A 55,213-nucleotide genomic window follows, 5' to 3' on the forward strand; every position below is an offset into this window, starting at 1 on the left:
CTGTATGGCCCACGTCGCGAAGCCGCCGTGCCCAATAGTGGGCACCACCACAGCTCTCCATGCCGATCAGGCAGGGCTCGATACGCGTGAAGAACTCCATCATTTCCCTACGCTTGAGCTGCCGTTTTACTCGAACCTCACCTTGCTCACCTATGCCGTGGACCTGGAACGCATCCTTTGCCAGGTCGATGCCAATTGTCGTAATCTTCATGATGACGCCCCCCTCGATGTCGTGGTCAGTTGACACTTCCACTTTGGCACATCGATGCCGTTTCGGGAGGGGGCGTCCATCCCATTGCCTTATTTTTTGGCGGGCGGCGGGCCGAAATCCGAGCCGCGGTCGAACACCACTTCCCACTGCCCCGGCGCCCTCAGGCGCCAGATCGAATTGAAGCGCCCGATGCGCTGCCCGGCCGCGTTGTAGATCGGCCCACCGCTATAGGCGAGCGTGCCCGATGCCACCACTTCCACCTCTTCCGGCTCCCAGGAAAACGGCGCCTGCGGCTTGTCGTAATACTGGCGCCAGCCCCTGGCGATCGCCCCCTTGCCGCGCAGCGGCCCCTCGGCGCCGAAAAAAATCGCCTCGTCCGCGATAAAACGCTTGAAGGCGTCGAAATCCCGCGCTTTCATGGTGGCGGCGAATCCACGTTCCGCTTCCATGACCTGGCGCTTCAGGTCGATATTCGAATCGCGGGCATTACCGGCGGCTGCAGCCAGCATCAGGCATGCAGCAAGAAGAGAAAGCGAACGCAGGCGCATCTGGGTTTGTCTCCTGATCTGTGTACGGGCTTTTATTAAGCTTTTTTCTATACAGCAAGATCAATAATTCTGTCACGGTCGCGCAAAGCTTACAACCAGCAGTTGCAATCGGTCCGGAATTGGAGTATAACGAGTCCAATTACGGAGAATTATGATGAGCCTAGCCTACTCCTACCCGAAAAGCCGTTTCGAACCGGCAGTCCTGGTCGACCTGAATTCACGGGCCGAACGCGAGCGTCTGTCGCGCTCGGCGTTGATGGGCTTCTTCAAGCTGGTCGCAAGCTGGCAGGTGCGCGACGACGATGCGCGCGAGCTGCTCGGCGGCCTGTCCTCGTCCTCCTATTACGACTGGAAGAAGAACCCGGACCGGGTGCTCGAGGTCGACCGCATCACGCGCATCTCCTACCTGCTGGGCATCTACAAGGCCCTGCACATCCTGTACGGCGACAAACTCGCCGACGAATGGGTCCACCTGCCCAATACCAACCCGGTGTTCGCCGGCCGTAGCCCGCTGGCCTACATGCTGGCCGGCGGCCTGATCGCCATGCAGACGGTGCGCAAGCTGCTGGACGCGCGCCGCGGAGGTCTCTGACCTTGCCGCTGCATAAAATCACCCAGCTGCGCCAGTACGATACCTGCCGCCTGATTCCGTCCCGCTTCGCCGACGTCGAGGATTCCGTGCTGGCGCCGCTGGCCGAGAACGACGCCGTCCTGCGCGACCTGTTCGACCTCGACAACGCCACCAACGAGCGCCTGCGCGGCGAGTCCGGCCTGCTGCCGGGAATCGGGATGGACGAACTGGTGTTCGGGCTGCCGAACTTTCGCATCATCAATGCGGCCTTCACCTACGCCCGCCCGGAAGGCAGCCGCTTCAACGACGGCGAGCGCGGCGCCTGGTATTGCGCCTTCGCGGCCGATACGGCGCTCAGCGAAGTCATTTTCCACAAGACGGTCGAGTATGCCGAGATCGATCGTTTCGACGACAGCGTCAGCTACCAGATGCTGCTGGCCGACTTCAGCGCCGGCTTCCACGACCTGCGCGGCATCGATGCATATAAAGCCTGCCTGGATCCGGATAGCTATATCGCCTCGCAGGCGCTGGCGGCCGAGCTGATGGAGCAGGGTTCGATGGGCGTCATCTACCCGAGCGTGCGGCATCCGGGCGGCACCAACCTCGCCTGCTTTCGCCCCGCACTGGTGGGCAATGTGCGCAAGGCGCAGACCTATCGGTTAACATGGGCGGGCTCGCCGCAACCGGCGGTCGAGATCACTTAGTTTTTGAATGCGTATGAAGACCAATCCCGAAAAAGACCTGGAGCTGCACGACAAGATCAACCGCGAAACCGGCCGCGTCAAATGGAGCGAGCTGGAACGCCATTTCGCCAGCGGCACGGTGATCTACGTCAGCGAGGAACTCGACCTGATCGACGTGGCCCTGCGCATCGCGCACGACGACAAGGACAGCGTGGGCAAATGGATGGCGGCGGGCACGGTGGCCAAGGTCAGCGACCTGCAGGCGCAGACCTGGACCGCGTCGGATGCGACGCTGTGGGCCGCGGTGGTGAGTCCGTTCGTGCTGGTGCAGCCGGAGAAGAAATCGCTGCACTAATAGGAGCTAGCGCTGCTCTAACAAACTTGGGTTCCCGCCTTCGCGGGAACGACGTAGCAAACAGTGTTGGCCTTAAGACCGTCATGCCCGCCACTGGCGGCCATGACTCCCGGCGCAGGCCTGGCGCAGGCCGGGATCCAATTTAGCTGCCCCCCCTAGCGCTTCCCCTCGGCGCGGTGCGTGAGCGCATGCGCCGCCCGCCGGAAATACTGCCCCGCCTTCTCCGGGTCCTTCTCCATCATCCCGAGCTGCTGCCACGCTTCCGGATAATCCAGTTGTGTGGCCTCATGCAGCCAGCGCCGGGCGGCGGCCTCGTCCTTCGGCACGCCATCTCCTTCGAGCAGCATGTTCGCCAGCAGGAACATCGCTTCCGGCATCCCGCGCGCGGCCGCCACGCCCAGCCAGTGCGCGGCCAGCGCCGCATCGCCGCCGTCGCGGTACATCATCCCGCGCCGCAGGGCGATATCGGCCTCGTCGCCATGCTGGGCCATGGCCGGCCGGACCAGCATCGATGCGGCCAGGACCGCGAGGATCAAACGCTTCATTTCGACAGGTCGATCGCGTACAGCGCCGTGCCCTTGCCGCGGCCGTCATCGTCCGCGATCTGGCTCACGTTGTGCAGGCCGGCCTCGCGGGCCAGATGGAGCATGCCCGGCGCCGACGAGAACACCACGCGCCCCGCCGTCTTCACGGGCGTGAAGCGCCAGCTGCGCGCCGATGCATGGGCTGCGCGCGTCAGCGTCTTCGCCGCGCGCACGTAGGCGATCAGGAGGTCGCGGTTGTTGTCGGGCGAAGCGATCACGGTCTTGCTGCCGTCCAGGCCCGGGAAGTGGCCGCCGCCGCTGGCGCGGTAGTTGTTGGTCGCAACCAGGAACTCCTGCTCCGCCGCCACTGGCTTGCCGCGCCAGGACAGGTTGCGGATGCGCTCGCCCGGCGCGCGCGTCACGTCGATCTCATAGGAGACGTCCGGCGAGGTCAGGGCATCGAAGTTGTAGCTCGGCACAGCCAGGTTGACCAGCGCCTGCGGCTCGGGCTTGGCCGGGTCGATGGTCTGGAAGCGCTGCGCCGCCTTCTCCAGCCAGGCCTTGAGCCCCGCGCCGTTCACCTTCACCGCGTACAGCGAATTCGGGTACAGGTAGAGGTCGGCGGCATTGTTCAGGGCCAGGTCGCCGGCCTTGACGTCGGTGTAGTCGGCCGGGCCGGCCACGCCGCTCTTGAAGGGCGCCGTCACCGACAGCACCGGCAGGTCCTTGTACTGCGGCAGGCTGGCGGCCACGTACTTCAGCACGTACTCGGTCTGCGCCTGGTTGACGACCTGCAGGGCCGAGATGTCGCCCACGTCGGCGAAATAGCTCGACATGCGGAAGGAGGTCGAGCCGACCGGCGTCTTCACGTAGCGGATGGTCGCTTCGTGCTCCTCCTTCACCAGGGCCATGACGGCCGGGTCGGCGTCGACGTAGCTCTTCGCCCCGGTCTGCGCGGCGCGCGCCTCGACCCGCGTCTTGTCCTTCTCGACGATCCAGCGCTTGCCGTCGTGCTTCAGGTGCAGGCCGATGACGCCCAGGTGCTTGCCCCACAGGTTGGCCATCACGGTCGGCACGCCGTGCACCAGACCCCTGGCCTTGTCCACGCCCGGCAGGTTGAACTGCGGCACGGTGCTGTCGGCACTCGGGAACAGCTGGTGCGAGTGGCCCAGCAGCATGGCATCGATGCCTTCCACCTTGGCCAGGTGCCAGTTGGCGTTCTCCATGGTCGGGGTGTACGGGCTGGCGTCCAGGCCGCCGTGCGAGATCGCGATGACCAGGTCGGCGCCTTTCCTGCGCATCTCGGGCACGTATTTCTGCGCGGCCTCGAGCACGCCGGTGGTGTGCACGCGGCCCTCGAGCCAGCGGCGGTCCCATTCCATGATGGTCGGCGGGGTGAAGCTGATGATGCCGACCCGCACGATCGCCTTGACCGGCTTGCCCCTGGCGTCGAGCGCGCTGACTTCCTTGTCGATGATCGCGTAGGGGCTGAACAGCGGCTTTCGGGTCTTGGCGCTGTAGACGTTCGCCAGCACCATCGGGAAGGCCGGCCCGGCGCAGCGCTTTGGCTGGTCGACGCCGTCCACCTGGAAGCGGTTGCCGGTCACCTGGCTCAGAAAAGCCAGGCCATAGTTGAATTCGTGGTTGCCCACCCCGGCGCCGTCGTACTTCAGCGCGTTCATGATCTTGTAGATGCCCAGGGTTTCGTCGCAGCGCAGCGGCTTGACTTGCGCCTGGTAGTCGGCCAGCGCCGTGCCCTGGATGGTGTCGCCATTGTCGAGCAGGAAGGTGTTCGGGAATTCCTTGCGCGCCTGGTGGATCAGCGTGGCGGTGCGGTCGAGGCCGTGCGACGGCTCGGGCGCCAGCTTGTAGTAGTCGTAGCCGACCAGGTTCGAATGCAGGTCGGTCGTCTCCAACACGGCCAGCAGGGCGGTGGTGCCGGCGGCGGGCGCCTTGGCTGCTGCGGCTGCAAGCACGGGAAGGCTGAGGAGCGCCGGGGCGAGCGCGATGCAAATTTGGTAACGCAAGTGGATGGCCATGGGGTGTGCGGTGAACAGAACCGGGGGATGATATGCCAGCACCATGCTCGGTAGCAAGCAAGGCCAATCGTGCCCGCCGGCCCGATGCCGTCCTGGGGTATAATCGAAGGTTCGATTCAACGCCAGTTTAACCCCCTTAGAAGACTACCAAGACCATGGAAGCTGAACGCATCAACGCCATCTCCGCCCTGCTGAACGACCTGACCAGCCGTGAAGCCGAACTTCGGAGGTATCTTTGACTTCGATCGCAAGTCAGAGAAACTAGAACAGGTCAACCAGGAACTCGAAGACCCGTCCGTCTGGAATGACCAGAAGCGGGCCCAGGACCTCGGCAAGGAAAAGAAGGCGCTGGAAGGCGTCGTGCTGACGCTCGAGAAAGCGCGCAACGACCTGACCGACGCTGCCGACCTGTTCGAGATGGCGAAGGACGAAGGCGACCACGGCACCCTGGAATCGATCGGCGGCGATGCCGAAGAGATCCAGAAGATCATCGAGGCGATGGAATTCCGCCGCATGTTCAGCAATCCGATGGACCACGCCAACTGCTTCATCGATATCCAGGCCGGCGCCGGCGGCACCGAAGCCCAGGACTGGGCCTCGATGCTGCTGCGCCAGTACCTGCGCTACTGCGAACGCAAGGGCTTCAAGGCCGAGATCCTGGAACAGTCCGAGGGTGAAGTCGCGGGCATCAAGACCGCCACCATCAAGGTCGACGGCGAGTACGCCTATGGCCACCTGCGCACCGAGACCGGCGTGCACCGCCTGGTGCGCAAGTCGCCGTTCGACTCGGCCAACGGCCGCCATACCTCGTTCACCTCGCTGTTCGTGTACCCGGAAGTCGACGACTCGATCGAAATCGAGATCAACCCGGCCGACGTGCGCATCGACACCTACCGCGCATCGGGCGCGGGTGGCCAGCACATCAACAAGACCGACTCTGCGGTGCGCCTGACGCACGCGCCGTCGGGCATCGTGGTGCAGTGCCAGAACGACCGCTCGCAGCACCGCAACAAGGCCGAAGCCTGGGACATGCTGCGCGCCAAGCTGTACGAACTCGAACTGCGCAACCGCATGAGCGAGCAGCAGAAGCTGGAAGACTCCAAGACCGACGTCGGCTGGGGCCACCAGATCCGCTCCTACGTGCTGGACCAGTCGCGCATCAAGGACCTGCGTACCGGTTTTGAAACCGGCAACACCAAGAACGTGCTGGACGGCGACCTGGACGACTTCATCTCCGCCTCCCTCAAGCAGGGCGTGTAATCGATGACGACCGCACCACGCGCCTTCGTGTTCGACATGGACGGCACCATCGTCGACAACATGGCCTTCCACACCGACTCGTGGCTGCGCTTCTTCGCGCTGCGCGGCCAGGCCCTCGATGCGGATGAATTCTTCCGTGCCACGGCCGGCCGCCAGGGCCGCGAAATCATGCGCAGCTACCTGGGCGAGCACCTGACGGACGACGAACTCGCCCTGCTCGACCACGAGAAGGAATCACTCTACCGCGAACTGTACGCGCCGCACCGCAAGGCGGTGGACGGCTTCGACGCGCTGATTGCGCAGGCGAAGGCGCAGGGCGTGAAGCTGGCCGTGGGCACCGCCGCGCCGCCGGCCAACGTCGAGTTCACCCTCGACGGCCTGGATTTGCGCAAGCACTTCGATGCGATCGTCGGCGCGCTTGACGTCGCGCGCGGCAAGCCACACCCGGACGTGTTCCTGAAAGCGGCCGAGCTGTGCGTCGTAGCGCCCGAGAACTGCATCGTGTTCGAAGACGCGCCGCTGGGCGTGGAAGCTGCGCGCCGCGCGGGCATGAAGTGCGTGGTCCTGACGACCACCCTGCCCGCCTCCAGCTTCGCCGGCTTCGACAACGTCATCGCCATCGTGCGCGACTTCACCGAACTGAAGGCCGACCTGCTGTTCGCCTAACAACCAACAAAAACTGTCTATCCAATCATGACTACGGAAAACCAAGAGCAGACGCCGGTGCCGGCGCTCGATGAAAACAAGATCATGGCCGAGCGCCGCGCCAAGCTGGCCGCGCTGCGCCAGCAGGGCAATCCCTTCCCGAACGACTTCGTCCCGCAGGACAAGGCCGCCGACCTGGTCGAGACCTACAACGGCAAGACCCGCGAAGAGCTGGAAGCCGAGCCGGTGAACGTGGTGCTGGCCGGCCGCATGATGCTGCGCCGCGAAGCCGGCAAGAAGGCCGCGTTCGCGACCCTGCAGGACAGCTCGGGCCCGTCGGCCAGCGGCCGCATCCAGATCTACATCACTGTGGATTCCGCCGGCGAAGAGGCGATGGAAGCCCTGCGCAGCTACGACCTGGGCGACATCCTGGGCGTCGAAGGCACCTTGTTCAAGACCAAGGTCGACGAGCTGACCATCAAGGTCACGGAGTTGCGCCTAATTGCGAAATCCCTGCGCCCGCTGCCGGACAAGTTCCACGGCCTGGCCGACCAGGAGACCAAGTACCGCCAGCGCTACGTCGACCTGATCATGAACGAAGACACGCGCCGCACCTTCAAGGCGCGTACCGCCGCCATGTCGTCGATGCGCCGCTTCATGGAAAAGAACGGCTTCATGGAAGTCGAGACCCCGATGCTGCACCCGATCCCGGGCGGCGCGGCGGCCAAGCCTTTCATCACCCACCATAACGCGCTCGACATGGAAATGTACCTGCGCATCGCGCCGGAGCTCTACCTGAAGCGCCTGGTGGTGGGCGGCTTCGACCGCGTGTTCGAGATCAACCGCAACTTCCGCAACGAAGGCGTGTCGGTCCGCCACAATCCGGAATTCACGATGATGGAATTCTATGCGGCCTATACCGACTACAAGTGGATCATGGACTTCACCGAGCAGGTGATCCGCCAGGCCGCGATCGATTCGAACGGCAGCGCCGTGCTCACCTATGGCGGCCGCGAACTGGACCTGTCCAAGCCCTTCCAGCGCCTGACCATCGTGGAAGCGATCGACAAGTACGCACCGGGCTACACCCAGGAGCAACTGAACTCGATGGACTTCCTGAAGCAGGAACTCCTGAAGTTTGGCGTCAAGCCTTTCGCCACCTCCGGCCTGGGCGCGCTGCAGCTGGCGCTGTTCGAAGAAACCGCCGAAGCCCTGCTGTGGGAACCGACCTTCATCATCGACTACCCGGTCGAAGTGTCGCCGCTGGCGCGCGCCTCGGACAGCCGTGAAGGCATCACCGAGCGCTTCGAGCTGTTCATGGTGGGCCGCGAGATCGCCAACGGCTTCTCGGAGCTGAACGATCCGGAAGACCAGGCCGCGCGCTTCCTGTCGCAGGTGGCCGCCAAGGATGCGGGCGACGACGAGGCGATGTTCTACGACGCCGACTACATCCGCGCGCTGGAATACGGCATGCCGCCGGCCGGCGGCTGCGGCATCGGCATCGACCGCCTGATGATGCTGATCACCGACTCGCCGAACATCCGCGACGTGCTGCTGTTCCCGCACCTGCGCAAGGAAGACTGAGCGTTCGACTAGCGCGTTAAAAAAGGCGGCCTGCGCAAGCAGGGCCGCCTTTTTTTATCGATCTACGCCGCTTACTGGACGATGGTGTAGCAAGGCGTATACGCCTTGCCCGGCAGTTTCATCCGGCTATGCTCCACGAACGATGCCAGCAGCGCATCCATCGGCTCCATGATCGCGCTCTCGCCCTGAATCTCGTACTTGCCGTGCTGTTCGATCGCGCGGATGCCCTCTTCCTTCACGTTGCCGGCAACGATGCCCGAAAACGCCCGGCGCAGGTTTGCCGCCAGCAGGTGCGATTCCTGGGCGCGGTGCAGCTTCAGGTTGCGCATGTTCTCGTGGGTCGGGCGGAACGGCTTCTGGAACTCCGGATCGATCTTGAGGCGCCAGTTGAAGTAATACGCGTCGCTGTGCGCCTTGCGGAATTCGCGCACCTTCTGGATGCCGGCGTACATTTCCTTCGCCACTGCCTCGGGATCGTCGATGATGATCTTGTAGCGCTTTTGCGCAGCTTCGCCGAGCGTCAGCCCGATGAAATGGTCGATCTGCTCGAAATACGCGCCCGCCGTCGCCGGGCCGGTGAAGATCAGCGGGAACGGCACTTCCGCATTTTCCGGATGCAGCAGGATACCCAGGATATACAGGATTTCCTCGGCGGTACCGGCGCCGCCCGGGAACACGATGATGCCGTGGCCGGTGCGGACAAACGCCTCGAGGCGCTTCTCGATGTCCGGCATGATGACCAGGTCGCTGACGATCGGGTTCGGCGATTCGGCCGCGATGATGCCCGGCTCGGAAATGCCGAGGTAACGCCCGCTGCGGATGCGCTGCTTCGAGTGCCCGATGGCGGCGCCCTTCATCGGGCCTTTCATGGCGCCCGGGCCGCAGCCGGTGCAGATATCCAGCTCGCGCAGGCCGAGCGCATAGCCGACCTCTTTCGTATAGGTGTACTCGACGCGGTTGATCGAGTGTCCGCCCCAGCACACCACCAGGTTCGGACTGCGCTGCGGCTGCAGCACATTGGCATTGCGCAGGATGTGGAATACCGCGTCGGTAATGCCTTCCGGGCGGTTCAGGTCGAATTTGGGATTGGAGGTAATATCGAAATGGACGTAGACGATATCGCGCAGCACCGAGAACAGGTGCTCGTGGATACCTCGAATCATCTTGCCGTCTACGAAGGCATGCGCGGGCGCACTGCGGATGTCGAGCTTGATGCCGCGCTCGCGCTGGAGAATGCTGATCTCGAAATCGCGGTAGCGTTCGAGCAGCTCCTTGCCGTCATCGATCGAGCTGCCGGTATTTAATACGGCCAGTGCGCACTTTCTGAATATGTCATACAAGCCGCTCTTGCTGGTGTCGAGCAGCTTGGCGACTTCGGCTTTCGACAGGACTTCGAGGCGGCCTTCCGGAGAGATGAGAACATCGACAACATCTTGGGTCATGGTTTTGTTTTCCCTTTCAATCGGTAATACGGATTGGCCTGTTTGCCAATATACGCCAAAGTGCAACACTTTGCGCCCCGATTGAGGGCATTCCATGACGTGGCGCGCACTGCGGGGGAGCGTGTTTACCACAAGCCGAAAAAGTTCGCTTGTGATGAGGGATTTACACTAAAATGCGTGCCTATTGGAATTTCCGGCATACAGATATTCCACCAAAAAAATCGTCGTTACATATAACTATTTCGGGAGGAACCGCATGAGCGGTGCAGCTACTTCAGCCAAGGGACCGATCCCAGAATTCAAGCAGATCATGGGCCATCCAGCTCCGTTGTGGATGCTCTTCATGACCGAATTCTGGGAACGCTTCGCGTTCTACGGCATTCGTTGGGCCCTGGTGCTCTACATCGTCGCCCAGTTCTATGGCGGCGACGCCGTCGGCCAGGCCGACGCCAACCTGACCTACGGTTCCTACCTCGCGCTGGTGTACGCCGGCGCGGTCCTCGGCGGCTACGTGGCCGACCGTGTCATCGGCTATCAGCGCTCGATCCTCGTCGGCGCGGTCTTCATGGCGGCCGGCCTGTTCATGATCACCCTGCCCGACCAGGACATCTTCAAGTTCGGCCTGGCCACCATCATCGTCGGCAACGGCATGTTCAAGCCGAACATCTCGGCCATGGTCGGCCAGCTGTACTCGATCGACGATACCCGGCGCGATTCCGGCTTCACCATTTTCTACATGGGCATCAACGCGGGCGCGTTCTTTGCGCCGATCGTGACCGGTGAGCTGGCCGAGCGCCTCAGCAACGGCGCCGTCCCGGCCTACAAGGCAGTGTTCTTCGCCGCCGGTATCGGCATGGTGCTGGCCCTGGTGTGGTTCTACATCGGCCGCAAGCAGCTCAAGGGCATCGGCGCGCCGGTCGGCGAACTGGCCAGCCCGAAGCGACTGATCGGCGTCGTCATCGGCTCGCTGCTCGTGATCCCGGTCGTGTACTTCCTGCTGCGCGCCGGCGCCGCCAACCTGCAGATCGTCCTGTCGATCATGTTCGTGATCCTGGCGCTGATGCTGATCGTGGAGGGCGTCCGCGAGGGCAAGGTGTCGCGCGACAAGACCATCGCCATGATGATCATCTTCTTCTTCAACATCCTGTTCTGGTGCTTCTTCGAGCAGGCCGGCAGCTCCTTCACCTTCCTGGCCGACCAGATCGTGAACCGCAATATCGGCGGCTGGGAAATGCCGGTGGCGTACTTCCAGTCGGTGAACTCGGTGGCCATCATCCTGCTCGCGCCGGTCATTGCCGCGATCTGGGTCGCGATGGGCAAGCGCAACGCCAACCCGTCGATCCCGCGCAAGTTCGGCCTGGGCATCATCATCAACGGCCTCGCCTTCGGCCTGCTGATGTACGCGCTGTCGAACCTGCTGGATCCGGTTGGCCAGATCCCGGCCTGGACCCTGCTGGCGGTGTACACGATCCAGTCGATCGGTGAGCTGTGCCTGTCGCCGATCGGCCTGTCGATGGTGACCAAGCTGGCCCCGACCCGCCTGGTCGGCCTGGGCATGGGCGGCTGGTTCCTGTCGACCGGTATCGGCAACAACCTGTCGGGCATCTTCGCCTCGCACGTCTCGGGCGAGTCGGGCATGTCGGTGGCGTCCGCGCTGAGCGGCTACACCTCGGGCTTCTGGATCCTGCTGGTCGGCGGCGTGCTGCTGTTCCTGCTGGCCCCGCTCATCCAGAAACTGATGCACGGCGTGAAGTAAGCGTCGAACGCTCCATATGACAACGGCGGCCTGCGGGCCGCCGTTTTCGTTGGCGACGACGGCGTCAGCGCCGGTCCAGCGTCGCCTCCATCGCGCGCATCTCCGCCACCATCCACTCCCTGAAGCGCTGCACCTTGAGCATGTGCTCCTTGTGCGGATTGACCAGGAAGCGGTAGCCGCTCTCGAAGCGTGCGCTCCTGCAGGGAATCTGGCGCAGCGCGCCGGACTGGATGTCCTCGAAGGCGATCCCGTAGGGCACCAGCGCCACCCCCTGCCCCGCCACTGCCGCCTGCACCAGCACGCCCCAGTGCGTGTACACGCGCGAAAAGTCGTACTTGCCCTTGAGCGCGCGGTTCTCGTTGAGCAGCTGCAGCCAGGCCTCGGGCGATTGGACCACCAGCAGGTGGTGCTGCGGCAGGTCGGCCAGCAGCAAGGCGTCCTGGCCGGGCGCCAGCAGTTCGGGGCTGTAGACCGGCACCAGGCGCTCGCGGAACAGCACCGACGGATCGCCCTCGACCACCGGTCCGTAACGGATCGCCACGTCGGTGCTGTCGGCCTGCAGGTCGACCGGCGCGTCGTTCGAATCGATCCGGATGTCGAGTTCCGGATACTGCTTGGTGAAGCGGTGCATGCGCGGCACCAGCCACTTGATCGCGAACGAGTGCGTGGTCGAGATCCGCAGCACCGCCTCCTCGTCGCCGCGCTGCAGCGCCGCCACCTTGGCGCGCAGGTCGGCCAGCATGCGACCGGTGGCAATCGCCAGCTCCTGTCCCTTCTCGGTCAGCGCAATGTGGCGCGGATGCCGCACGAACAGCGGAAATCCGATGTTTTCCTCGAGCTGCTTGACCTGCAGGCTGACCGCCGCCGGGGTCTTGTGCAGTTCGCGGGCAGCCAGCTTGAAGCTGCCCCAGCGCGCGGCGGCGTCGAAGTCGATCAGGCCGGACAGGCTGCGCAAGGGCTTCATGCCGCCTCCATGCATAAGTTTTTCTTATTCAATGTCAGTACTTTTTCTCGTTTGATGGTTTTTGCTGCTTTGCAGAAAATATACGCGATCCTACAAGGAAAAGTCATGCCAAAGAATATATTGGTGATCGGCGGTACCCGTTATTTCGGCAAACTCCTGGTGCAGCGCCTGCTGCGTCTTGGGCACCGCGTGAGCATTGCCACCCGCGGCTATGCGCCGGATCCCTTCGGCGACCGGATCACCCGCATCCGCGTCGACCGCCGCAACGAACATGCGATGCGCAACGCCTTCCGCGACCTGTCCTTCGACATCGTCTATGACCAGATGTGCTATTCGCCGCTGGACGCCGCGATTTCGGTGCGTGTCTTCGCCGGTAAGGTGGGGCGCTACGTCATGACCTCGACCATCGACGCCTATCGCGAGCTGGCGCCGCGCGATGCGGCCTTCCTCGAGAGCGACCTGCCGGTACTGGCCCAGCGCATCGACACCGCCTATCCCTGGCACGACCCGGCGCGCGCGATCGAATGCTACGTCTCGGGCAAGATCCAGGCCGAAGCCTACCTGGAGCGCGACGGCAGCCTGCCGCTCGCGACCGTGCGCCTGGCCCACGTGCTCGGCGGCCCCGAGGATTTCACCGGCCGGCTGGCCCACTATGTCGACCTGGTGCGCCTGCGCGCCACCCTGCCTTATGCGAACGCGGGTGCCAAGGTCTCGTTCATGGAAGCCCAGGAAGCGGCCGACTTCCTGCTGTGGACCGGCATGCAGGACTTCCGCGGCCCCGTCAACGCCGCCTGCGACGGGGCGCTCTCGAGCTTCGACCTGCATGCGCGCGTGGCCGCGGTGCTCGACGAGACGCCGCGCACCGCCAAGGTGGCGCCGGCAGGACCGGGCGTGCTGTCGCCATTCGATTTCGCCACGCCTCTGGCGCTCGACACCTCGCGTGCCAAGGCGCTTGGCTACCGCTTCGGCCATACCAGGGACTGGTTGGACGATGTGATTCGTCACCACGACCTGGCCTTCGTCTGAATTCAAGCTGCTTGAACGCGTGGGCAAGAAACTTGCCCACCCTACAAAAACAACGGCCCGGAATCTTCCGGGCCGTTTGCTTTAGCGTTTCGCTTTTTCCCGCGCCACCCAGTACAGCAGCGCGATGATCAGGCCGTAGGGAATCAGGGTCAGCAGGTTGGCGTTCGGCCCCGCGAAGAACGGGTTCGAGGCTTCCGCCCAGGTGGCCATGCTGCTGTCGAAGTCGGTCAGCACGCCGGCGGTGATGGCGATGATGATGCCGGCCAGCGCGCCGCCGGCGATATAGCCCGACGCCAGCAGCGTGCCCGAACTGCGGTCCCCTGCTGCCTGGCGCTCTTCGGCGTTCAGCTTCTCGTACTGCGGCAGCTGGTTGTTGCGGCGGTCCGCCAGCCAGCGCACCATGCCGCCCACCGCGATCGGCAGCGTCGAGATCAGCGGCAGGTAGACGCCCACCGAGAAGGCCAGCGCGTGCACGCCGGCCATCTCGAGCACCACCGAGATCATCACGCCGAACAGCACCAGCGTCCATGGCAGCTCCTGGTCGAGGATGCCCTTGATGATGTAGGACATCAGGACCGCCTTCGGCGCATCGTACTTCTTGACTTCGGTGCCGTCCGGACGGACCTTGTGGGTGCCGTTGATGCCCGGATCGACCAGGTAGGCCAGGCTGCCGTCGGCGGCCACCAGGTACTTGCCGGCCGGGCCGCCCGCGGTGTCGGTCTTCTGCCAGACCTTATAGGTGTTGGCGTCGCCGGCGGCCTGCGGGCCGTGCAACTGCGCGGTTTCGGTCAGCTTCGAGGCATCCACCTTCAGGCCCGGCGCGACTTGCGCGGCCGGCACGTACACGGTGCCCGCCTCGTTCAGCTTGAGCAGGATCGGTCCCAGGATCAGGGCCGAGGCCAGGGCGCCGCACAGGATCGCGTACTGCTGCATGCGCGGGGTCGAGCCGACCAGGAAGCCGGTCTTCAGGTCTTGCGAGGTGGTGCCGGCATTGCTCGCCGCGATGCAGACGATGGCGCCGACCGACAGCGCGGTGACGTAGTACTGGCCGCCGGTCCAGCCCATCACCAGGAAGATCAGGCAGGTGAACAGCAAGGTGGCCACCGCCATGCCCGAGATCGGGTTCGAGGACGAGCCGACTTCGCCGGTCAGGCGCGAGGACACGGTGGCGAACAGGAAGCCGAACACCAGGATCAGGAGCGCGCCCAGCAGGTTCATGTGCAGCGGGGTGGCCACGGTGATGATGGCGATGATCGCCAGGCAGCCGATCAGGACCCACTTCAGCGGAATGTCCTGCTCGGTGCGCAGCGCGTTGTCGGCGGCCGCGCCCGCGGCCCGGCTCTTGCTCATGCTGGACAGGCCGCCCGTCAGGCCGCTCCAGATGGCCGGCATCGAGCGCGCCAGGGCGATCAGGCCGCCGGCCGCCACCGCGCCCGCGCCGATGTACAGCACGTAGGCGTTGCGGATGTCGTCCGGGCCCATGTCGCGGATCAGGGTGGTGGCGGGCGCCAGCGGCACCGTGAGGAGCTCGCCGAAGAAGGCGATCATCGGGATCAGGAGCAGATAGGACAGCACGCCGCCGGCCGCCATCGTGAGGGCGATGCGCGGGCCGATGATGTAGCCCACGCCGAGCAGCTCGGGCGAGACTTCGGCGCCGGCCGAGCCGCCCTTGAGCGGGCTGGCGAATTCGAAGTTGACGTAGTCGCGCCAGCCCTTGAAGGACACGCTCAGGGTCTTGTACGCCAGGCCGATGCCGAAGCCGCCGAAGATCAGCATGGCGCGGCGCTTGGCGTCGCGTGCGGCATCGGAACCGTCTTCGCGCGCCTCGCCCGCCGCGGCGCGCGAGGTCTCGGTGGCCGCGGCCTTGAGCACCTCGGCGCAGGCCGTGCCTTCCGGGTACTTCAGTTCGCGGTGGGCGTCGACGATCATGGTGCGGCGCATCGGGATCATCATCAGGATGCCCAGCAGGCCGCCCAGCACGCCGACCAGCATCACGCGCGAGATCTCCAGGTCGAAACCGAGGATCATGATCGCCGGCATGGTCACGCCGAGGCCGAAGGCGAGCGATTCGCCCGCCGAGCCGGCGGTCTGCGTGATGCTGTTCTCGAGGATGGTCGATTCGCGGGCGCCGAACTTCTTCGCCGTGTGGAACAGGGTGATGGCGATGACCGCCACCGGGATCGAGGCGCTCACGGTCAGGCCGACCTTCAGCACCAGGTACAGGGAGGACGCCCCGAAGATCATGCCCAGCACCGTGCCCATGATCAGGGCGCGCAGTGTGAACTCGGGCAGGTTCGCGCTGGCCGGGATATAGGGCTTGAAGCCGGACGCGCTGGTGTTGGAAGGTGAATCGTAGGGCATGGGTGTTCCTCGGGTATGCACGCTTGGGTAAAACCGAAGGCGTGACTATCGCATATGCCGAAATGGAATGAAAGCAGTTTGAAGCGGTAGAATGCGCGGGATACAATGCACCGCAATGCTCGGTACTTACGAGCGTTCTTCGAGAGTAGTCAGTGACCAAGCCTGTTACCCCGCCGTCCCAGTCGCCCGCCAGGCGTCCCCGCCGTCTCCGGATGTTCCTGTTCTTTGTCCTCGCCGCCCTGGTCGGACTGGCGGCCGCCGTTGCCATCTATGCCATGACGGTGGTCCTGCCGAACGTGCCGAAGATCGATGCGGTGCTCGATTACCAGCCCAAGATCCCGCTGCGCGTGTACACGCTCGACAAGCACCTGATCGGCGAATTCGGCGTCGAGCGGCGCGACTTCGTCACCATCGACAAGATCCCGACGCGCATGAAGCAGGCCCTGCTCGCCATCGAGGACGCGCACTTCTACCAGCACCAGGGCATCGACTGGCGCGGCGCCATGCGCGCGGTGTACACCAACCTGCGCGGCGGCTTCGGCTCGGGCGGCGCCTCGACCATCACGATGCAGGTGGCGCGCAATTTCTTCCTCTCCAAGGAGAAGGTCCTGTCGCGCAAGATCACCGAAGTGGCGCTGGCCTACCGCATCGAGGACGCGCTCACCAAGGACCAGATCCTCGAGCTGTACATGAACCAGATCTTCCTGGGCAACCGTTCCTACGGCTTTTCCAGCGCGGCGCGCAGCTACTTCGGCAAGACCCTCGACGAGCTGACCCTGGCCGAAACCGCGATGCTGGCCGGCCTGCCGCAGAACCCCTCGCGCCACAACCCGATCGCCAACCCGAAGCGCGCGCAGCAGCGCCAGCACGTGGTGCTCGAGCGCCTGCTCAAGCTCGGCCAGATCAGCGAGCCCGAATACCGGCAGGCCCTGGCCGAACCGCTGCGCATCCGCCGCGGCGGCCAGGTCTTCGAAACCAAGGCCGACTACGTCGCCGAACTGGCGCGCCAGGCCGTCTTCGCCCAGCTCGGCGAGGGCGCCTACGAGCGCGGCATCGTGGTGACCACCACCATCCTCAAGGCCGAGCAGGACGCCGCCTACGAGTCGGTGCGCCGCAACGTGCTCGACTACGACCAGCGCCACGGCTACCGCGGACCCGAGGCGCGAGTCAACCTGCCGCAGGACCCGCTCGAGCGCGAGGAAGCGGTCATCGAGGCCCTGCAGAAGCGCACTCCCAGCGACGGCCTGCTGCCGGCGGTGGTGCTGGCGGCCTCGCCCCAGGCGGTGCGCGTCGAGCTGCTCAGCGGCGAGGAAGTGACGATCGAGGGCGCCGGCCTGAAGTTCGCGGCGCGCGGCCTGGCGGCGAATGCGAAGGAAACGCTGCGCATCACGCCGGGCGCCGTGGTCCGGATCAGCCAGCGCAAGGAAAAAGGCAAGGAGAGCTGGGCCATCACCCAGGTGCCGCAGGTGGCGGCCGCCTTTGTCGCCATCGACGCCGATACCGGCGCCTACCACGCGCTGGTGGGCGGCTTCGACTACAACCTGCAAAAGTTCAACCACGTGACCCAGGCCTGGCGCCAGCCGGGTTCGGCGATCAAGCCCTTCGTGTACGCGGCCGCGCTGGACAAGGGCTATTCGCCGGGCACCCGCATCCTCGACGAGCCGCTCGACATGCCGGGCGAGAACGCCGGCCAGACCTGGTCGCCGCAGAACGACGACGGCGTGTTCGACGGACCGATCACGATGCGCTACTCCCTGACGCATTCGAAGAACGTGACCACCGTGCGCCTGCAGCGCGCGCTCGGCACCGACTACACCCACGACTACCTGGGCCGCTTCGGCTTCGACCTGCCGAAGCACCCGAAGAACCTGACGCTGGCGCTGGGAACCGGCGCGGTGACGCCGCTGCAGATGGCCGGCGCCTACGCGGTGTTCGCCAACGGCGGCTACCGCGTCAAGCCTTACCTGATCGCCGAGATCCGCGACGGCAACGGCAACATCCTGCAGGAGAACAAGCCGGCCGCGCGCCAGGACAGCGACCGCGTGCTCGATCCGCGCAATGCCTTCGTCCTGAACTCCATGCTGCGCGACGTCACCCGCTACGGCACCGGGGCCGCATCAAGCAGGCAGCTGGGACGCACCGACATCGCCGGCAAGACGGGCACCACCAGCGACGCCATCGACGGCTGGTTCGCCGGCTACGGCGGCAAGGTGGTGGCGGTGGCCTGGATGGGCTACGACGAACCGCGTTCGCTGGGCGGGCGCGAATTCGGCGCCACCCTGGCGCTGCCGATCTGGATCGACTACATGCGCGTGGCCCTGGCCAAGGTCCCGCCGCAGGAAGAACAGCTGGAGCCGGAAGGCGTGGTGCGCGAGGACGACGACTGGGTGTTCGAGGAATTCGTCGAACGGCCGGATCTGCGCGCGATCGACATCGACCCGGGGCTCGACAATCCGCCGGTGGAGGTGGATCCGGTCACGGGCGAGCCGGTCACGCCGGCGCCGCCAACGCCCCCGCCTCCCCCTCCGCCGCCTGCGCCATCCTCGCTGTTCTGATGCCTTGCCTCATGCGCCTGCGTCGATGATCCAGTCCGACAGCTTGCCGCTGGCCTGGCGCGGCAGCGCGGCCCCGAACGAGTACGCGGCCGGACGCTCGGGCGTCGACAGGCGCTCGGCCATCCATGCGCCCAGTTCCGCGCGCAGCGCCGACGCTTCCGGGCTGCCTTCCAGCGGCGCACCCGCGCGCGGCACCACGAAGGCCTTCAGGCGCCGGCCTTCGTCGGGCCGCATGGCGCGCACGCTCGCATCTGCTACCTTCGGGTGCATGCGCAGCACGTCGGCCACGTAGCCGGGGAACACGTTGACGCCGCCGACCTGCACCGCGTGGTCGATCCGTCCCATCGGCCGGAACCGTCCCGGCGCGCTCCAGGCCAGCCGGTCCTGCAAGGCGAAGGACCGGCGCCTGTCGTCCGCGCCGCAACGCTCGAGCTGCGCCCCATCCATGCCCGCCTCCCAATACGGGAACAGGCGGTAATCCTCGTCCGGGCTGTTGCGCCAGCCGACGCCGGCCGTCTCGGAACTGCCGTAGACCTGCACCAGCCGGGCCAGGCCGGCGTCCATGACGGCGCGCGCCACCTCGTCCGGGCACGGCGCGGTCGAGCTGACGCCCGTCACGCCCGCCGGCAGCGCCCCGGCGACCGGGGCGAATGCGCGCCAGAAGTCGGGAAAGCCGACCACCAGGTCGCCGGGCGCCAGCTGCCGGGCCACCGCGCCGGGCGAGGCGCCGCGCAGGTCGACGGTCGCGGCGGGATCCAGGCCGAGTGCGCGCGGCAGCAGGACCGTGAACAGGAAGCCGTAAATGTGGTGCGAGGGAACCAGGCCGACGATGCGGCGCGTTCCCGGGAACAGCGCGGCCAGTGCGCCGGTTTCCTGCCACAGGCTGGCCAGCGCGTGGGAACAGGCCTTGGGCGCGCCCGAGCTGCCCGATGTGCGGAAATTGATCGTCCCGCTGCCATGCTCCAGTCCGGAAGCCGCCGCCTCGAGCCAGGCGCCAAGCCGGGGGTTGGCCAGCACCCGCTCTTCGCCGATGCAGCCGATCCCGAGCACCTGCTCCATCGCGGTGGCCAGCCCCAGCAGTTCGAGCGAATCGGCGCCGAGGTCGGTCATCAAGTCCAGTTCGGGCGGCCAGGGCGGCGGGCGCCGCACAATGCCGGGCCGCATCAGCGCGAGTTCGCCGGCCAGCAGGTCGGACAGGACGCGCAGCAGGCTTGCTTGGTGCCTCCACCAACGGGGTTCGGGAACGGTATTGACAGTCATGACTCAGTGGATACGTAGCGAGCCGTCGATGGTGCCGACAGCCCCGAACCCTGTCAACCCTGCCGGAATTCCGAGCAAAAGTGTGATTCGACAACGCAAAGTGTCAAAACCCGGTCGCGCACAATTGACAGAGGGGCTGGCGGCATGTCAACATCAATTTCCGCAAATCAACGAACGCGCCCGTACGCCACTCACGCCATGAACGCACCCACCCTGTCGTTTTCGACCGCCGACCTGGCGTCCCAACTCGACAGCTGCTCCCCGGAACAGCTCGACCAGCTCGACTTCGGCGTGATCGGCTTCGACGCCGACACCAATGTCCAGCGCTACAACGCCTTCGAATCGCAGGCGGCCGGCCTGTCGCCGCAGCGCGTGGTCGGTCAGCCGCTGTTCACCAACGTCGCCCCCTGCCTGAACAACTTCATGGTGGCCCAGCGTTTCGAGGACGCCATGGAGGACGGCAGCGCGCTGGACGCCACCCTCGACTACGTCCTGACCCTGCGCATGCGTCCGGTCAAGGTGGCGCTGCGCCTGCTGGCCAGCCCGGCCAGCGGCAACCGCTACGTGCTGGTCCAGCGCCAGCGCTGAGCCGCACGACCGAGGCGCACGCGTGGACGACATCGACGAGCTGCGGGCCGAGCACGAGGCCCTGATCCAGTTCCTGTACCTGGCCCCGGTGGGCCTGGTGCAGGCCGACATCGATGGCGGCATCGTCATGATGAACCCGATCTCGGCCCAGCTCCTGATGCCGCTCTCGCGCGACGGCGGCCTGGACAACCTGTTCACGGCGCTGCAAGACGTCGCGCCCGAGCTGCGCCACCTGTGCGCCGACTACGCCCGCCCGGCGGGCAAGATCTGCGACGGTTTGCACGTGCACCTGAACGCCGGCAGTGTTGGCAGTAGCGGCAAGAAGATCCCGCAGATCCTCGCGATCACCCTGCTCAAGCTCGACGCCCAGCGCATCATGGCGGTGATCGACGACGTCACCCTGCAGGTGCGGCGCGAGCGCCAGCTGCGCCAGAACGACGCCTGGCTCAACGCCATCCTGACCGGCATCACCGACTACGTCCTCGCCGGCCTCGATGCGAAAGGCAGCATCACCGACTGGAACCCGAGCATCGGCCGCGTCACCGGCTTCGGCCAGGAGGCGGTGGGCCAGCCCTATTCGATCTTCTACCCGTCGGACGCAATGACCTCGGAGCGCCTGCTCGACCGCCTGCGCGACGCCGAACGCGACGGCTGGAGTCTCGACGAAGGCAAGCGCGTGCGCGCAGACGGCAGCGGCTTCTGGGGTAGCCTTCTCATCGCGCCGCTGCCCGAGCGTGAGCCGCCCTGCGGCCTGGAGGCGGACGGCCCGGCCTATTGCCTGATCCTGCGCGACATCACCGACAAGCGCGAGGCCAGCGAACGGCGCCGGCGCGAAACCTTCGGCGACTACCTCACCGGGCTGGCGAACCGCCGCGCCTTCTTCGAGGCGGCCGAGCAGGAGCTGACCCGCAGCCTGACGGTGCCGCGTCCAACCGCCGTGATCGCGATCGACGCCGACCATTTCAAGGGCATCAACGACCGCTACGGCCATCCGGGCGGCGACGCCGTGCTCCAGCACCTGGCCGCGATCCTGGGCGAGACCTTCCGCGAGGTCGACGTGGTCGCGCGCATCGGCGGCGAGGAGTTCGCGGTGCTGCTGCCGTCCACCGACCTGCCGCGAGCGGCGGTGGTGGCCGAACGCCTGCGTGCGGCCGTGGCCTCGCAAGTCGTCCACTTTGACGGACAACGCATCCGGTACACTGTCAGCCTTGGGGTGGCCAGCCTGACCGACGGCGAAGGGGGCATCGACCTGCTGCTCAAGCGCGCCGACCAGGCCCTGTACGCGGCCAAGCGCCTGGGGCGCAACCGCGTCGAACGCTGGCGCACCGAGATGGCGTCCAGCCCCGCCCACCAATCCGAAGGAGATCGCAAGCATGCATGACCCGAGCGACGCCTACGAAGCCCTGGTGCAGTTCCTGTACCGTGCGCCGATCGGGCTGGCCCAGATCGCGCCGGACGGCACGGTCGAGATGCTCAATCCCATGGCATCGAGCCTCTTGATGCCGATCGCGCGCGATACCGGCCTGGACAACCTGTACAGCGTGCTGGCGCCGATCGCGCCCCAGCTGCCTGCCCTGGCAGCCGGATTCGGCGATTCCTCCGGCGTGATCTGCGAAGGCATGCGCGCGCCGCTGCCGCTCGAATTGACCTCGGGCAGCCCGCAAGTGCTGGCGATCAGCCTGATGAAGCTCGACACCGAGCGGCTGATGGCGGTGGTGACCGACGTCACGGCCGAAGTGCAGCGCGAGCAGGACACCCTGGTGCGCCGGCTGCGCAACGCCGCCCGTACCGATGCGCTCACGCGCATGCCGAACCGCGAAGCGGTGCGCGAGCAGCTGCAGCACCTGGTTGAGCGGCCCCTGTCAGCGGGCGAGTTTGCCGTGTTGTTCATGAACTGCGACCGCTTCCGCCAGATCAACGACACCCTCGGCCAGGCGGCCGGCGACGAGCTGCTGGTGCAGATCGCCGACCGCATCCGCGGCGCGCTGCGCCCGCCGAGCGACCGCATCGACATCGGCAGCGTGACCGGCCAGCTGGCCGCGCGCGTGGGCGGCGACGAGTTCGTGGTGGTACTGGACGGGATGCGCGCACGCGAGGATGCCGAGCGCGTCGCCGGCCGCATTCTCGATGCCCTGGCCCTTCCCTACCGGGTGCAGGGTCATGAAGTCGTGTGCGGCACCAGCCTGGGCCTGGCCTGGGGCGCCGAATCGGTCCACTGCGGCGCGCGCGACGCCGACGACGTGCTGCGCGACGCGGGCATCGCGATGGTCGAGGCCAAACGCGCCGGCGGCGCCCGCCACCTGGTGTTCGAAGCCTCGATGCGCGAACGCGCCGAGCGCCGCGCCGGCATCGAGGCCGAGCTGCGCCAGGCCCTGGCCGAGGAACAGCTGTTCGTCGTCTACCAGCCGGTGGTTGGCCTGCTGCCTGACGGCGGCACCGACCATGCGGCCGGCGTCGAGGCGCTGGTGCGCTGGCGCCATCCCGAGCGCGGCATCGTGCCGCCGATCGAATTCATCACCGTCGCCGAAGAGTGCGGCCTGATCGGCGCGGTCGGCGACTTCGTGCTGGAACGCTCGTGCCGCGATTTCATGGACTGGCAGGCACGCCTGGGCCAGGGTGCGCCGCGGCGGATCGCAGTCAACCTGTCGCGCGCCCAGCTCGGGCAGCCGGGCTGGATCGACAGCGTGCGGCGCGTGCTGCAGGTCACCGGCATCGCGCCCGAGCAGCTCCAGCTCGAGGTCACCGAAAGCCTGGCGGCGCAGGACCAGGGCATCCAGCAGCGCCTGCACGAACTGAAGGCGCTGGGCATCCAGTTGGCCCTCGACGACTTCGGCACCGGCTACTCGTCGCTGTCCAGCCTGCACCTGCTGCCGGTGGATACGGTCAAGATCGACCGCTCCTTCGTGAGCCAGGCCGACACCAGCCACCACCACCGGGTGCTGATCGAAGCGACCGTCAAGGTAGCCCAGAGCCTGGGCATGAAAACCGTGGCCGAAGGCATCGAGACCCAGTCCCAGGCCGACATCGTGCGCGCCCAGTGCTGCGCCAAGGGACAAGGTTACTTCTACAGCCGGCCGCTGCCTTCGGACGACTTGCTGGCATGGCTGGCCGGTCACCAGGCAATTGCTGCCTGAACAGCAAGGCAGGGCGCGAACTTCGTCTCACAGAATACGTACGCCCGCTCCTACATCGACTGAAGTTTTGTTCCTATTTCACGTGCACCGCACACCTCGCATGATGGTCCGACCCAACCACATCGAGGAGAACACGAATGAACAAAATCCACACCGTTCTGCTGGGCGGCGTCATGGCCCTGTCGCTGGCAGCCTGCAACACCACCGGCACCGACACCGGCTCCAGCTCCAGCTCCGACGCCAGCATGGGCACGACCGGCACCGGCAGCTCGAGCGCCTCCGGCAACGTCGGCACCGGCACCAGCTCGGACACCACGGGCGGCTCGGGCCAGAGCGGCGCCAACACCGGCACCACCAACCCGAGCACCACCACCACCCCGCCGGCGACCAATTCATCGACCTCGGGTACCGGCCGCTGAACGGCCCGCGCAAGCGCCGCGCACTGCTTGCGCCTTGCGCGCTCCTGCGGCCGGGCTACCTGCCCCGCAGTCCGGCTGCGGCCGCTTCGCGGTCGCACTGCCGGGCCGTCGTTCGTTCCAGCTCTCCCTTCGGTCCGCGATGAAAAACTGGCTTGCACGCCTGTTCGGCACGCCGTCGCTGCCGGTGCCGACGCCGCCTTTGGCCGCCCCCCCACCCGCCGGCGTTGTAAATCCGCCATCATCCTTCGACCTCGACCTGGCTTTTTACCGCTCGCTCGCACGCGGATCGGCGCACGCCGGCGAGATGCCCGAGGGATTGATTCTCGATGAGCTGGCGCGCCTGGCACGCCAGCCGGAAGCGGCCGCCGAACTGGTGCCGCGGGTGCCGGCGGTCATCCCGCAACTGCTGCGCAGCCTGCGCATCGATGCCACGTCAGCGGGCAAACTGGCGCGCCAGGTGACGCAGGACGTGAGCCTGGTGGCGGAAGTCATCCGCGAGGTCAACAGCCCGTATTACCGCGCCACGGCGAAAATCGCGAACATCGAAGGCGCCCTGATGCTGCTGGGCCAGAACGGATTGCGCATGCTGCTGGCGCGGGTGGCCTTCCGTCCGCTGATTGGCAGCCAGGGCGGACGGCTGGCGCGCCAGGCGGCGCCGCTGGTCTGGAGCCAGTCCGAGAAGTGCGCCATGGCGGCCAGCTTGGCAGCCCCCGCCTGCGGCGCCGATCCCTTCGAGGCCACGCTCGCGGGGCTGATGCAGAACGTCGGGCTGGTGGTCGCCCTGCGCCTGGCGGACCAGCTGGGCGGCGCGGCGCCCTTGCCGCAGTCCGACGGCTTCGCCCATGCCTTGCTGGACAGCGCGCGCAGGCTGTCGGCAGGGATCGCTGAGCTGTGGGAATTTCCGCCGGGCGTGGGGCAGGCGATCCTGCAGGCCGGCCAGTTTGATGCCACGCCGCTCGCGCAGGCGCTGCACGAAGGCGACCGGCTGTCCAAGCTGCGCGTGCTCTGCGATGCGGGCAACGCAGAGGCAAGTGAAATGGCAGCAGTATTATCCGGCAACGCGTTGCGAATATTTGACAAGCTGGGGCGGAGCACGGAGCAAGCATCCTCCATACGTAGGGTGGGCGGGTAATTTCGGGCAATGCCCGGAACTACAAACGCCCGCGCGTTCAACTCGTGCATGAGCAGTCGCGCGGCTCGCGCTGGCTGAACGCGCGGACGGCAAAGCGTGATCTAGTCCACTGGACTAGATCACCCCTACGACAAACGACCTGGCATCAGGCGTAGCCGATCCATCCCCGGAACACCCCGGCCGCGTAGAACATGCTCACCTCCTTGAATCCCTCATCGCGCAGCAGCGCCTCGTCCTGCTCCGGCGCCAGCACCGGCAACACCCGCTCGATCAGCGCGCGACGCTGCCGCGCTTCCTCGGGCGGCGCGCCGGAGGCCACCGCATAGGCCTCGTCGCGCGCCAGCCAGAGCGCGCGTTCAATCTCGTCCTCTGCAACGCTCATGTGGGCCACCACGAAAGGTGCGCCGCGCCGCAGGCGCCGGTGGATGACGCGCATCGCATGGCGGCGTTCGCACAGCGGCATGAAATGCATGGTCAGCAGGCAGGCCGCGGCGTCGAAAGGACCGGCCGGCGCGGCATCCACGTAGCCTTCATGCAGCCGGACCCGCCCGGCATGCTCGCCGACGGTGTCGTGCGCCAGTTCCAGCATCTCGTGCGACGGGTCGACGCCGTCAAAAGACCATCCGGGCTGGGCATCGGCGAACGCCTTCAGTTCCAGCCCGCCGCCGGCGCCCAGCACCAGCACCCGGGCATCGAAGGGTGCCCGTTCAGCCAGCAGGACCTGCGCCATGCGCTGCAGGTCGCTGAATCCCGGCACCAGCCGCGGCGGCCCCTGGTGGTAATGCGCAACCGCGGCCGGATCGGAAAAATGCTTCATTGCACTTCTCATTCTGCACCTCGCTTCAAGCCGGCATCGAGGCCAGGAGCGCAATCCGCCAAGGCGTCCTGCCCGGCGTGGCGCGCCTACGCGGCCCGGGCCATTCGTCTATAATGGCCCACCACTGTTGCGAACGTCACTGCGCGCTCAATGCCCTTCGATCTCAAGAAAAATCTTCCCAAACCAGGAACCCGTTTTGCCCTGCCGGCCCTGCATGGCTCGAGCGACGCGTATGCGCTCGCCACTGCCGCGCTGGCACTCAAGGCCAGGAATCAGATACTGACCGTGGTCGTGGCCAATGCCAGCGACGGTCAGCGCCTGCTCGACGAGATACCCTGGTTCGCGGACGGCAAGTTGTCCTGCCACCTGTTGCCCGACTGGGAAACCCTGCCCTACGACGCATTCTCGCCGCACCAGGACCTGGTGTCCGAACGCCTGGCCACGCTGCACGAGATCCGCAACGGCCAGTGCGACGTGCTGGTGGTGCCGGCCACCACCGCGCTGGTGCGGCTGGCCCCACCGTCCTTCCTCGCAGCCTACACCTTCTTCTTCCGGCAGGGCGAACGCCTGGACGAGGCGAGGCTGAAGGCCCAGCTGACGCTGGCCGGTTATACCCATGTGTCGCAGGTGATGTCGCCGGGCGAGTATTCGGTGCGTGGCGGCCTGATCGACCTGTTCCCGATGGGCTCGGCCCTGCCCTACCGCCTCGATCTGTTCGGGGACGAGATCGAATCGATCCGCACCTTCGATGCCGACACCCAACGCTCGCTGTACCCGGTCAAGGAAGTGCGCCTGCTGCCGGGCCGCGAATTCCCGATGGACGAAGCGGCGCGCACCGCCTTCCGCGGCCGCTGGCGCGAGCGCTTCGAGGGCGATCCTTCGCGCTCGCCGATCTACCGCGACATCGGCAACGGCATCGCCTCGGCCGGCATCGAGTACTACCTGCCGCTGTTCTTCGAAGAAACCGCGACCCTGTTCGACTACCTGCCGCAGGACGCCACCCTGGCCCTGGTGGGCGACATCGAGGCCGCCATCCAGCGCTTCTGGCTCGATACCGAGTCGCGCTACAAATTCCTCAAGAGCGACCGCGAACGGCCGATCCTCGAGCCGCGCGAGCTGTTCCTGGGAGCAGAGCAATTCTTCACCTGCGCCAAGCCGCACGGCCGCTGGACCATTGGCCGCGACCCGGCCGCCCCAAGCTCCGAGCTGTCGGCGCCGATTCCCGACATCTCGGTCAACCGCCGCCTGGACGATCCGCTGACCAACCTGCGTGCCTACCTCCTGCGCCAGGATGCGCGCGTGATGATCGTCGCCGATTCGGCCGGCCGCCGCGAGACCCTGCAGCAGTACTTCCACGAATACCAGCTCGAGCTGGCGCCGGTCGAAGGCTTCGAAGGCTTCCGTACTACCGATGCGAAGCTCGCGCTCGGCGTAGCGCCCCTGCAGGCCGGCTTCGAGCTGAGCGAAGACCATGCGGGTCGCATGGTCTTCATCACCGAGACCGAACTGTATGCGGGTTCGGGCCGCCGCGCCGGCAAGAAGAAGCAGGAAGCGACCAGCCAGGTCGAATCGATGGTGCGCGACCTGTCGGAGCTGAAGATCGGCGACCCTGTGGTGCACATCAACCACGGCATCGGCCGCTACATGGGCCTGATGAGCATGGACCTGGGCGAAGGCGAGATGGAATTCCTGCACCTGGAATACGCCAAGGAGACCAAGCTCTACGTTCCAGTGTCTCAGTTGCATGTCATTTCGCGCTACTCGGGCACCTCGCCCGAAGACGCGCCGCTGCACAGCCTCGGCTCCGGCCAGTGGGAAAAGGCCAAGCGCAAGGCCGCCGAGCAGGTGCGCGACACCGCGGCCGAGCTGCTCAACCTGTACGCGCGCCGCGCCGCGCGCCAGGGCCACGCCTTCGAGTATTCGAGCACCGACTACGAGAACTTCGCCGGCAGCTTCGGCTTCGACGAGACTCCGGACCAGGCCGAGGCCATCCACAACGTCATCAAGGACATGACCTCGGGCCGTCCGATGGACCGCCTGGTGTGCGGCGACGTCGGCTTCGGCAAGACCGAGGTGGCCTTGCGGGCGGCCTTCATCGCCGTCATGGGCGGCAAGCAGGTCGCGATCCTGGCCCCGACCACCCTGCTGGCCGAGCAGCACGCCCAGACCTTCGCCGACCGCTTCGCCGACTGGCCGGTGAAAATCGCCGAGCTGTCGCGCTTCCGCACCGGCAAGGAGATCAACAACGCGATCAAGGGCATGGCCGACGGCACGCTCGACATCGTGATCGGCACGCACAAGCTGCTGTCGCCGGACGTGAAGTTCACGCGCCTGGGACTCGTCATCATCGACGAGGAACACCGCTTCGGCGTGCGCCAGAAAGAGGCGCTCAAGGCCCTGCGCGCCGAGGTCGACGTCTTGACCCTGACCGCGACCCCGATCCCGCGCACCCTCGGCATGGCGCTGGAAGGCCTGCGCGACTTCTCCATCATTGCCACCGCGCCGCAGAAGCGCCTGGCGATCAAGACCTTCGTGCGCAGCGAAGACGGTTCCGTGATCCGCGAAGCCTGCCTGCGCGAGCTCAAGCGCGGCGGCCAGATCTACTTCCTGCACAACGAGGTCGAGACCATCGAAAACCGCCGCGCCATGCTGCAGGAGCTGCTGCCGGAAGCGCGCATCGGCGTGGCCCACGGCCAGATGCACGAACGCGACCTGGAAAAGGTGATGCGCGATTTTGTTGCGCAGCGCTTCAACATCCTGCTGTGCACCACCATCATCGAGACCGGCATCGACGTGCCGACCGCGAACACCATCATCATGCACCGCGCCGACCGCTTCGGCCTGGCCCAGCTGCACCAGCTGCGCGGCCGCGTGGGACGCTCGCACCACCAGGCCTATGCCTACCTGCTGGTCAGTGATGTTTCCGGCCTGACCAAGCAGGCGCAGCGCCGCCTGGATGCGATCCAGGCGATGGAAGAACTGGGCAGCGGCTTCTACCTGGCGATGCACGACCTCGAGATCCGCGGCGCCGGCGAGGTGCTGGGCGAGAACCAGTCGGGCGAGATGCTGGAGGTCGGCTTCCAGCTCTACTCCGACATGCTGAACGAGGCGGTCAAGTCGCTCAAGGCGGGCAAGGAGCCCGACCTGGCCGCGCCGCTCTCGTCGACCACCGAGATCAACCTGCACGTGCCGGCCCTGCTGCCGTCCGACTACTGCGGCGACGTGCACGAGCGCCTGTCGATCTACAAGCGCCTGGCCAACTGCGAAAGCCAGGACAGGATCGACGCCATGCAGGAAGAGCTGATTGACCGTTTCGGCAAGATGCCGGACCAGGTCAAGGCCCTGATCGAGACCCACCGCCTGCGCATCGCGGCGAAAATGGTCGGCATCGTCAAGATCGACGCCCACGGCGAAGCGGCCAACCTGCAGTTCATGGAGAAGCCGCCGATCGATCCGATCAAGATCATCACCCTGATCCAGAAGAACCGCCACATCAAGCTCGCCGGCCAGGACAAGCTGCGCATCAGCGCCAGCATGCCCGACCTGGCGGCGCGCGTGGCGCAGGTAAAACAGACCATCAAACAACTGCTCGCTTGAGAAACACAATGACGATGAACCTGGTGCTCCAGGGGCCGCAGGCCTCTTCCGACACGCTCGACCGCCTGGCGCAGCTCGCCCGGCCCGCGCGCGTGGTCCACCTCGGCGACCATGCGCTGCGCTGCGAGGACGTGGCCTTCTCCGCCGAACTGAAGGCGCGCATCGACGCGGCCGCCCTCAAAGCCGGCGTCGATGCCTGCTTCATCGAGGCCGGGCGTCGGCTAGCGGATTTCGGCCTGGTCGCCATGGACATGGACTCGACGCTGATCACCATCGAGTGCATCGACGAGATCGCCGACATGCAGGGCCTGAAACCCCAGGTGGCCGAGATCACCGAAGCGGCCATGCGCGGCGAGCTCGATTTCGCGGCCAGCCTGACGCGCCGCGTGGCGCTGCTCGAAGGCCTGGACGCCACGGCCCTGGAGCGCGTCTACGACGAGCGCCTGCGCATCTCGATGGGCGGCGAAGCGATGCTGAAGGCGGTGCAGGCCGCCGGCCTGAAGACCCTGCTGGTGTCGGGCGGCTTCACCTTCTTCACCGAGCGCCTGCAGCAGCGCCTGGGGCTCGACGTCGCGCATGCGAACGTGCTGGAAGTGGCAAACGGCAAGCTGACCGGTCGCGTGCTCGGCGGCATCGTCGATGCGGAAGAAAAGATGCGCACGGTCGAGCGTGTCTGCGCGCAATATGGCCTCGCGCCGCGCCAGGCCATCGTCATGGGCGACGGCGCGAACGACCTCAAGATGATGGGCATCGCCGGCCTGTCGGTGGCCTTCCGCGCCAAGCCGGTGGTGCGTGCGCAGGCTTCGGTGGCGCTGAACTTCTCGGGACTGGACGGTCTCTTGACGATCCTGCAGTGACGCGTTTTTCCGTGCGGCGAGGACAGTTCCGCACGGCATAGCGCCTGGATTCACGGGCGATATGCATGTGAAGCACGAAATTTCATGCACTGACGAACCGTCGCGTTTCGCATAAGTTTCCTCTGTTCCGTAAGTTCGGTGCTCAAACACGAGCCAGCGCAAAAGAACTGACACGCACGATTGGATGAGCAGCGCTGCTGGTCTATGGTATTGGTGCGGCCGCGCCGCGGCTGCGCCTCACTCCTCAGGAGCATGCCATGTCCATTCCGGCCTTCCGCACCTCGCTTCCTCACCTTTCCGATTCCCAATCCGACCATGCCGCCCGCGCGGCCGGCGGCCCAGACAGCGGCCGACGGCGCTTCGTCCTCGGTGTGCCGGCCCTTGCAGGCAGTCTTGCCCTCGCACCCTTGGGCGTATCGGCGCAGCAGCTGCCCGGCTGGTGCGCAAGCTGGGGATGCGCACCGGCCGGGCCCGCCCCTGCCGGCAGCTACTACGACTACAATTTCAGCGGGCAGACGATCCGGATGTTCATCCGCGCCAGCATCGGCGGCAATCGCGTGCGCGTGCGCCTGTCCAACCAGATGGGCAGCGCGCCGCTCGCCATCGACGCCGCCTGGATCGGCCTGCGCAGCAGCGCGCAAGCGGTGATCGCGGGATCGAACCATCCGCTCACTTTCGGCGGCAGGAGCACCGTCACCATCCAGCCCGGCGCCCATGTCCTGTCCGATCCCCTGTTCTTCCAGGTCGCGCCCTTCGCCGACCTCGCCATCAGCCTGTATTTCCCGTCGAGCGCGCCGGCCAGGGCCAGCACGCTGCACCGCGATTCCTGGTCGTCGACCTACGTCGCATCTGGCAATGCCGCGGCCAGCACCACCTTCTCGACCACCCGCAGTTTCGCTTCCTGGGCCTTCCTCACCGAAGTGGACGTCGACGTCGGCGCGCCCTGCGTCGTGGCGATCGGCGACTCGCTCACCGACGGCCAGGGCAGCACCGTGAACCAGAACCGGCGCTGGCCGGACTACCTGGCGCGGCGGCTGCAGGCCGAACTGGGCACGGCGGGACGCATCGGCGTGGTGAACCGGGGGATTGCCGGCAACCGGCTGCTGGTGGACGACCCGAACGCGCTGCTGGCCGGCCACGACGTGCTCGAGCGCTTCGATCGCGACGTGCTCGCCACGCCCGGGGTGCAGGCCGCGATCGTGGCGATCGGCATCAACGACATCATCCTGGCATCCAGTTCTGCCCTGACCTCGATGCGCGATAACCTGGTCAACGGCTACCGCCAGCTGATCATGAAGGCGCGTGCGCGCGGCATCACGATCCTCGGGGCGACGCTGCCCCCGATCCAGGGCTCCGGGCGCAACTCGGCGGCGCGCGAGACGGTACGCCAGCAGGTCAACAGCTGGTTGCGCTCGCCCTACGCCTTCGACGCGCTGGTCGATTGGGACAGCGTGCTGCGCGACCCGCAAGCGCCGACCTACCTGCGCAGTGCCTACAACAGCGGCGACGGGCTGCACCCGAACGATGCCGGCTACCAGGCCCTGGCGGCCGCCGTGCCGCTCAGGGAGTTGGCGTCACTGCGTGTATGACGGTGTCGGGAGCCAGCGCTTGTAACAGGGTGTAATTTCGGGCGGTACAGTGCACGGATTTTTTTATCATGGTGGCATCAGGAGGACCGCCATGAAGAAACTCATCATTGTTACCGCGTCGCTGGCCGTGCTGGCCGGCTGCGCCGCGCCGGGCCCGAACTACTACGGCAGCCAGGCTTATCCGCGCTCGGGCGATCCGAGCCAGTGGCAAGTCGTGTCGGTGACACCGGTGCCGCTGGGCACGGGCGCCCGCGCGGCCGCGAGCGGGGACACCGGGACGACCACGACCTATGGCTCTGCTCCGGTGGTCGTGCACCAGACGCCGGTCTATGTGCAGCCGGCGCCGGTGTACGTACCGCAGCCGGTGTACGTGCCGGAACCTGTCTACCAGCCGCGTTACTACTACCCGCCGGTCTCGATCGGCCTCGGCTTCAACTTCGGCCGCGGCTGGGGGCACCATCGCGGCTGGGGTGGCCACATCGGGACGCGCTTCCCCTACCATTGGCGCCGCTAAAGGCGTGCACGTAAAAAAAGGCCGGCAGGGATGCCGGCCTTTTTCATGGGCGAGGCCCGGATCAGTGGCCGTGGTGCTGGCGCTCGTACTCGTCCGCCTCCGCCTTGGTGGCGTGGACGATGCCGTCCGGATGCTCCGGCGGGGTGTACAGGGTGTACAGGCGCATCGGCTCGGTCTGCGAGGTATTGATGACGTTGTGCTCGGTGCCGGCCGGGATCACCACCGCGACGCCGTCTTCCAGCTTGTGCTCCTCGCCGTCCAGGATCGCGACGCCCTCGCCCGCTTCGACGCGGATGAACTGATCGTGGCCTTCGTGGTGCTCGAGGCCGATCTCCTCGCCCGGCTGCAGGGTCATGATGACCAGCTGGCTGCGCTGGGTGGTGTAGAGCACCTCGCGGAAGTTGTTTCCGGCAAGGGTTTTCTCTTCGATATTGATGCTGTAGCCCGACATTACTTTTCTCCTGATAAATGCGCACGGCTGTTGCCGCCTCGTCCACATTGTATAAGAGCCAAACAAAACGCGTACGACGGCGCTAGCGGGAACCGAACAGGTCGTGGGCATCCAGCAGCGCATAGGCGATCTCGGGGTGCTCGGTCAGGCAGCGGCGCACCGCCGCCGGCACCGATTGCCGCGCCTTCTTGCACAAGCCCGGCTTCTCTTCCAACACCACGATGATGCCGCGCACGGTGCGCACCTCGTTCGGGCCCGGTGCGATGCGCAGTTCGGCGCCCAGGTTCTTGCGGATCAGTTCCTGCACGTGCTTGAGGTCTTCGTAGCTGCTCACGCGCTCGATGCGCTCGACCAGCTTCTGCTCCTGCTGGCGGGTCAGGGCGAGAGGCCGGTGGTCGGCCTGCGGGTCGGCCATGACACGGTCGCGCTCGCACACGCAGGCGCCCGGCGGGCACTCCGTGCGGACGGGGAAAGGAAACGGCGGAAGGTGCTCGCTCACGCTGTCATGGATGGGAGTCAGGGGTCGGCGGCAATTCTACATCAGCCGGAGCCGCCGCCACGCCCTGCAGGAGGGCTGCCATGCGCGCATGGTGCGAGCCTTTCCAGTACACCCGGCCGCATTGCCCGCAGGTGGTGAACTCCTCGTGCAGCTGCGCCACCCGCGGGGGCAGGCGCTCAAGCACCATCGCCTTGGCGACCGGGCGCAATGGCAGGTTGCAGTGCAGGCACAGCGAAAAGGGACGCATCCCGGGGCCCAGGCGCAGGCGCGCGAACAGTTCGCGCAGCTGGGCTTCCGGCGCCAGCGCGTGCAGGTAGCAGCCGTGTTCGACGCTGCGGCGCTTGAGCAGCGCGCGGTCGCGCGTGAGCAGGATCCGCCCTTCCTCGCGCGCGATGCGCTCGATCTCGTCGTCGTGGTAATGGTTGTCGTAGAGCGTGTCGTAGCCGGCCATGCGCAGCAGCCGCGCCAGCGCGCCCAGGTGGGCGTCGGCCACGAAACGCGGACGGCCTTCCGGCAAGGGGCGCAGGCGCTGCAGCGGGCGCACGTCGAGCACCCCGAAGGCCGGGTAAACCGCCACCCGGTCGCCCTCGCGCAACAGGTGCTCGAAGCCGCTCGAGACGCCGTTGACCAGCAGCAGCTCGACTTCGGTATGCGGCACGCCCAGCGCCTCGATCATGTGCTTGGCCGTGGCCTCGCGCGCGCAAGGCGTGCTGAACGCGCGCCCGCGCCGTTCGCGCGGCAGGAAGTCGCCCAGCACGTCGTAGAAGCGAAAGCTGGCGGTCACCATGGCGCCGGCGGTATGGCGGACTCGTCGAGCACCTGCCCGTCGACGCCGTGCAGCAGCTGCAGCGCGTTCGGCACGGCCTCGAAGGCCGCGGTGTTGTCGAACACGCACCAGCAGGTGCGCCCGGCCGCCCGCTGGCGGTCGAGCTCGCGCCGTACCGACTCGACGTACTCCGGCGAGTACCTGGAGTAGTAGATGCGCGGCGTGCCGTGCAGGCGCACGTAGACCGCGTCGCTGCTGGTCGGCACATGCGGGCCGGGCTGCCCGGCCGCCGGGTCGGCGATCACGCGCGTGACGCGGCTCTCCACCAGGAGCTCGGTCGCCGCGTCCGAGAACCAGCTCGGATGGCGCGCCTCGAACGCGACCGTAGTGCCGAAGATGGCGTGCAGTTGGCGGAAGAAGCTGCGCGCGGTCTCGTCGACGAAGCCGAACTTGGGCGGCAGTTGCACCAGCAGGCAGCCCAGCTTCTCGCCCAGCTCCCCTGCCTCGGCGGCGAACTGCACCAGCAGCGGTTCGACGTCTTCCATGCGGGCGTCGTGCGTGATCGCCCGCGGCACCTTGACCGCGAAGCGGAAGTCGTCGGGCACGCAGGCGGCCCACTTGGCATAGGTCGCCGGACGGTGCGGACGATAGAAGGACGAGTTGATTTCGACCATGGGGAACACGGCGGCGTAGCGTTCGAGGTGGCTGCCTTCGACGGGGAAGGAAGCGGCATCGGCCTTGGGCAGGCTCCAGCCGGCACACCCGACCAGCAGGCGGCCTGGCAGGTTTGCATCCGCTGTTGAATGAGCTGTCATAAGCATGGCAAAGATGGCAATGGCTCCATTCTACGAAACGCGCCGCGCGGGCGGCGCATGATGTTCGGCTTACAATATCGGGGTGTATCAACGAAGGAGAACCCGATGAGCGAACCGATCCATATCGTCTGCCCGCAATGCGATGCGGTGAACCGGCTGGCGCCCGAGCGCCTGCGCGATGCGCCCGTGTGCGGCAAGTGCGCCCAGGCCCTGTTTACGGGGCGCCCGCTCGAGGTCGACAGCGCGCGCTTCATGAAACACGTCGGGCGCAACGACATCCCGGTGCTGGTCGATTTCTGGGCCGAGTGGTGCGGTCCCTGCAAGATGATGGCGCCGCACTTCGCCCAGGCGGCGCAGCGGCTCGAGCCGGCGCTGCGCCTGCTGAAGGTCAATACCGAGCGCAGCCAGGACCTGGCGGCACAGTTCGCGATCCGCAGCATCCCGACCCTGGCGCTGTTCCGCGGCGGCCGCGAACTCGCGCGCCAGTCCGGAGCCATGGATGCCGGCCGCCTGGTCGCCTGGGTCGAATCGCAGCTGAGGTGAAACCGCAGAGCCGGTCTTGAAGAAACCGCCGACGGCCCTCATGTTGGCAAAACGGCAGCACTCGCTGCTACAATCGTCGCGTACGGGGCGTTCCCGTGTTCCTCTAAGGAGAAAACTGATGTCGCAAGACCTGGTAATGGATCGCGGAACCGAGGACGCCAAGCAGTTCGCGCGCATCCTGTACATCGCCCACGCCCTGACCTTCCTGTTCTCGGCCGGCATGCTGTCGCTCCTGGTGCTGATCGTTAACTACGTCAAGCGTCCGGAGACCCAGGGCACCATCGTGTACTCGCACCACACCTGGATGATCCGGGCCTTCTGGTGGTACCTGGTCTGGTCGGTCCTCGCCTGGGTGCTGGCGATCACCATCATCGCCATCCCGATCGCCCTGCTCGTGTGGGGCGCCGCCTGGCTGTGGGCCGCCTACCGCATCATCCGCGGCTTCCTCGACCTGAACAGCAACCGGCCGATGCCGGTCTGATGCCGGCTTGATGTGCGGGGCGGCGTGCCCGCCTCGCAGCCGGAATGCAAAAAGGGACGTTCGCAGCACCGCGAACGTCCCTTTTACACACTTGTCGTTGCCGTCCAGCGCACACCGAAGGACGTCACAGAAACCAGCCCTTACAGCTTGGCCAGCGCCTGCTCGATATCCGCGATCAGGTCGCCCGTCTCTTCCAGGCCGATGTTGAAACGCACCAGCACGCCCTGCTCCTGCCACTGGCTGCGGATCGCCCGGATCCGGTAAGGCATCACCAGGCTGTTCGGGCCGCCCCAGCTGTAGCCGAGGCCGAACAGCTGCAGGGAGTCGACGAAGCGGTCGGTCTGTTCCTCGGTATAGCGCGGGTCGAACAGCACCGAGAACAGGCCGCCTGCTCCCTGGAAGTCGCGCTTCCAGTTCTCGTGGCCGGGGCAATCCTCGAAGGCGGGGTGCAGCACCTTGGCAATCTCCGGGCGCGCCTTGAGCCAGGCCGCCACCTGGCGTGCAGCCAGGTCGTGCGCCTCGAAGCGCAGCTTCATGGTGGGCAGGCCGCGCATCACCAGGTAGGCATCGTCGGCGCTGACGCCCAGGCCCAGGCGCATGTGGGCCTGCGCCAGGCGTTCGTTCAGCGCACTGTCGCGGGTGATCACGGCGCCCATCAGGAGGTCGGCGCCGCCCGACTGGTACTTGGTCAGCGCGTGCATCACAATGTCGGCGCCGGCGTCGAAACCGCGCAGGGCCAGGCCGGCCGACCAGGTGTTGTCGAGCGCGACCGGCACGCCCTTCTCCTTCGCGGCCCTGCAGATGGCCGGCAGGTCGGGCACTTCCATCGAGACCGAGCCCGGCGCCTCGGTCCAGATCAGCTTGGTGTTCGGCTGGATCAACTCGGCGATGCCGCTGCCCACCATCGGGTCATAGAAACGGGCGCTGACGCCGAAATCCTGGGACAGCCAACGTCCCAATTCGCGGTTCGGGTTGTAGACGTTCTCGGGCAGCAGCACGTCGTCGCCGCTTTTGAGCAGCGCGAAGTTGATCATCGCGATCGCCGACAGGCCGGAAGGCGCCAGCAGGCAGTGCTCGCCGCCCTCGACTTGCGCCAGGCGCGCTTCCAGCGTGAAGGTGGTCGGCGTGCCGTGCAGGCCGTAGGTGTAGGCGCTCTTGTCCTTCCACTGCCCGGAGCGCATCGCGGCGACGTTCTCGAACAGGACCGTCGAGGCGCGGTGCACGCCAGGTGGGAAGGCGTCGAAACCGCCAGGCACCTGGTAGTCGCTGTGGATCAGGGAAGTCTGGACGCTCTTCCTGCTCATGCCACGGTGGCCCACAGGTCGTGGGCGTCGGCGCGGGTGATCACCACGTCGATGAACTGGCCCACTTGCGGCTTCGGCTTGCCCGGCTGGAGGGCGCGCTTGATGTGGACCACGCCGTCGATCTCCGGCGCGTCGGCGGCGGTGCGGCCGATGGCTTCACGGGCGCCGACCTCGTCGACCAGCACGCGCATGGTCTTGCCGACCTTGGCCTGCATGCGCTTTAGAGAAATCTCTTCCTGCAGCAGCATGACGCGGGCGCGGCGCTCTTCGCGCACGGCTTCCGGCACCGGGTTGGCCAGCTCGTTGGCGGTCGCACCCTCCACCGGAGAATAAGCGAAGCAACCGAGGCGGTCGATTTGCGCTTCACGCAGGAAGTCCAGCAGGTATTCGAACTCTTCCTCGGTCTCGCCCGGGAAGCCGGCAATGAAGGTCGAGCGGATGGTCAGGTCCGGATTCATCTTGCGCCATGCCAGGATGCGGTCGAGGTTCTTCTCGCCGCTGGCCGGGCGCTTCATGCGCTTGAGGACGTCCGGGTGGGCGTGCTGCATCGGGATGTCGAGGTAAGGCAGCACGTGGCCGTCGCCCATCAGGGGGATGACCCCGTCGACGTGCGGATACGGATAGACGTAGTGCATGCGCACCCAGGCGTCGTACTGGCGCGCCATCTTGCCCAGTTCCTCGGTGAGCTGGGTCATGTGGGTCCTGACCGGGCGGCCGTTCCAGAAACCCAGGCGGAACTTGACGTCCACGCCATAGGCGCTGGTGTCCTGCGAAATGATCAAGAGTTCCTTCACGCCGGCCTTGAACAGGTTCTCGGCTTCCTGCAACACCTCGTGGATCGGGCGCGAGACCAGGTCGCCGCGCATCGACGGGATGATGCAGAAGCTGCAGCGGTGGTTGCAGCCTTCCGAGATCTTCAGGTAGGCGTAGTGCTTCGGAGTCAGCTTCACGCCGTGGTCCGGCACCAGGTCGACGAAGGGGTCGTGCGGCTTCGGTAAATGCAGGTGGACCGATTCCATCACCTCGGCGACCGCGTGCGGGCCGGTCACGGCCAGCACCTTCGGGTGCACCTTGCTGATGATGTCCGCGCCGTCCGCGTCCTTCTTGGCGCCAAGGCAGCCCGTGACGATGACCTTGCCGTTCTCGGCCAGGGCCTCGCCGATCGCATCGAGCGATTCCTGCACCGCGGCGTCGATGAAGCCGCAGGTGTTGACGATCACGAGGTCGGCGCCGTCGTAGGACTTGGCGGTTTCGTAGCCTTCGGCGCGCAGCTGGGTCAGGATTTGCTCGGAATCGACCAGCGCCTTCGGGCAGCCGAGCGACACGAAGCCGACCTTGGGCGCGACCGTGCCGGCGGCCGGGCTCGGGATGACGAGCGGCGCGGCTGCTTCGGCGACGGCGGCAGCGGTGTTGGCGGAGGCAACGGGAATACGACGAAGTTCGGTCATGGGCGGACGACAAGGAATCTGGGCAATCCGCGATTGTACCCGAAGCGGGTGTGCCGGTGGAACCTGGGGGGATGTTTGCCGGCCCGGGACCGGGCCGGCGGATGTCTCGAAAAGACGACTTCTTGCTAGGCTGATTACTTCTTGTCGTTCGGCGGCGTCATGCCCGGGAACGGGAAGGCGCCGAACATCGCCTTGCTCTGGTTCTGCATCTGCTCCTGCATCTGCAGGAACAGGTTCTTCGACTGGTCGATGTAGTTGTTCATCATGCCCTGCATCATCGGGCCCTGGACGTTCATGAACTGGGTCCACATTTCCGGGCTGAAGGGCTTGCCTTCGAGGGCGCCGGCGGCGTTGCTGGTGAACTTGTTCTGAATGTCGGTGAAGGCCTGCACGTTCTTTTCCAGGTAAGAACCCATCATGCCCTGCATGGCGTGGCCGTAGTAGCGAATGATCTGGGCCAGCACCGAGCTGGAGAACATCGGGATGCCGTTGGCCTCCTCTTCCAGGATGATCTGGAGCAGGATGCTGCGGGTCAGGTCTTCGTTGGTCTTCGCATCGACGACGGTGAATTCGTCGGCGTCGAGCACCAGCTGCTTCACGTCGGTCAGGGTGATGTAGGAACTGGTCTGGGTATCGTACAGACGGCGGTTCGGGTATTTCTTGATCAGGCGTTCAGCACTCTTTTTCACACTGCTCATCTCATGTCTCATCGTTGTGCGTTGCGGTAGCGTGGACCGCACGCTATTTTTTCGTGATTGGTCACCAGAAAACCCGGCCCGTGGGCCGTGCCGCGCGGCAATTTTATTGCCTTACGGACGGACAAGCCCACACCATACCACGACCCGCGCGCAGGTGCAGCAATTATTAGACTACAAACTAACGTGATGATTTTGATATGTACAGCGACTGGAAAGCCACCCGCCGTACAGGGATGCGTTCAGTCCGCACGCGCCTTGACGTAGCGTCCCGGCGCCGCCTCGAGCGGCTGGTAGCGTTCGTTCCCGAACGCGCTCGGGGCCGGCACGTCCGCGCCGCCATGTTGCGCCAGGAACCTGGCCCACTCCGGCCACCAGCTGCCTTTCTGCTCGCTGGCACCTGCGAACCAGGCCTCGGCCGTCTTCGGGCGCGACTTGCCCGCCTTGTCGTTGACCCAGTAGCTGCGCTTGTTCTTTGACGCCGGATTGATCACGCCCGCGATGTGGCCCGAGGCGCCCAGCACGTAGCGGTTGGCCTTCGCGTTCTTCGGGTTGAGAAGATTCATCGAGGCGAAAGCCGCTTCCCAGGGCACGATGTGGTCTTCCTTCGAGCCGTACAGGAACACCGGACAGTCGATCCTGCCCAGGTCCACGGGCACGCCGCACACGCTCAGGGCACCCGGCACTTTGAGCTTGTTCTCGAGGTAGGTATTGCGCAGGTACCAGCAGAACATCGGGCCCGGCAGGTTGGTGCTGTCGGCGTTCCAGTACAGCAGGTCGAAGGCCGGCGGTTCCTTGCCCTTGAGGTAGTTTTGCTGGACGTAGTTCCACACCAGGTCGTTCGGGCGCAGGGCCGAGAAGGTCGTGGCCAGGTCGCGGCCCGGCATCAGGCCACCGCCGCCCAGGGTCTGCTCGCGCAGCGCCACCTGGGCCTCGTCCACGAAGACTTCCAGCACGCCGGTGTCCTGGAAGTCGAGCAAGGTGGTGAGCAGGGACAGGCTGGCGGCCGGCTGCTGGCCGCGCGCAGCCAGCACGCTGAGCGCGGTGGCGGCGATCGTGCCGCCGACGCAGAAGCCGAACACATGGGTCTTGTCCTGGCCGCTGATCTCGCGCACCACCTCGATCGCCTTGATCGCGCCCGTCTCGACGTAGTCATCCCAGCCTGCCTTGGCCAGATTGCGGTCCGGGTTGCGCCACGACACCATGAACACCGTGTTGCCCTGCTCCACCACGTAGCGCACCAGCGAGTTTTCCGGCTGCAGGTCGAGGATGTAGAACTTGTTGATGCACGGCGGGATCATCAGGAGCGGCACCGCCTTCACGCTCGGCGTGCTCGGCGTGTACTGGATCAGCTGGAACAGCTCGTTCTCGAACACCACCTGGCCCGGCGTGGTGCCGACATTGCGGCCGACCTCGAAGGCCGATTCGTCGGTCTGCGAGATGCGGCCCTTCTGGAGGTCGGCCAGCAGGTTCGTCAGCCCCTTGGTGAGGCTCTCGCCCTTGGTCTCGATCAGCTTTTTCTGCGCTTCCGGATTGGTGGCGAAGAAATTGGCCGGCGACATGGCGTCGACCATCTGCTGGACCGCGAAGCGGATCTTCTGGCGCTCACGCGGGCCGGCCTCGACGGCGTCGGCCAGGGCCAGCATGAATTCCGAGTTCAAGAGGTAGGACGCGGCCGAGAAGCTCGAGAGCGGGTGCTCGCGCCATTCGGAGCTGGAAAAGCGCCGGTCGTGGATCTCGGGCGTCTTGCCGCTGACAAAATCCTGCCACAACTGGCCGGCCTTCTTGAGATAGTCGTCGCGGATGCTTTCCAGCTTCGCCGGGGCGATGCCGGCGCCGAAGTCCTTCAGCACGCCGGCCAAGGGGTTGGCGCCGAAGGCATTGGCGCCGGCGGCGGGCGGGGTCATGGCCGGCATCGTCATCCAGCCTTGCCAGACGCTCGGGTCGGTGAACTGGCTCATCCAGGAGGCGGCAAAAGCTTGGGGGTCAGGCATGTTCATGTCAGCGTCCGTTGTTTAGAATCGGGGTACAGAATAAAAACCTTGGGGAAAGCTCATGTGGATCGTCGCCGTTGCCTGGATTTATGTCGTTGCCCTCATGGCAGCGACCGAACCGACCGTGGTGCACGGCGTGATGACGTTCCTGTTCTATTGCGCCCTGCCATTATCCATTCTTTTTTATCTCACAGGGTCAAAACGACGGCGTGCGCGGCGCGAAGCGCTGGCCCGGAGCAACGCGGCAGCGGCTTCGAACGACGCGTCGGGCGGCGCGGGCGACTGAACATTCTGCCCCCGAGCCCGCAGGCTCACTTGAGCCAGATCAAGCTGGCCTGGCGGCCCGTGACGTGATCACGGCGGTAGGAATAAAAACGCTCCGGCGCACTGAAGGTACACATGCCCCCGCCATGGACGCGGGTCACGCCATCGAGCGCCAGCATCAGGCGCGCCAGCGTGAACATGTCGGCCAAAAATTTTACCGGTTGGTCAAATTTCGGCTTGAACGCGGCCAGGGTGGCCTCGCCCGGCATGGCGGCCAGGAAGGCGTCGCGCACATCCTCGCCCACCTCGAACGCCTGCGGGCCGATCGCCGGCCCCATCCAGGCGGTGATCTCGCCGGCGTCCAGGGCGCGCATCGCCCGCACTGTCTCGCCCAGCACGCCGCCGGCCAAGCCGCGCCAGCCGGCGTGGGCCGCGCCGACCACCTTGCCCTCGAGGTCGGCGAACAGCACCGGCAGGCAGTCGGCGGTGAGAATCGCGCACACCACGCCCGGCTCGGCCGTCACGCTGGCGTCGCCGGTACGCACCGGCTGGCCTGGTCCCACCGTGCAGGCGTCGACCACGTCGGCGCCATGCACCTGGGCGATCCAGGCCGGACGGCCCGGCAGCCAGGCCTGCAATCGCTCGCGGTTGCCGCGCACGGCCTCGGGATCGTCGCCGCAGTGCATGCCGAGGTTGAGGCCACCGCCGCCTTTGCCGTCGTCGTACGGGCCCTGGCTCACGCCGCCGTCACGGCTGGTGGCCAGTGCGCCGACGTTCCCGGGCAGGTCGGGCCAGTCCGGCCATACCAGAGCGCAGCGGTCCATCACTCCTCGCTGTCCTCGTCACCTGGCTCTTCGATCCCGGCCCTGGCGATCAGCTCGGCAAAGTCGGCGGCCAGCGGCACGGTCCATTCGCAGGGTGCGCCCGTGCCCGGATGCACCAGGCCGAGGCGGCGCGCCTGCAGGGCCTGGCGGTGGAACACCGGCACCAGGTGCTGCTTGCCGTAGACGGCGTCGCCCACCAGCGCGAAGCCCAGGTGCTGCATGTGGACGCGGATCTGGTGGGTGCGGCCGGTCTCCAGGCTGCAGCGCACCAGGCTCACCGGGCGGCGGTCGAGGTTGCCTTCGGCGACGCGCTTGAAATGGGTGATGGCGGGCTTGCCGAACATGCCCGTCGACACCGCCATCTTGACGCGGTCGCGCGGGTGGCGGCCCATCGAGGCATTGATCGTGCCGGACAGCTGCGGCGTGCCCCAGACCAGCGCGAAATACTCGCGCTTGACGGTGCGCGCCTGCAGCTGGCGCACCAGGTCGGTCTGCGCCGCCAGGGTCTTGCCGACCACCATCAGGCCGCTGGTGTCCTTGTCGAGACGGTGCACGATGCCCGCGCGCGGCACGCCCACCAGTTGCGGGCAATGGTGCAGCAAACCGTTGAGCAAGGTGCCCGACCAGTTGCCGGCGCCCGGGTGGACCACGAGTCCGGCCGGCTTGTTGATGACGATGATGTCCTCGTCCTCGTGGACGATGGAAAGCTGCATGGGCTCGGGCGCGAAGGCCGTGTCTTCGGGCGCCGCCTGCGGTTCGATAAGCACGGTTTCGTCGCCGTAGGCGGTGTCCTTGCCGCGCGCCGGCTTGCCGTCGACCTTGACGAAGCCGCCTTCGAACCAGAGCTGCAGGCGGCTGCGCGAGAACTGGGGCACCAGGCCGGCGATGACCTTGTCGAGGCGTTGGCCGCAGACCTCGGGCGTGAGCTGCAGGGTGATCGGAGAGAGGTCCGGACCGGCGGGGAGTTCGAACCCGATCTCATCGTCGAGGTCAGAGTCTACAGGCATTTCCGCCGAATTCGGCGCAGGAGTTAATATCACGTGAGTCCCATCGGCTATAATCAGCCGTTCGTTGAATCTAGGTAAAACTTTCTTGCAAAGAGCTATGCAAAAAAAATTGTCTGTGCTGGTCGTCGCTTTCGCCCTCAGTCTGTCCGCTTGCAACATCTTGCCGAAGGCGGATGACGCCAGTAAAAATTGGACAGCGGAGAAATTATACGCTGAGGCACGCGATGAGATGAACGGCGGCCACTACGAAGCGGCAATCAAGCTGTTCCAGCAGCTCGAATCGAACTACCCCTTCGGCACCTATGCTGCGCAAGCGCAGATGGAAATTGCTTACGCCCATTACAAGGCGGGTGACCAGGCCGAGGCGCTGGCGGCGGTCGAGCGCTTCATCAAGCTGCACCCGAACCACGCCCAGGTCGACTATATGTATTACCTGCGCGGCCTGATCAACTTCAACGACCAGATCGGCTTCCTGAGCTTCATCTACGAGCAGGACCCGACCGAGCGCGACCCGAAGGCCACCCGCGAAGCCTTTGCCGCCTTCAAGGCCCTGGTCGACAAGTTCCCGAACAGTAAATACCGCGACGATTCGATCGCGCGCATGAACTACCTGGTCAACGCCATGGCCCAGTACGAAGTGCACGTGGCGAACTACTACTACCGCCGCGGCGCCTTCCTGGCCGCGCTCAACCGCGCCCAGCTGGCCGTGCAGGAATACAGCGACGCGCCGGCGCGCGAGGAAGCCCTGTTCCTCATGATGCGCTCCTACGACAAGCTCGGCATGCCGGTGCTGCGCGACGACACGCAGCGCGTGCTGGTGCTGAACTATCCGAACAGCCGCTTCCTGAACCCGAACGCCGCGGGCGACGCGCCGTGGTGGCGCTTCTGGTCGAAATCGGGTCCGAAGGCTTCGCCGAAGGACGCGGTACAGTAAGCAGGCCGGGCGCGGCTGGGCGATCCGGCCGCGCCCAGCCCCTTCATGCCGCCTGTCGGCGGCGGAACACCCAGCTGGTCTCGCTAGAAGCCAACGCGTCGAAGGCATAGCCGTCGACGTCGAAGTCCTTGAGCTGCTGCGGGTCACGGATGCCGTGCTCGGCCGCATAGCGCGCCATCAGCCCGCGGGCGCGCTTGGCGAAGAACGAGATGATCTTGTACTTGCCGTTCTTCCAGTCCTCGAACACCGGCGTAATGATCGGCGCCTCCAGGAGCTTGGGCTTGACCGACTTGAAGTATTCTTCCGACGCCAGGTTGACCAGGGCTCCCGCCTTGATTTGCGCCAGCTGGGCGTTGAGCGCCTGCGTCACGCGCTCGCCCCAGAAGGCGTAGAGATTGCCGCCGCGCGGATTCTTCAGGCGCGTACCCATTTCCAGGCGATACGGATGCATGCGGTCCAGCGGACGCAGCAGGCCATACAGGCCCGACAGGATGCGCAGGTGGCGCTGGGCGTAGGTGATCGCCGCAGGTGGGAGCGTGCGCGCGTCCAGCCCCGCATAGACGTCGCCGTTGAAGGACATGATGGCCTGGCGCGCATCCAGGTGGTCTTCGCTCCAGTGCGCGTAACGCGACACGTTGAGCATGGCCAGGCTGTCGGACAGGTCCATCAGCTCGGCGACCTGGCCGGGCGAATAGCTGCGCAGCACCTCGATCAGTTCGGCGGCGTGCGGGATGAAATCCGGGGTGGTGGCTTCCTTGGTGGTGCTTGGGGATTCGAGGTCGAGGGATTTGGCGGGCGACAGGACAATCAGCATCGGTTCAAACTGCTTTACTAGAAAAATTTCCTACATGATACCTGCTTTGCCCACGACCTCAGTGAAACCCATCGTCATCGACACCAACGTCTGCCTCGACCTGTTCGTGTTCTGCGACCCGCGCTTTGTCCCGCTGCTGGCGGCGCTCGAGTCGGGCGAGCTGATTGCCGTGACGCGTGCCGACTGCCGCGACGAATATCGCGCCGTCCTGAACTACCCGCACCTGCCGCTCGACGACAGCAGCCGTGCCCAGGCGGCAGAGCGCTTCGACGCCCTGCTGCGCGTGGTGGCGCCCGACGCCAGGCACGTGCGCCTGCCGGTCTGCACCGACCGCGACGACCAGAAATTCCTGGAGATCGCCCGCGACGCCGAGGCCGAGGTGCTGGTCACCAAGGACAAGGCCCTGCTCAAGCTGGGCCGCCGCACCGCGCGCGAAGGCCTGTTCAAGATCATGCAGCCCGAGGCCTGGCTCAAGGCCCGGCAGGCCAGCACGCTAGAATGACAGCATCGCCATCTTCTACGCCATCATGAGCACTCCCGCATTGCCGACCCGCCTGCCCGCCGTGGGCACCACCGTCTTCACCCAGATGTCGCAGCTCGCCCTCGAACACGGCGCCGTCAACCTGGGCCAGGGCTTCCCCGACTTCGGCTGCGACCCGAAGCTCCTCGACCTCGTGAACGGGGCCATGCGCGCGGGCCACAACCAGTACGCGCCGATGACCGGCATCCCGGCCTTGCGCGCGGCGATCGCCGCCAAGCTCGAGCGCCTGTACGGCCGCCGCTACGACGAGCTTAGTGAAATCACGGTCACCAACGGCGCCTCGCAGGCGATCCAGTCGGCCATCCTGTGCAGCGTGCATCCGGGCGACGAAGTGATCGTCATCGAGCCGGCCTACGACTGCTACCTGCCCGCCATCGCGCTCGCCGGCGGCGGCGCCGTGCCGGTGGCCATGCGCCTGGACAGCGCGGGCTACAGCGTGCCCTGGGACCTGCTGGCCGCCGCGGTCACGCCGCGCACCCGCATGATCGTCGTGAACTCGCCGCACAACCCGACCGCCTCGATCCTGCGCGCCGCCGACCTAGAGGCGCTGGCCGCCATCGTGGCCGGCACCGAGATCCTGGTGCTGTCCGACGAGGTGTACGAGCACATGGTCTACGACGGCGAGGAACATGCCTCGGTGTCGCGTCACCCGGTGCTGGCCGAACGCGCCTTCGTGGTCTCGAGCTTCGGAAAGACCTATCACGTCACGGGCTGGAAGGTGGGCTACGTGGCCGCCCCGGCCTCGCTCATGCGCGAGTTCCGCAAGGTCCACCAGTACAATGTGTTCAGCGTGAACACGCCGATGCAGCACGGGATCGCCGCCTACATGGAGGATCCGGCGCCCTACCTGGAGCTGCCCGGCTTCTACCAGCACAAGCGCGACCTGTTCCGCGCCGGCCTGGCCGGCTCGCGCTTCGAGCTGCTGGAATCAAGCGGCACCTATTTCCAGTGCGTGCGCTACGGCGCGATATCAGACCTGCCGGAGGCGGAATTCGCCAGGTGGCTGACGGTGGAGGCGAAGGTGGCGGCGATTCCGGTGTCGGCCTTCTACAGCCGGCCGACCGAATCGGGGATCGTGCGTTTCTGCTTCGCGAAGAAGGATGAGACCTTGATGAAGGCCCTCGAGACCCTGAGCCGCCTGTGACCCGTAGGGTGGGCGGGTTTCCCGCCCACGCGGTGATAGTTACCTCTAGATCAGATGAATCGGTAGATAGGCTGCGGTTGAACGCGTGGGCGGCAAAGCCGCACACCCTACCAAAGCAAGCCTAGCGGCCCAGCTGCTTCAGCTTGCGCTCCACGAACCCCTGCAGCTCACCCGACAAGGTCCCGCTGTCGAGCGCCTTCTGGAACGCCCCTGTCGCTTCCAGGTTGCGCTTCTCGGCCTGCAGCGAGATGCCCAGGCCCATCCACCACACCCCGTTCTGCGGCGCCGTGCGCAAGGCAGCCCCATAGTGTTCGGCCGCCTCGCGCTGGCGTCCTTCGCGCGCCAGCGCGCCGGCGAGAAACGCGTGGTAGTCGCCGTTGCCCGCCGCATGCGGCAGGCTGCGCATCAGGGTCTCGATGCCGGAGCCGCCGCGCTCGATCTGCAGGCGCGCCAGCAGCATCGCCATCGCCGGCTGGGCCGGGTCGAGCGCGAGCCCGGCCTGCAGCTGGCGCATGGCCTCATCAAGCCGTTTGGCCTCGACCAGCAGGCCCACCAGGGTCTGGCGTGCGGGCTCGTGGCGCGGGTCCACCTTCAGGGCCGCCTGCAGGCCGGCGATGGCCTCGGTGACGCGCCCGTCCTCCAGGCTGGCCAGGGCGCGCCGGTAGGCATTCTCGGCGCGCTGCGCCGGCGTCTCTTCCCTGCCGCCCTTCGCGGGGGCGACGGGCTTCGCAGCCGCAGTTCGGGCAGGCTTGGCTGCGACCGGATGGGAAGGCTTGGCCGCAGCCTTGGCCGCCACGGGTGCGGCAGGCTTCGCTGCCGGTGCCGGCGCGTCTCGCGGCGCTGCCTCGGCCACGGGCGCAGCGGGGGCAGCCAGGTCCTGGCGCGGGGCTACCGGGACCTCGAAGGCCACGACCGGCACGACCGCGGCAGGCGCTGCCGGCTTGGGCACCGGTGCTGCGGCCGGAACCGCAAGCGCCAGCGGCGCCGGAGTCGCCTTCGGCCCAAGGAAGCGCCAGCCGGCAAAGCCGGCAGCCGTCACCACTGCCGCGACGCCGGCGGCGATGGCGACGCCGTTCAATGGCCAGCCGCGCTCGGGCGCCGGCACCGGGCGCACGTCGGACGGCAGCGGCGCCGCCCCCGGTTGTCCGGCGCGTGCGTCCAGGTCCTGCAGCATCCGGTTGATGAGACTCATCGCGCGAACACCCATGCCAGGCCGGCGGCGGTCGAGAACACCGCGGCGCCGCCAAGCAGCCAGGTCCAGATGGTGCGCTGGACGCCGATCGTGTCGCGCGCCGCCGTCGCCACGTGGCTGCCCGCCACCTCGCGCTTGCCCTCGCCGTAGCTGAGCATCAAGGCCTTGTGGGCCATGATGTTCACCAGGCGCGGCACGCCGCCGCTGGCGCGGTACAGCCCGCGGATCGCCGCGCGCGAGAACAGGCGCGCGCCGGTAAAGCCGGCCACCCGCAGGCGGTGCGCCACGTAATAGTCCATGTCGTCGCGGCTGAGCGCGCCCAGATGGTAGTGGAAGGTGATGCGCTGGGCCAGCTGGCGGATCGATTCCAGTTCCAGCTTGCGGTTCAGTTCCGGCTGGCCGAACAGCACGATCTGCAGCAGCTTGCGCTTCTCGGTTTCCAGGTTGGTGAGCAGGCGCAGGGCTTCCAGGCTCTCCACCGGAATCGCCTGTGCCTCGTCCAAGCACAGCACCACGCGCAGGTCCTGGCCCGCGAGTTCGAGCAGGCGCAGGTTGATCGCCTTGAGCACCTGGTGCTGGTCGACATCGCGTGCGAGATCGAGTTCCAGCTCGTCGGCCAGGGCCAGCATCAGGGTGCGCGGCTCCAGGTAGGGGTTCGGGATGTAGGCGGTCACGAAGCCCTCGCCCAGCGTCGCCATGAACTTGCGGCACAGCAGGGTCTTCCCGGTGCCGACCTCGCCCGTGATCTTGATGAAGCCTTCGCCGCCACGCGCCGCTACCAAGAGCGTGTTCAGCGCTTCCTGCGAACGCGCGCTGCCGAAGAAGAAGCTGGTGTCCGGGGTGATCCCGAAGGGCGGCTCGCGCAGGCCGAAGTGGGCCGCGTACATCAGCGGCGCTCCCGGGTGCGCGGATCCAGCGCCTCGATGCGGCGGCTCGCGTCCAGCAGGTCCTGGCTCCAGTCGTTGGCGCCGTCGACAATGGTGGGTTTGATCAGGACCACCAGCTCGCGCTTCTGGTTGACGCGGGTCTTGTTGCGAAACAGCGCGCCCAGCACCGGTACCTTGCTCGCGCCCGGCAGCTGGTCGACGTCGCCGCTCGACACCTGGCGCATCAGGCCGCCGATCGCGACCACCTGCCCGCTCTGGCCGCGCACGTAGCTGTCCAGCTCCGAGGTGGCCGAGGCCGCGAGCGGCAAGGTCAAGGTGCCGGCCGAACCGAGGTCGACGTTCTTGGTCACCGTGGAGACCTGGCTCACCGAGGGATGCACGTGCAGCAGGATGTTGCCCTTGTCGTCGATCTGCGGCGTCACGTCCAGCACCACGCCCGAGAAGAAGGGCTGCAGGGTCACGCTCGGGGTATTGGTGGTGCCGTTGTCGGTGGTGTTGACGGTGTTGGTGACGCCGGTGACGAAGAACTCGTCGGTGCCGATCTTGAGCACCGCCTTCTGGTTGTTCATCGCCGCCACGCGCGGGCTGGACAGCACGTGCACCTGGCCTTGCGATTCCAGGAAGGAGATCAGGGCCGCGAAGTTATTGGTCTGGAAGGCGAAGCCGAACAGCGACCCGGCCGCGGTGGCCGCGTTCGACAGCGAGAAACCGGTGCTCGCCGCCAGGCCCTGGCCGTTGTTGATCACTGGCGGCTGGCCGCCGGTGTAGGGCAAGGGCGCCAGGTTGGCGCCCGGGGCGATCATGCCGCCCGAGACCCGGTTCGGGTGCGAGCTCCGGATCGAGGCGAACGAGGCCCAGTTGATGCCGCTCTGGAAGCTGTCGTTCAGCTCCACCTCGAGGATCTTGGCTTCCAGGATCACCTGGCGGTCCACCGCCAGCTGGGTGGCCTTGAGGTAGGCGTCGACGCTGCGCAGCTCTTCCGGCATGGCGCGGATCACCAGCACCCCCGACTGCGGGCTGATCACGACGCTGCGCCCGCCCTCCTTCGGCCCGACGATGGCTTCCAGCGCGGCCTTCAGCTCGCTCCAGAAATCGTTGTCCGAGGTCGTGCGGATGTCGGTGCTGTCGGTCTGTACGTTGCCGCCGCCGAGCGTGTTCTGGCCGCCGTCGTTGCCCTGGTTGTTGCCGGCGCCCCTGTTGTTGCGGCTGCCGGTGCCGTCCCGGCCGGCGTCGGCCACCGAGGTCGAGCTGACGCGCAGGTTCGAGGTGCCGCGGCGCTTGGCGGTCAGGTAGTTCACCTGGAACATCCGGGTCTGCATCGTCAGCGGACGGATCGTGATGCGGGTGCCGTCGATCTTGTAATCGTAGCCGTACATCTCGCGGATCGCTTCCAGGGTCTCGGCGATGGTCACGTCCTTCAGGTTGGCGCTGATGTTGCCCGAGACCTCGGGATGGACCAGCATGTTGTAGCGGGTTCCGGCCACGATCGAGCGGAAGAACTGCTGCGCCGGCACATTGTTGAACGCAACGTTGAAGCGCTCCTCCAGCGCGGCCCTAGCCTTGGGCAGCTGGCTGGCCAGCGCACTTGCCGGCGGCAGCAGCGCCGCGGCGACGGCATCGTCGACCGCGGGCGCGGCGGCGGGCCTGGCCTGGGCCTTGGCCATCTCCCTGCCGATCGCGTCATAGGTCTCGTTCTGCGAACTGGTCTGGCAGCCGGAGAGCAGCAGCGCGCCGGCGACGGCGGCGCTGGTCAAGGAGAGCTTGTTCATCATGGTCCGTGGCATCGAGCGATTCGTCATTGGGCGGCAGGCGTGATGCCGGCGGCCGTGCTGTCCGCCGGGTCGAGGCGCAGCACCTGGCGTTCGCGGCCGCGCACCAGCTCGACCTGGTTCTCGGTCATGCGGGCCACGCGCGCGCCGCGGAAGCTCCCGCCCAGGCGCACCGTCTCGCCGTCGATCACGGCGACGTGGCGTCCGCCCGCGCGCGGCGCGATCAGGACCGATTGCAGGCGCGGCAGGCCGTCGCCGGCGCCGTCCAGCCGGCTGCCATCCAGCGCAGCCGGCGGACGGGTCGGGTCGGCCAGCGCTTGCGCGGCAGCCGGAAGGCTGGCCAGCAGGCCTGCCAGGCCCAGGGTGAGGGTCAGTTTTTTCACAGCTTCATCCATTTGCGGTCCAGACTCAGGGTATACAGCGTGAGCGTCAGTCGCGCGGCCGGGTACGCTTCCACGTCGAGCTGCGCCCTGCCCCAGAACAGGCGGGTGGGCATCGCTTCGAGCGCGCTCATGTAATCGACCATGTCGAGGTAATTGCCGCGCACGGTGACTTCGACGCCGTGGCGGTACAGCAGCACCGGGGCGGGCGCCTGGCCGGACGTCGCGGCGCTGCTTTCGGCGGCAGGCGGCGCCAGAGTCCCCGCCGCCTGTGCGCCCAGCGAGGACATCGATTCGACCGGCAGCGTGCGCATCGACACCAGCTTCAGGCGTGCGTTGGCGCGCAGGATGGTATCGACCAGCGGCGCCATGCGCTCGGGCGGCACCAGGCCGTGCTCCATGGCCAGCAGCGAGTCGCCCAGCGCGGCGGTTTCCTGCTGGATGGCCTGCAGTTTCTCGCGCGCCGGCGCGTCCGGATCGACCTGGAAGGCCTGGACCCTGGCGGCGATTTCGCCGTCCATGCCGATCAGGTTGTTTTGCTGCTGGCTGATCTGGCGGCGCAGCAGGTCCTGTTCGCGGTAGATCGGTCCCAGCACCATGCTGTGGCCGATGAAAACGATCACTGCGGCGACGGCCGCGAACAGCAGGCCGCGCTCGCGCAGCGTGAGCGCATCGATGCGCGCCATCAGTGCGAGGACGCGCGCCTTCATATGCGCGGCTCCTCGGGAACCGATTGCAGGCTGAATTCGACCCAGGGTACGGCTGCCACGTCGGGCTTGCCGTCGGCGCCGGCCGTGTCCACCTTCGCCGGCTGGCTGATCGACAGGCTGGCGAAGGATTTGCCCTGCATCAGCGGTTCGCCGGTCAGGCGCGCCAGGTAGCCTGGCACCGTGGCCGGGTCCGTGGTACGGCCGCGGATGCCGATGTCCCTGCCGCCGCCCGAGACGCTCACCCCGGTGAGCCACAGGCCGGCGATGCTCTGGCGCGCCAGGGCCTTGAAGTAGCCGGCATAGCCGGCCGTGTCGCCCAGCTCGCCGCGCTCGATCACGCGCGAGATGTCGCGCAGCGCGGCCAGCTGGGCCTGGGCCTCGGCGATCTCGGCGTCGAGGTCCTTGTTCTTCTGGCGCGGTGCGAAGTCGAGGTTCACGCTGGCCAGGCGCGCCTGCTTGCGCTCCAGTTGCACGGCGCCGGCGCGGGCCTGCGCCTGCAGGCTGGCGGTCTGCATCCGGCCGTAGCTGGCCAGCGCGGCGATGCCGCCCACCAGCACCAGCAGCGACAGCGCCATCGTGGCCGCGGTAAAGACCTTCTTTTGCGGCTGGAACGCCGGGTTGAACAGGTTGATCTGCTGGCTCATGGCGCCGCCTCCGTGCGCAGCGCGGCGCCCAGCGGGATGAAGAAGCGCCCCTGCACGGCCTGGTCCTGCAGCTCGGGCGTGCGCCCCAGGTCGAAGACCGAGGCCAGGTCGAGGGTCTCGACCGGGGTGTACAGGTTGCTCGACAGGTAGTCGTCCAGGCCGCTCACCTTGCTGGGCCCGAGCACCAGCTTGGCAATGCTGATGAAGGAATACTGGCGCTCGAAGTTGTCGAGCGAGCGCTGCAGCTCGAGGGTGATGCGGTCGAAGCTGGCGTGCTTGCGCTCGTGGTCGGGCTCGAGCAGCTGGTCGAGCGTGACGTCGATCCGGCGCGACAGGTAGAGCTCGCCACGCCAGGTCACGGTCAGGAGGCCGCCTTCGGCGCCGAACGAGAGCATGGCCACACCGCGGTTTTCGGGCGCGATCAGTGCCGAGATATTGCGCTGCGCCATTTCCGGGATGTCGATGACTTCCAACCCGATCTTCGCATCCAGGAACAATTGCTGGCGCGGTTTGATGACGGTATTGCGCGCCGCCACCACGAACACCGACTGCTGGGCACGCACCTGGCCGGCGTCGACCGGGATGTCGAGCACGTCGACGGTGGCCTCAAGGACCGGGAAATCGAGGATGTCCTTCAGGCGCCAGCGCACTGCGGTCTTCAACTCTTCGCGCGGCACGTTCGGCGCTTCGAGGTTGATGAGCTGGTATTCGCCCGGCCCGAGCAGGGTCAGGCAGCGGTAGGCATGCGCCTGGCCCTCGCGCGCGGCCTTTTCCAGCACGGCCGCATCCGGCTTGCCCGGCAAGAAATGAGCAAAGCGCACGGAAGGCATGCCTTCAGCGACCGGCTTGACGCTGGTCGCGGCCACGCCATCCGCCAGGACGGCGATGGTCAGCCAGCCATCTTTTTTCTTTGCTCTTTTAAAGAAACGCATGCACGGGATCGCGGAAATAATTCAATACGGCAAAGACTTGATTATATTCAAGCCGAGCTGGAAGCGATCACAAAAAAGTGGCCCCTGCCCTCAAAACTGGCAGTTTTCGCTCTGCTTTGCCACGTTTCGTTGTCAATACGGCGCGCGCAGGTAGATTAGCGGACGCTTGGACTGGCCCTTGCCGCTGTCCGGGCGCGCTTCGCAGGTATAGGTGAAGGGGCCGCTGCGGTCGAAGAAGCGGCCGGCGGCGACCGCTCCAAGGATGCCGATGGGGAGCTTCACGATGATCAGTTCGACCATCGTGAAGCCATGGGCGCGGCTGTTTGCTCAGGTAGGGGCGAGCGGAGACACGCGGTGCCGGGAAGCACGGATCAGTTGACGCCCGCCAACCACGCTATCGATTCGACGGCGCTTTCGCTGACAGGCGCTTCGTCCATCAACCGCAGATGAATTTGCCGTTCGTATCGGCGTTGTCCGTGTAGGTCGGAGCCTGGCCGAGAGCCGTTGGCGGGGTGTAGGTCACCGAGCAGGTGGCGGCATTCGCAGCGCTCACGCCCTTCGGAGCGACCGTCAGCCCGTTACCGGTAAAGGTGAACGTGAATTCGGTTTCGTTGAGGCCGGCGGCAGTGGCGAACGCGCGCGCGTTTGTCTGGGACGCAGAAGCCGGATAGCCATTGATCAGGGTAACAGTGGTGCCTTCCATATCCACCGTTCCGGTGGTGACATTGGCTACCAGCGCCTTCCCGTGGATCATTGCTGCTGCCGAAGTGAGCGAACCTTTCGCCGCTTTCAAGCTGGCGGCGCGTGCATCGCCACTCAAGTCGGCAAACTTCGGCAGCGCAGTCGCGGCCAGAATGCCCAGGATGACGATCACGACGATCAGTTCGATCAGGGTGAAGCCGCCCTGCGCGCTCTTGCTGGAATACTTGTTCATGTAATTCTCTCCGTTGAAGGTGTGCGGGTGAGCCCGCGGTCTTGATTTATTTGGGCCCGGCGCCGACTTCGTCGATGACCAGTGCCCCGTGCTTACCGCTCCGCCCGCTTTCGGCCGGATGAGTCGAACTCGATAATTCTACCTTGAACTTAAGCAAGTTAGATGTCTCAGAAGAAAAAGTGTCGTTACTTAGCACATAATTCACGGTCCGATCCGTCCGGTCGAAGAACCAGGCGCCGCGCCGCAACATCTCAGGGTCGGGCGAGTAGTATTCGCCGAGGTAATTGGCTGGCTGCCTGAGCAACCAGCTCATCGGATTTTCTTGCAATAGTTTTAATGCGGCGTCCTTGCCGGCCGCCGTGAGCAGCTGGGCCTCGCGCGCCGCCAGCGCCGTGCGCAGCGCGCCCACCACGTGGTAGGCGGCGGTCCGCTCCGATTGCGCACGCCACTCGAGCAGCCGGCCCAGCAGCACGCCCGCCAGCAGGCCCGTCACCACGACGCAGACCGCGAACTCGAAGCGGGTCGCCCCGCGCATGCGGGCGGGCAGCATCACTTGCCTCCGTGTAGCGCCGCCTTGCCGAGGTCCCAGATCGGCAGGAAGATGCCCAGCGCCAGGATCAGCACCATCACACCCAGGAAGGTGATCAGGATCGGTTCGATCTGGCTCGATAGGGTCTTGAGCTCGTAATCGACCTCGCGCTCGTACATCTGCGCGATCTCGTCCATCAGGTCGTCGAGCGAGCCGGACTCCTCGCCCACGGCGATCATCTGCAGCACGATCGGGGTGAACACATTGGCGGCGATCGAGGT

54 protein-coding genes and 1 pseudogene (1 of these 55 cut by a window edge) are annotated in these 55,213 nt (G+C 66.4%); 24 read left to right on the plus strand and 31 right to left on the minus strand.

Annotated elements, in window-relative coordinates:
* Positions 1–211, minus strand: a pseudogene (locus YWC_RS33615) (IS110 family transposase); the annotation flags it as partial.
* Positions 212–300: 89 nt separating this feature from the next.
* A complete protein-coding gene (locus YWC_RS0122380; RefSeq protein WP_229413166.1) occupies positions 301–720 on the minus strand; it encodes a YybH family protein in 420 nt (139 codons plus the stop codon).
* Between the two features lie 193 nt (positions 721–913).
* Between YWC_RS0122380 and YWC_RS0122385 the strand changes: the two genes are divergently transcribed.
* From YWC_RS0122385 to YWC_RS0122395, 3 genes are read left to right on the plus strand one after another with little or no spacing between them, the layout of a single operon-like run.
* Complete coding sequence (locus YWC_RS0122385) at positions 914–1,351, plus strand: antitoxin Xre/MbcA/ParS toxin-binding domain-containing protein (protein WP_027867396.1); 438 nt, start codon at positions 914–916, stop codon at positions 1,349–1,351.
* 2 nt (positions 1,352–1,353) lie between these two features.
* Positions 1,354–2,034, plus strand: a complete 681-nt coding sequence (locus tag YWC_RS0122390; protein WP_027867397.1) for an RES family NAD+ phosphorylase — start codon at positions 1,354–1,356, stop codon at positions 2,032–2,034.
* 13 nt (positions 2,035–2,047) lie between these two features.
* Positions 2,048–2,368: a DUF2288 domain-containing protein gene (locus YWC_RS0122395; RefSeq protein ID WP_027867398.1), complete on the plus strand. Its 321-nt coding sequence runs from the start codon at positions 2,048–2,050 to the stop codon at positions 2,366–2,368.
* Between the two features lie 155 nt (positions 2,369–2,523).
* Here YWC_RS0122395 and YWC_RS30390 read toward each other — a convergent pair whose 3' ends face one another.
* Positions 2,524–2,913: a tetratricopeptide repeat protein gene (locus tag YWC_RS30390; RefSeq protein WP_051306664.1), complete on the minus strand. Its 390-nt coding sequence runs from the start codon at positions 2,911–2,913 to the stop codon at positions 2,524–2,526.
* Entirely contained in the window at positions 2,910–4,931 is a 2,022-nt protein-coding gene (locus YWC_RS0122405) for a bifunctional 2',3'-cyclic-nucleotide 2'-phosphodiesterase/3'-nucleotidase (RefSeq protein WP_036215505.1), read from the minus strand. The genes YWC_RS30390 and YWC_RS0122405 overlap by 4 nt, the downstream gene beginning before the upstream one ends.
* A 155-nt stretch (positions 4,932–5,086) precedes the next feature.
* On the opposite strand from YWC_RS0122405, the gene prfB reads away from it, so the two are divergent.
* The 3 genes from prfB to lysS all read left to right on the plus strand — a co-directional run bounded on the left by prfB (position 5,087) and on the right by lysS (position 8,420).
* Positions 5,087–6,191, plus strand: a protein-coding gene (gene prfB / locus YWC_RS0122410; protein ID WP_156923845.1) for a peptide chain release factor 2 whose coding sequence is annotated in 2 segments (ribosomal slippage) — positions 5,087–5,167 and positions 5,169–6,191 — 1,104 coding nt in all. Because the reading frame shifts where the segments join, the coding sequence is not laid out codon by codon here.
* 3 nt (positions 6,192–6,194) lie between these two features.
* Entirely contained in the window at positions 6,195–6,857 is a 663-nt protein-coding gene (locus YWC_RS0122415; RefSeq protein WP_027867401.1) for an HAD family hydrolase, read from the plus strand.
* A gap of 27 nt (positions 6,858–6,884) precedes the next feature.
* Positions 6,885–8,420, plus strand: coding sequence for a lysine--tRNA ligase (lysS, locus tag YWC_RS0122420; protein ID WP_027867402.1), 1,536 nt, complete (start codon positions 6,885–6,887; stop codon positions 8,418–8,420).
* 71 nt (positions 8,421–8,491) lie between these two features.
* On the opposite strand, the gene ppnN is transcribed toward lysS, so the two are convergent.
* The gene (gene ppnN, locus YWC_RS0122425; RefSeq protein WP_027867403.1) at positions 8,492–9,862 is read right to left on the minus strand and encodes a nucleotide 5'-monophosphate nucleosidase PpnN; all 1,371 of its coding nucleotides are present in this window, start codon (positions 9,860–9,862) and stop codon (positions 8,492–8,494) included.
* Between the two features lie 310 nt (positions 9,863–10,172).
* Between ppnN and YWC_RS0122430 the strand changes: the two genes are divergently transcribed.
* On the plus strand, positions 10,173–11,618 hold the full coding sequence (locus YWC_RS0122430) for a peptide MFS transporter (RefSeq protein WP_443093624.1): 1,446 nt from the start codon (positions 10,173–10,175) through the stop codon (positions 11,616–11,618).
* A 64-nt stretch (positions 11,619–11,682) separates the two neighbouring features.
* On the opposite strand, the gene YWC_RS0122435 is transcribed toward YWC_RS0122430, so the two are convergent.
* Entirely contained in the window at positions 11,683–12,582 is a 900-nt protein-coding gene (locus YWC_RS0122435; RefSeq protein WP_036215510.1) for a LysR substrate-binding domain-containing protein, read from the minus strand.
* Between the two features lie 105 nt (positions 12,583–12,687).
* On the opposite strand from YWC_RS0122435, the gene YWC_RS0122440 reads away from it, so the two are divergent.
* On the plus strand, positions 12,688–13,608 hold the full coding sequence (locus YWC_RS0122440; protein ID WP_027867406.1) for an NAD-dependent epimerase/dehydratase family protein: 921 nt from the start codon (positions 12,688–12,690) through the stop codon (positions 13,606–13,608).
* 81 nt (positions 13,609–13,689) lie between these two features.
* Here YWC_RS0122440 and YWC_RS0122445 read toward each other — a convergent pair whose 3' ends face one another.
* On the minus strand, positions 13,690–15,969 hold the full coding sequence (locus tag YWC_RS0122445) for an OPT family oligopeptide transporter (RefSeq protein ID WP_027867407.1): 2,280 nt from the start codon (positions 15,967–15,969) through the stop codon (positions 13,690–13,692).
* 212 nt (positions 15,970–16,181) lie between these two features.
* Between YWC_RS0122445 and YWC_RS30395 the strand changes: the two genes are divergently transcribed.
* Positions 16,182–18,524, plus strand: coding sequence for a penicillin-binding protein 1A (locus YWC_RS30395; RefSeq protein ID WP_051306665.1), 2,343 nt, complete (start codon positions 16,182–16,184; stop codon positions 18,522–18,524).
* Between the two features lie 9 nt (positions 18,525–18,533).
* Here the strand turns inward: YWC_RS30395 and YWC_RS0122455 are convergent, their stop codons facing one another.
* On the minus strand, positions 18,534–19,784 hold the full coding sequence (locus YWC_RS0122455) for an AMP-binding enzyme (RefSeq protein ID WP_027867408.1): 1,251 nt from the start codon (positions 19,782–19,784) through the stop codon (positions 18,534–18,536).
* A gap of 198 nt (positions 19,785–19,982) precedes the next feature.
* On the opposite strand from YWC_RS0122455, the gene YWC_RS0122460 reads away from it, so the two are divergent.
* From YWC_RS0122460 to YWC_RS30415, 5 genes are all read left to right on the plus strand, one after another.
* Entirely contained in the window at positions 19,983–20,372 is a 390-nt protein-coding gene (locus YWC_RS0122460; protein ID WP_027867409.1) for a PAS domain-containing protein, read from the plus strand.
* A 22-nt stretch (positions 20,373–20,394) separates the two neighbouring features.
* Positions 20,395–21,753 carry a GGDEF domain-containing protein gene (locus tag YWC_RS30400; protein WP_229413167.1) on the plus strand — a complete coding sequence of 453 codons (1,359 nt, stop codon included), beginning with the start codon at positions 20,395–20,397 and terminating at the stop codon, positions 21,751–21,753.
* Positions 21,746–23,506 (plus strand): putative bifunctional diguanylate cyclase/phosphodiesterase, encoded by a 1,761-nt coding sequence (locus YWC_RS30405; protein WP_036215513.1) that lies wholly within the window; start codon positions 21,746–21,748, stop codon positions 23,504–23,506. Before YWC_RS30400 ends, YWC_RS30405 begins: the two co-directional genes overlap by 8 nt.
* Positions 23,507–23,643: 137 nt before the next feature.
* Positions 23,644–23,925, plus strand: a complete 282-nt coding sequence (locus tag YWC_RS30410; RefSeq protein WP_051306666.1) for a hypothetical protein — start codon at positions 23,644–23,646, stop codon at positions 23,923–23,925.
* 139 nt (positions 23,926–24,064) lie between these two features.
* Entirely contained in the window at positions 24,065–25,057 is a 993-nt protein-coding gene (locus YWC_RS30415; protein ID WP_051306667.1) for an HDOD domain-containing protein, read from the plus strand.
* A gap of 145 nt (positions 25,058–25,202) precedes the next feature.
* Here YWC_RS30415 and YWC_RS0122485 read toward each other — a convergent pair whose 3' ends face one another.
* Complete coding sequence (locus YWC_RS0122485) at positions 25,203–25,874, minus strand: class I SAM-dependent methyltransferase (protein ID WP_027867410.1); 672 nt, start codon at positions 25,872–25,874, stop codon at positions 25,203–25,205.
* Positions 25,875–26,024: 150 nt separating this feature from the next.
* On the opposite strand from YWC_RS0122485, the gene mfd reads away from it, so the two are divergent.
* From mfd to YWC_RS0122505, 4 genes are all read left to right on the plus strand, one after another.
* Positions 26,025–29,471 carry a transcription-repair coupling factor gene (gene mfd, locus YWC_RS0122490; protein ID WP_027867411.1) on the plus strand — a complete coding sequence of 1,149 codons (3,447 nt, stop codon included), beginning with the start codon at positions 26,025–26,027 and terminating at the stop codon, positions 29,469–29,471.
* A gap of 14 nt (positions 29,472–29,485) precedes the next feature.
* Positions 29,486–30,328, plus strand: coding sequence for a phosphoserine phosphatase SerB (gene serB, locus YWC_RS0122495; protein ID WP_027867412.1), 843 nt, complete (start codon positions 29,486–29,488; stop codon positions 30,326–30,328).
* Positions 30,329–30,585: 257 nt separating this feature from the next.
* Positions 30,586–31,917, plus strand: coding sequence for an SGNH/GDSL hydrolase family protein (locus YWC_RS0122500; protein WP_084416534.1), 1,332 nt, complete (start codon positions 30,586–30,588; stop codon positions 31,915–31,917).
* Positions 31,918–32,008: 91 nt separating this feature from the next.
* Positions 32,009–32,431 (plus strand): hypothetical protein, encoded by a 423-nt coding sequence (locus YWC_RS0122505; RefSeq protein WP_027867414.1) that lies wholly within the window; start codon positions 32,009–32,011, stop codon positions 32,429–32,431.
* A 61-nt stretch (positions 32,432–32,492) separates the two neighbouring features.
* On the opposite strand, the gene YWC_RS0122510 is transcribed toward YWC_RS0122505, so the two are convergent.
* The 4 genes from YWC_RS0122510 to YWC_RS0122525 all read right to left on the minus strand — a co-directional run bounded on the left by YWC_RS0122510 (position 32,493) and on the right by YWC_RS0122525 (position 34,962).
* Positions 32,493–32,882, minus strand: coding sequence for a cupin domain-containing protein (locus tag YWC_RS0122510; protein WP_027867415.1), 390 nt, complete (start codon positions 32,880–32,882; stop codon positions 32,493–32,495).
* An 82-nt stretch (positions 32,883–32,964) separates the two neighbouring features.
* Positions 32,965–33,381 (minus strand): hypothetical protein, encoded by a 417-nt coding sequence (locus YWC_RS0122515; RefSeq protein ID WP_027867416.1) that lies wholly within the window; start codon positions 33,379–33,381, stop codon positions 32,965–32,967.
* Between the two features lie 4 nt (positions 33,382–33,385).
* Positions 33,386–34,168 carry a Mut7-C RNAse domain-containing protein gene (locus YWC_RS30420; RefSeq protein WP_051306669.1) on the minus strand — a complete coding sequence of 261 codons (783 nt, stop codon included), beginning with the start codon at positions 34,166–34,168 and terminating at the stop codon, positions 33,386–33,388.
* The gene (locus tag YWC_RS0122525; RefSeq protein ID WP_051306670.1) at positions 34,162–34,962 is read right to left on the minus strand and encodes a DUF72 domain-containing protein; all 801 of its coding nucleotides are present in this window, start codon (positions 34,960–34,962) and stop codon (positions 34,162–34,164) included. The genes YWC_RS30420 and YWC_RS0122525 overlap by 7 nt, the downstream gene beginning before the upstream one ends.
* Positions 34,963–35,067: 105 nt before the next feature.
* Between YWC_RS0122525 and trxC the strand changes: the two genes are divergently transcribed.
* Together trxC and YWC_RS0122535 are read left to right on the plus strand one after the other, a co-directional pair.
* Positions 35,068–35,505: a thioredoxin TrxC gene (trxC, locus tag YWC_RS0122530; protein WP_027867418.1), complete on the plus strand. Its 438-nt coding sequence runs from the start codon at positions 35,068–35,070 to the stop codon at positions 35,503–35,505.
* A 118-nt stretch (positions 35,506–35,623) separates the two neighbouring features.
* On the plus strand, positions 35,624–35,986 hold the full coding sequence (locus tag YWC_RS0122535; RefSeq protein ID WP_027867419.1) for a DUF4870 family protein: 363 nt from the start codon (positions 35,624–35,626) through the stop codon (positions 35,984–35,986).
* A 140-nt stretch (positions 35,987–36,126) separates the two neighbouring features.
* Here the strand turns inward: YWC_RS0122535 and YWC_RS0122540 are convergent, their stop codons facing one another.
* The 4 genes from YWC_RS0122540 to phaC form a co-directional block, all read right to left on the minus strand.
* Entirely contained in the window at positions 36,127–37,290 is a 1,164-nt protein-coding gene (locus tag YWC_RS0122540) for a cystathionine beta-lyase (RefSeq protein ID WP_027867420.1), read from the minus strand.
* Positions 37,287–38,738, minus strand: a complete 1,452-nt coding sequence (gene rimO / locus YWC_RS0122545) for a 30S ribosomal protein S12 methylthiotransferase RimO (RefSeq protein WP_211238993.1) — start codon at positions 38,736–38,738, stop codon at positions 37,287–37,289. The genes YWC_RS0122540 and rimO overlap by 4 nt, the downstream gene beginning before the upstream one ends.
* A 134-nt stretch (positions 38,739–38,872) precedes the next feature.
* Positions 38,873–39,436 carry a polyhydroxyalkanoate synthesis repressor PhaR gene (gene phaR / locus YWC_RS0122550; protein WP_027867422.1) on the minus strand — a complete coding sequence of 188 codons (564 nt, stop codon included), beginning with the start codon at positions 39,434–39,436 and terminating at the stop codon, positions 38,873–38,875.
* A gap of 239 nt (positions 39,437–39,675) precedes the next feature.
* Entirely contained in the window at positions 39,676–41,433 is a 1,758-nt protein-coding gene (gene phaC, locus YWC_RS0122555) for a class I poly(R)-hydroxyalkanoic acid synthase (RefSeq protein ID WP_027867423.1), read from the minus strand.
* Between the two features lie 55 nt (positions 41,434–41,488).
* Between phaC and YWC_RS0122560 the strand changes: the two genes are divergently transcribed.
* The gene (locus YWC_RS0122560) at positions 41,489–41,713 is read left to right on the plus strand and encodes a hypothetical protein (protein WP_027867424.1); all 225 of its coding nucleotides are present in this window, start codon (positions 41,489–41,491) and stop codon (positions 41,711–41,713) included.
* Between the two features lie 25 nt (positions 41,714–41,738).
* Here the strand turns inward: YWC_RS0122560 and pgeF are convergent, their stop codons facing one another.
* Together pgeF and YWC_RS0122570 are read right to left on the minus strand one after the other, a co-directional pair.
* Positions 41,739–42,515 carry a peptidoglycan editing factor PgeF gene (pgeF, locus tag YWC_RS0122565; protein WP_027867425.1) on the minus strand — a complete coding sequence of 259 codons (777 nt, stop codon included), beginning with the start codon at positions 42,513–42,515 and terminating at the stop codon, positions 41,739–41,741.
* A complete protein-coding gene (locus tag YWC_RS0122570) occupies positions 42,515–43,522 on the minus strand; it encodes an RluA family pseudouridine synthase (RefSeq protein WP_051306671.1) in 1,008 nt (335 codons plus the stop codon). Before YWC_RS0122570 ends, pgeF begins: the two co-directional genes overlap by 1 nt.
* A gap of 97 nt (positions 43,523–43,619) precedes the next feature.
* Between YWC_RS0122570 and YWC_RS30425 the strand changes: the two genes are divergently transcribed.
* Positions 43,620–44,456 carry an outer membrane protein assembly factor BamD gene (locus YWC_RS30425; protein ID WP_036215522.1) on the plus strand — a complete coding sequence of 279 codons (837 nt, stop codon included), beginning with the start codon at positions 43,620–43,622 and terminating at the stop codon, positions 44,454–44,456.
* A 43-nt stretch (positions 44,457–44,499) separates the two neighbouring features.
* Here YWC_RS30425 and yaaA read toward each other — a convergent pair whose 3' ends face one another.
* Complete coding sequence (yaaA, locus tag YWC_RS0122580; protein WP_027867427.1) at positions 44,500–45,270, minus strand: peroxide stress protein YaaA; 771 nt, start codon at positions 45,268–45,270, stop codon at positions 44,500–44,502.
* A 34-nt stretch (positions 45,271–45,304) separates the two neighbouring features.
* Between yaaA and YWC_RS0122585 the strand changes: the two genes are divergently transcribed.
* Both YWC_RS0122585 and YWC_RS0122590 read left to right on the plus strand, forming a co-directional pair.
* The gene (locus YWC_RS0122585; RefSeq protein ID WP_027867428.1) at positions 45,305–45,772 is read left to right on the plus strand and encodes a putative toxin-antitoxin system toxin component, PIN family; all 468 of its coding nucleotides are present in this window, start codon (positions 45,305–45,307) and stop codon (positions 45,770–45,772) included.
* 25 nt (positions 45,773–45,797) lie between these two features.
* Positions 45,798–46,955 carry a pyridoxal phosphate-dependent aminotransferase gene (locus YWC_RS0122590; RefSeq protein WP_027867429.1) on the plus strand — a complete coding sequence of 386 codons (1,158 nt, stop codon included), beginning with the start codon at positions 45,798–45,800 and terminating at the stop codon, positions 46,953–46,955.
* Between the two features lie 121 nt (positions 46,956–47,076).
* Here YWC_RS0122590 and YWC_RS0122595 read toward each other — a convergent pair whose 3' ends face one another.
* The 11 genes from YWC_RS0122595 to YWC_RS0122645 form a co-directional block, all read right to left on the minus strand.
* On the minus strand, positions 47,077–48,147 hold the full coding sequence (locus tag YWC_RS0122595; RefSeq protein WP_036215523.1) for a tetratricopeptide repeat protein: 1,071 nt from the start codon (positions 48,145–48,147) through the stop codon (positions 47,077–47,079).
* Entirely contained in the window at positions 48,144–49,034 is an 891-nt protein-coding gene (locus YWC_RS0122600) for an ExeA family protein (RefSeq protein ID WP_027867431.1), read from the minus strand. The genes YWC_RS0122595 and YWC_RS0122600 overlap by 4 nt, the downstream gene beginning before the upstream one ends.
* On the minus strand, positions 49,034–50,803 hold the full coding sequence (gene mshL / locus YWC_RS0122605; protein WP_027867432.1) for a pilus (MSHA type) biogenesis protein MshL: 1,770 nt from the start codon (positions 50,801–50,803) through the stop codon (positions 49,034–49,036). Before mshL ends, YWC_RS0122600 begins: the two co-directional genes overlap by 1 nt.
* Before the next feature lie 26 nt (positions 50,804–50,829).
* A complete protein-coding gene (locus YWC_RS0122610) occupies positions 50,830–51,186 on the minus strand; it encodes a hypothetical protein (protein ID WP_084416535.1) in 357 nt (118 codons plus the stop codon).
* On the minus strand, positions 51,183–51,893 hold the full coding sequence (locus YWC_RS0122615) for a type II secretion system protein M (RefSeq protein ID WP_027867434.1): 711 nt from the start codon (positions 51,891–51,893) through the stop codon (positions 51,183–51,185). Before YWC_RS0122615 ends, YWC_RS0122610 begins: the two co-directional genes overlap by 4 nt.
* On the minus strand, positions 51,890–52,537 hold the full coding sequence (locus YWC_RS0122620; RefSeq protein WP_027867435.1) for a hypothetical protein: 648 nt from the start codon (positions 52,535–52,537) through the stop codon (positions 51,890–51,892). The genes YWC_RS0122615 and YWC_RS0122620 overlap by 4 nt, the downstream gene beginning before the upstream one ends.
* On the minus strand, positions 52,534–53,469 hold the full coding sequence (locus tag YWC_RS0122625; protein WP_027867436.1) for a type IV pilus biogenesis protein PilM: 936 nt from the start codon (positions 53,467–53,469) through the stop codon (positions 52,534–52,536). The genes YWC_RS0122620 and YWC_RS0122625 overlap by 4 nt, the downstream gene beginning before the upstream one ends.
* 132 nt (positions 53,470–53,601) lie before the next feature.
* Complete coding sequence (locus tag YWC_RS33040; protein ID WP_156923846.1) at positions 53,602–53,769, minus strand: hypothetical protein; 168 nt, start codon at positions 53,767–53,769, stop codon at positions 53,602–53,604.
* A gap of 136 nt (positions 53,770–53,905) precedes the next feature.
* A complete protein-coding gene (locus YWC_RS34130; RefSeq protein ID WP_027867437.1) occupies positions 53,906–54,403 on the minus strand; it encodes a prepilin-type N-terminal cleavage/methylation domain-containing protein in 498 nt (165 codons plus the stop codon).
* A gap of 46 nt (positions 54,404–54,449) precedes the next feature.
* Positions 54,450–54,953, minus strand: a complete 504-nt coding sequence (locus tag YWC_RS0122640) for a hypothetical protein (RefSeq protein ID WP_027867438.1) — start codon at positions 54,951–54,953, stop codon at positions 54,450–54,452.
* Positions 54,953–55,213 carry the end of a type II secretion system F family protein gene (locus YWC_RS0122645; protein ID WP_027867439.1) on the minus strand. It continues 981 nt past the right edge of the window, so the window shows 261 of its 1,242 coding nt (coding positions 982–1,242); the start codon falls outside the window, past its right edge — the gene reads right to left on this strand; it ends in the stop codon at positions 54,953–54,955. The genes YWC_RS0122640 and YWC_RS0122645 overlap by 1 nt, the downstream gene beginning before the upstream one ends.

It is taken from the genome of Massilia alkalitolerans DSM 17462, from assembly GCF_000427785.1.
In the GTDB taxonomy this organism is placed as follows: Bacteria; Pseudomonadota; Gammaproteobacteria; order Burkholderiales; family Burkholderiaceae_D; genus Telluria; species Telluria alkalitolerans.

What these genes read in the sequence shown, in the direction of transcription:
- YWC_RS0122380 (WP_229413166.1), bottom strand. Translation starts at nt 720, where the DNA reads ATGCTGGCTGCAGCCGCCGGTAATGCCCGCGATTCGAATATCGACCTG.
- YWC_RS0122385 (WP_027867396.1), top strand. Translation starts at nt 914, where the DNA reads ATGAGCCTAGCCTACTCCTACCCGAAAAGCCGTTTCGAACCGGCAGTC.
- YWC_RS0122395 (WP_027867398.1), top strand. Translation starts at nt 2,048, where the DNA reads ATGAAGACCAATCCCGAAAAAGACCTGGAGCTGCACGACAAGATCAAC.
- YWC_RS30390 (WP_051306664.1), bottom strand. Translation starts at nt 2,913, where the DNA reads ATGAAGCGTTTGATCCTCGCGGTCCTGGCCGCATCGATGCTGGTCCGG.
- YWC_RS0122405 (WP_036215505.1), bottom strand. Translation starts at nt 4,931, where the DNA reads ATGGCCATCCACTTGCGTTACCAAATTTGCATCGCGCTCGCCCCGGCG.
- YWC_RS0122415 (WP_027867401.1), top strand. Translation starts at nt 6,195, where the DNA reads ATGACGACCGCACCACGCGCCTTCGTGTTCGACATGGACGGCACCATC.
- lysS (WP_027867402.1), top strand. Translation starts at nt 6,885, where the DNA reads ATGACTACGGAAAACCAAGAGCAGACGCCGGTGCCGGCGCTCGATGAA.
- ppnN (WP_027867403.1), bottom strand. Translation starts at nt 9,862, where the DNA reads ATGACCCAAGATGTTGTCGATGTTCTCATCTCTCCGGAAGGCCGCCTC.
- YWC_RS0122430 (WP_443093624.1), top strand. Translation starts at nt 10,173, where the DNA reads ATGGGCCATCCAGCTCCGTTGTGGATGCTCTTCATGACCGAATTCTGG.
- YWC_RS0122435 (WP_036215510.1), bottom strand. Translation starts at nt 12,582, where the DNA reads ATGAAGCCCTTGCGCAGCCTGTCCGGCCTGATCGACTTCGACGCCGCC.
- YWC_RS0122440 (WP_027867406.1), top strand. Translation starts at nt 12,688, where the DNA reads ATGCCAAAGAATATATTGGTGATCGGCGGTACCCGTTATTTCGGCAAA.
- YWC_RS0122445 (WP_027867407.1), bottom strand. Translation starts at nt 15,969, where the DNA reads ATGCCCTACGATTCACCTTCCAACACCAGCGCGTCCGGCTTCAAGCCC.
- YWC_RS30395 (WP_051306665.1), top strand. Translation starts at nt 16,182, where the DNA reads ATGTTCCTGTTCTTTGTCCTCGCCGCCCTGGTCGGACTGGCGGCCGCC.
- YWC_RS0122455 (WP_027867408.1), bottom strand. Translation starts at nt 19,784, where the DNA reads ATGACTGTCAATACCGTTCCCGAACCCCGTTGGTGGAGGCACCAAGCA.
- YWC_RS0122460 (WP_027867409.1), top strand. Translation starts at nt 19,983, where the DNA reads ATGAACGCACCCACCCTGTCGTTTTCGACCGCCGACCTGGCGTCCCAA.
- YWC_RS30405 (WP_036215513.1), top strand. Translation starts at nt 21,746, where the DNA reads ATGCATGACCCGAGCGACGCCTACGAAGCCCTGGTGCAGTTCCTGTAC.
- YWC_RS30410 (WP_051306666.1), top strand. Translation starts at nt 23,644, where the DNA reads ATGAACAAAATCCACACCGTTCTGCTGGGCGGCGTCATGGCCCTGTCG.
- YWC_RS30415 (WP_051306667.1), top strand. Translation starts at nt 24,065, where the DNA reads ATGAAAAACTGGCTTGCACGCCTGTTCGGCACGCCGTCGCTGCCGGTG.
- YWC_RS0122485 (WP_027867410.1), bottom strand. Translation starts at nt 25,874, where the DNA reads ATGAAGCATTTTTCCGATCCGGCCGCGGTTGCGCATTACCACCAGGGG.
- mfd (WP_027867411.1), top strand. Translation starts at nt 26,025, where the DNA reads ATGCCCTTCGATCTCAAGAAAAATCTTCCCAAACCAGGAACCCGTTTT.
- serB (WP_027867412.1), top strand. Translation starts at nt 29,486, where the DNA reads ATGAACCTGGTGCTCCAGGGGCCGCAGGCCTCTTCCGACACGCTCGAC.
- YWC_RS0122500 (WP_084416534.1), top strand. Translation starts at nt 30,586, where the DNA reads ATGTCCATTCCGGCCTTCCGCACCTCGCTTCCTCACCTTTCCGATTCC.
- YWC_RS0122505 (WP_027867414.1), top strand. Translation starts at nt 32,009, where the DNA reads ATGAAGAAACTCATCATTGTTACCGCGTCGCTGGCCGTGCTGGCCGGC.
- YWC_RS0122510 (WP_027867415.1), bottom strand. Translation starts at nt 32,882, where the DNA reads ATGTCGGGCTACAGCATCAATATCGAAGAGAAAACCCTTGCCGGAAAC.
- YWC_RS30420 (WP_051306669.1), bottom strand. Translation starts at nt 34,168, where the DNA reads ATGGTGACCGCCAGCTTTCGCTTCTACGACGTGCTGGGCGACTTCCTG.
- YWC_RS0122525 (WP_051306670.1), bottom strand. Translation starts at nt 34,962, where the DNA reads ATGACAGCTCATTCAACAGCGGATGCAAACCTGCCAGGCCGCCTGCTG.
- trxC (WP_027867418.1), top strand. Translation starts at nt 35,068, where the DNA reads ATGAGCGAACCGATCCATATCGTCTGCCCGCAATGCGATGCGGTGAAC.
- YWC_RS0122535 (WP_027867419.1), top strand. Translation starts at nt 35,624, where the DNA reads ATGTCGCAAGACCTGGTAATGGATCGCGGAACCGAGGACGCCAAGCAG.
- YWC_RS0122540 (WP_027867420.1), bottom strand. Translation starts at nt 37,290, where the DNA reads ATGAGCAGGAAGAGCGTCCAGACTTCCCTGATCCACAGCGACTACCAG.
- rimO (WP_211238993.1), bottom strand. Translation starts at nt 38,738, where the DNA reads ATGACCGAACTTCGTCGTATTCCCGTTGCCTCCGCCAACACCGCTGCC.
- phaR (WP_027867422.1), bottom strand. Translation starts at nt 39,436, where the DNA reads ATGAGCAGTGTGAAAAAGAGTGCTGAACGCCTGATCAAGAAATACCCG.
- phaC (WP_027867423.1), bottom strand. Translation starts at nt 41,433, where the DNA reads ATGAACATGCCTGACCCCCAAGCTTTTGCCGCCTCCTGGATGAGCCAG.
- YWC_RS0122560 (WP_027867424.1), top strand. Translation starts at nt 41,489, where the DNA reads ATGTGGATCGTCGCCGTTGCCTGGATTTATGTCGTTGCCCTCATGGCA.
- pgeF (WP_027867425.1), bottom strand. Translation starts at nt 42,515, where the DNA reads ATGGACCGCTGCGCTCTGGTATGGCCGGACTGGCCCGACCTGCCCGGG.
- YWC_RS0122570 (WP_051306671.1), bottom strand. Translation starts at nt 43,522, where the DNA reads ATGCCTGTAGACTCTGACCTCGACGATGAGATCGGGTTCGAACTCCCC.
- YWC_RS30425 (WP_036215522.1), top strand. Translation starts at nt 43,620, where the DNA reads ATGCAAAAAAAATTGTCTGTGCTGGTCGTCGCTTTCGCCCTCAGTCTG.
- yaaA (WP_027867427.1), bottom strand. Translation starts at nt 45,270, where the DNA reads ATGCTGATTGTCCTGTCGCCCGCCAAATCCCTCGACCTCGAATCCCCA.
- YWC_RS0122585 (WP_027867428.1), top strand. Translation starts at nt 45,305, where the DNA reads ATGATACCTGCTTTGCCCACGACCTCAGTGAAACCCATCGTCATCGAC.
- YWC_RS0122590 (WP_027867429.1), top strand. Translation starts at nt 45,798, where the DNA reads ATGAGCACTCCCGCATTGCCGACCCGCCTGCCCGCCGTGGGCACCACC.
- YWC_RS0122595 (WP_036215523.1), bottom strand. Translation starts at nt 48,147, where the DNA reads ATGAGTCTCATCAACCGGATGCTGCAGGACCTGGACGCACGCGCCGGA.
- YWC_RS0122600 (WP_027867431.1), bottom strand. Translation starts at nt 49,034, where the DNA reads ATGTACGCGGCCCACTTCGGCCTGCGCGAGCCGCCCTTCGGGATCACC.
- mshL (WP_027867432.1), bottom strand. Translation starts at nt 50,803, where the DNA reads ATGAACAAGCTCTCCTTGACCAGCGCCGCCGTCGCCGGCGCGCTGCTG.
- YWC_RS0122615 (WP_027867434.1), bottom strand. Translation starts at nt 51,893, where the DNA reads ATGAAGGCGCGCGTCCTCGCACTGATGGCGCGCATCGATGCGCTCACG.
- YWC_RS0122620 (WP_027867435.1), bottom strand. Translation starts at nt 52,537, where the DNA reads ATGAGCCAGCAGATCAACCTGTTCAACCCGGCGTTCCAGCCGCAAAAG.
- YWC_RS0122625 (WP_027867436.1), bottom strand. Translation starts at nt 53,469, where the DNA reads ATGCGTTTCTTTAAAAGAGCAAAGAAAAAAGATGGCTGGCTGACCATC.
- YWC_RS33040 (WP_156923846.1), bottom strand. Translation starts at nt 53,769, where the DNA reads ATGGTCGAACTGATCATCGTGAAGCTCCCCATCGGCATCCTTGGAGCG.
- YWC_RS34130 (WP_027867437.1), bottom strand. Translation starts at nt 54,403, where the DNA reads ATGAACAAGTATTCCAGCAAGAGCGCGCAGGGCGGCTTCACCCTGATC.
- YWC_RS0122640 (WP_027867438.1), bottom strand. Translation starts at nt 54,953, where the DNA reads ATGCTGCCCGCCCGCATGCGCGGGGCGACCCGCTTCGAGTTCGCGGTC.